The sequence below is a fragment of the Brevibacillus laterosporus DSM 25 genome (genome assembly GCF_002706795.1).
GTDB lineage: Bacteria > Bacillota > Bacilli > Brevibacillales > Brevibacillaceae > Brevibacillus_B > Brevibacillus_B laterosporus.
This window is the reverse complement of the sequence record NZ_CP017705.1, coordinates 1425172-1482842: the sequence shown is the minus strand read 5'-3', so window position 1 is coordinate 1482842 and position 57671 is coordinate 1425172. Positions and strand designations below refer to the sequence as shown.

At 40.6% G+C, this 57671-nt stretch carries 63 protein-coding genes and 1 pseudogene (2 of these 64 only partly in view); 40 read left to right on the top strand and 24 right to left on the bottom strand.

The annotated features are described in order from the left end of the window. The 3 genes from BrL25_RS07190 to BrL25_RS07180 form a co-directional block, all read right to left on the bottom strand. On the bottom strand, positions 1–669 hold the 5' portion of the coding sequence (locus BrL25_RS07190) for a BMP family lipoprotein (protein WP_018673424.1). It extends 342 nt beyond the left edge of the window; only the first 669 of its 1011 coding nucleotides appear in the window; the start codon lies at positions 667–669; its stop codon lies off the left edge, out of view. An 85-nt stretch (positions 670–754) separates the two neighbouring features. Further along, positions 755–1780, bottom strand: a complete 1026-nt coding sequence (locus tag BrL25_RS07185) for a BMP family lipoprotein (protein WP_018673425.1) — start codon at positions 1778–1780, stop codon at positions 755–757. Between the two features lie 299 nt (positions 1781–2079). Next, positions 2080–2520 (bottom strand): M67 family metallopeptidase, encoded by a 441-nt coding sequence (locus BrL25_RS07180; RefSeq protein WP_018673426.1) that lies wholly within the window; start codon positions 2518–2520, stop codon positions 2080–2082. A 45-nt stretch (positions 2521–2565) separates the two neighbouring features. Here BrL25_RS07180 and BrL25_RS07175 point away from each other — a divergent pair, with 45 nt between their 5' ends. From BrL25_RS07175 to BrL25_RS07160, 4 genes are all read left to right on the top strand, one after another. Continuing rightward, positions 2566–3423 carry a DUF72 domain-containing protein gene (locus BrL25_RS07175; protein WP_026315310.1) on the top strand — a complete coding sequence of 286 codons (858 nt, stop codon included), beginning with the start codon at positions 2566–2568 and terminating at the stop codon, positions 3421–3423. Between the two features lie 40 nt (positions 3424–3463). Further along, complete coding sequence (locus BrL25_RS07170; RefSeq protein WP_018673428.1) at positions 3464–4291, top strand: sulfite exporter TauE/SafE family protein; 828 nt, start codon at positions 3464–3466, stop codon at positions 4289–4291. Positions 4292–4363: 72 nt separating this feature from the next. Beyond that, entirely contained in the window at positions 4364–4684 is a 321-nt protein-coding gene (locus tag BrL25_RS07165) for a YunC family protein (protein WP_018673429.1), read from the top strand. A 183-nt stretch (positions 4685–4867) separates the two neighbouring features. Further along, complete coding sequence (locus BrL25_RS07160) at positions 4868–5959, top strand: HD-GYP domain-containing protein (RefSeq protein ID WP_018673430.1); 1092 nt, start codon at positions 4868–4870, stop codon at positions 5957–5959. A 29-nt stretch (positions 5960–5988) separates the two neighbouring features. On the opposite strand, the gene BrL25_RS07155 is transcribed toward BrL25_RS07160, so the two are convergent. From BrL25_RS07155 to corA, 3 genes are all read right to left on the bottom strand, one after another. Next, entirely contained in the window at positions 5989–7428 is a 1440-nt protein-coding gene (locus tag BrL25_RS07155) for an MBL fold metallo-hydrolase (RefSeq protein WP_018673431.1), read from the bottom strand. Positions 7429–7477: 49 nt separating this feature from the next. Further along, positions 7478–8677: an FAD/NAD(P)-binding oxidoreductase gene (locus tag BrL25_RS07150; protein ID WP_018673432.1), complete on the bottom strand. Its 1200-nt coding sequence runs from the start codon at positions 8675–8677 to the stop codon at positions 7478–7480. A 124-nt stretch (positions 8678–8801) separates the two neighbouring features. After that, entirely contained in the window at positions 8802–9737 is a 936-nt protein-coding gene (gene corA / locus BrL25_RS07145) for a magnesium/cobalt transporter CorA (protein WP_018673433.1), read from the bottom strand. Between the two features lie 231 nt (positions 9738–9968). Here corA and BrL25_RS07140 point away from each other — a divergent pair, with 231 nt between their 5' ends. Further along, positions 9969–11429: a cellulose biosynthesis cyclic di-GMP-binding regulatory protein BcsB gene (locus BrL25_RS07140; RefSeq protein ID WP_140575604.1), complete on the top strand. Its 1461-nt coding sequence runs from the start codon at positions 9969–9971 to the stop codon at positions 11427–11429. A 76-nt stretch (positions 11430–11505) separates the two neighbouring features. Here BrL25_RS07140 and BrL25_RS07135 read toward each other — a convergent pair whose 3' ends face one another. Beyond that, positions 11506–12540 (bottom strand): M23 family metallopeptidase, encoded by a 1035-nt coding sequence (locus BrL25_RS07135; RefSeq protein WP_018673435.1) that lies wholly within the window; start codon positions 12538–12540, stop codon positions 11506–11508. A gap of 132 nt (positions 12541–12672) precedes the next feature. Here BrL25_RS07135 and larC2 point away from each other — a divergent pair, with 132 nt between their 5' ends. From larC2 to lipA, 4 genes are all read left to right on the top strand, one after another. After that, entirely contained in the window at positions 12673–13617 is a 945-nt protein-coding gene (gene larC2 / locus BrL25_RS07130) for a nickel pincer cofactor biosynthesis protein LarC2 (protein WP_018673436.1), read from the top strand. A 104-nt stretch (positions 13618–13721) separates the two neighbouring features. Further along, positions 13722–14846, top strand: a complete 1125-nt coding sequence (locus BrL25_RS07125; RefSeq protein WP_018673437.1) for a metallophosphoesterase family protein — start codon at positions 13722–13724, stop codon at positions 14844–14846. Further along, positions 14843–17677 carry an AAA family ATPase gene (locus tag BrL25_RS07120; RefSeq protein WP_018673438.1) on the top strand — a complete coding sequence of 945 codons (2835 nt, stop codon included), beginning with the start codon at positions 14843–14845 and terminating at the stop codon, positions 17675–17677. Before BrL25_RS07125 ends, BrL25_RS07120 begins: the two co-directional genes overlap by 4 nt. 68 nt (positions 17678–17745) lie before the next feature. Beyond that, positions 17746–18636 (top strand): lipoyl synthase, encoded by an 891-nt coding sequence (gene lipA / locus BrL25_RS07115; RefSeq protein ID WP_018673439.1) that lies wholly within the window; start codon positions 17746–17748, stop codon positions 18634–18636. Positions 18637–18744: 108 nt separating this feature from the next. On the opposite strand, the gene BrL25_RS07110 is transcribed toward lipA, so the two are convergent. Continuing rightward, positions 18745–19746 carry a YhcN/YlaJ family sporulation lipoprotein gene (locus BrL25_RS07110; RefSeq protein ID WP_018673440.1) on the bottom strand — a complete coding sequence of 334 codons (1002 nt, stop codon included), beginning with the start codon at positions 19744–19746 and terminating at the stop codon, positions 18745–18747. A 117-nt stretch (positions 19747–19863) separates the two neighbouring features. On the opposite strand from BrL25_RS07110, the gene BrL25_RS07105 reads away from it, so the two are divergent. From BrL25_RS07105 to BrL25_RS24720, 3 genes are all read left to right on the top strand, one after another. After that, complete coding sequence (locus tag BrL25_RS07105) at positions 19864–20484, top strand: YutD family protein (RefSeq protein WP_018673441.1); 621 nt, start codon at positions 19864–19866, stop codon at positions 20482–20484. A gap of 156 nt (positions 20485–20640) precedes the next feature. Beyond that, positions 20641–20853, top strand: a complete 213-nt coding sequence (locus BrL25_RS24725) for a hypothetical protein (protein ID WP_018673442.1) — start codon at positions 20641–20643, stop codon at positions 20851–20853. Positions 20854–20865: 12 nt separating this feature from the next. After that, a complete protein-coding gene (locus BrL25_RS24720; RefSeq protein WP_018673443.1) occupies positions 20866–21027 on the top strand; it encodes a hypothetical protein in 162 nt (53 codons plus the stop codon). 146 nt (positions 21028–21173) lie between these two features. On the opposite strand, the gene BrL25_RS07095 is transcribed toward BrL25_RS24720, so the two are convergent. Then, positions 21174–21446, bottom strand: coding sequence for a DUF3055 domain-containing protein (locus BrL25_RS07095; RefSeq protein WP_018673444.1), 273 nt, complete (start codon positions 21444–21446; stop codon positions 21174–21176). 9 nt (positions 21447–21455) lie between these two features. Further along, a complete protein-coding gene (gene glpX / locus BrL25_RS07090; protein WP_018673445.1) occupies positions 21456–22433 on the bottom strand; it encodes a class II fructose-bisphosphatase in 978 nt (325 codons plus the stop codon). Between the two features lie 352 nt (positions 22434–22785). Here glpX and BrL25_RS07085 point away from each other — a divergent pair, with 352 nt between their 5' ends. From BrL25_RS07085 to BrL25_RS07075, 3 genes are all read left to right on the top strand, one after another. Continuing rightward, on the top strand, positions 22786–23217 hold the full coding sequence (locus BrL25_RS07085) for a DUF86 domain-containing protein (protein WP_018673447.1): 432 nt from the start codon (positions 22786–22788) through the stop codon (positions 23215–23217). Between the two features lie 116 nt (positions 23218–23333). Continuing rightward, positions 23334–23966 carry a helix-turn-helix transcriptional regulator gene (locus BrL25_RS07080; protein WP_026315311.1) on the top strand — a complete coding sequence of 211 codons (633 nt, stop codon included), beginning with the start codon at positions 23334–23336 and terminating at the stop codon, positions 23964–23966. Between the two features lie 117 nt (positions 23967–24083). Next, the gene (locus tag BrL25_RS07075; protein ID WP_018673449.1) at positions 24084–24869 is read left to right on the top strand and encodes a TIGR01457 family HAD-type hydrolase; all 786 of its coding nucleotides are present in this window, start codon (positions 24084–24086) and stop codon (positions 24867–24869) included. Here the strand turns inward: BrL25_RS07075 and BrL25_RS07070 are convergent. Then, the gene (locus BrL25_RS07070) at positions 24835–25383 is read right to left on the bottom strand and encodes a phosphatidylglycerophosphatase A family protein (protein WP_018673450.1); all 549 of its coding nucleotides are present in this window, start codon (positions 25381–25383) and stop codon (positions 24835–24837) included. The genes BrL25_RS07075 and BrL25_RS07070 overlap by 35 nt on opposite strands. A 125-nt stretch (positions 25384–25508) precedes the next feature. Here BrL25_RS07070 and BrL25_RS07065 point away from each other — a divergent pair, with 125 nt between their 5' ends. Genes BrL25_RS07065 through BrL25_RS07055 form a run of 3 tightly spaced genes read left to right on the top strand, consistent with a single transcriptional unit; the run spans position 25509 to position 28502 of the window. Further along, the gene (locus BrL25_RS07065) at positions 25509–26633 is read left to right on the top strand and encodes a protein kinase family protein (RefSeq protein ID WP_018673451.1); all 1125 of its coding nucleotides are present in this window, start codon (positions 25509–25511) and stop codon (positions 26631–26633) included. Next, positions 26551–27513: a 2-hydroxyacid dehydrogenase gene (locus tag BrL25_RS07060; protein ID WP_018673452.1), complete on the top strand. Its 963-nt coding sequence runs from the start codon at positions 26551–26553 to the stop codon at positions 27511–27513. The genes BrL25_RS07065 and BrL25_RS07060 overlap by 83 nt, the downstream gene beginning before the upstream one ends. Next, positions 27510–28502, top strand: a complete 993-nt coding sequence (locus BrL25_RS07055) for an alpha/beta hydrolase (RefSeq protein ID WP_018673453.1) — start codon at positions 27510–27512, stop codon at positions 28500–28502. The genes BrL25_RS07060 and BrL25_RS07055 overlap by 4 nt, the downstream gene beginning before the upstream one ends. 90 nt (positions 28503–28592) lie before the next feature. Here the strand turns inward: BrL25_RS07055 and BrL25_RS07050 are convergent, their stop codons facing one another. Next, the gene (locus BrL25_RS07050; RefSeq protein WP_003334633.1) at positions 28593–28814 is read right to left on the bottom strand and encodes a NifU family protein; all 222 of its coding nucleotides are present in this window, start codon (positions 28812–28814) and stop codon (positions 28593–28595) included. A gap of 261 nt (positions 28815–29075) precedes the next feature. On the opposite strand from BrL25_RS07050, the gene cysK reads away from it, so the two are divergent. From cysK to BrL25_RS07015, 6 genes are all read left to right on the top strand, one after another. After that, on the top strand, positions 29076–29999 hold the full coding sequence (cysK, locus tag BrL25_RS07045) for a cysteine synthase A (RefSeq protein ID WP_018673454.1): 924 nt from the start codon (positions 29076–29078) through the stop codon (positions 29997–29999). A 1-nt stretch (position 30000) separates the two neighbouring features. Next, positions 30001–31134: a bifunctional cystathionine gamma-lyase/homocysteine desulfhydrase gene (locus BrL25_RS07040; RefSeq protein WP_018673455.1), complete on the top strand. Its 1134-nt coding sequence runs from the start codon at positions 30001–30003 to the stop codon at positions 31132–31134. A 298-nt stretch (positions 31135–31432) separates the two neighbouring features. Continuing rightward, entirely contained in the window at positions 31433–31756 is a 324-nt protein-coding gene (locus tag BrL25_RS07030; RefSeq protein WP_018673457.1) for a YuzD family protein, read from the top strand. A gap of 98 nt (positions 31757–31854) precedes the next feature. After that, positions 31855–32502 carry a hypothetical protein gene (locus BrL25_RS07025; RefSeq protein ID WP_018673458.1) on the top strand — a complete coding sequence of 216 codons (648 nt, stop codon included), beginning with the start codon at positions 31855–31857 and terminating at the stop codon, positions 32500–32502. 182 nt (positions 32503–32684) lie between these two features. Beyond that, entirely contained in the window at positions 32685–33773 is a 1089-nt protein-coding gene (locus BrL25_RS07020) for a YheC/YheD family endospore coat-associated protein (RefSeq protein WP_018673459.1), read from the top strand. Positions 33774–34266: 493 nt separating this feature from the next. Further along, complete coding sequence (locus tag BrL25_RS07015) at positions 34267–37287, top strand: sensor domain-containing protein (protein ID WP_018673460.1); 3021 nt, start codon at positions 34267–34269, stop codon at positions 37285–37287. A 214-nt stretch (positions 37288–37501) separates the two neighbouring features. Here BrL25_RS07015 and BrL25_RS07010 read toward each other — a convergent pair whose 3' ends face one another. Continuing rightward, the gene (locus tag BrL25_RS07010; RefSeq protein ID WP_018673461.1) at positions 37502–38569 is read right to left on the bottom strand and encodes an NAD(P)/FAD-dependent oxidoreductase; all 1068 of its coding nucleotides are present in this window, start codon (positions 38567–38569) and stop codon (positions 37502–37504) included. Positions 38570–38762: 193 nt separating this feature from the next. Between BrL25_RS07010 and BrL25_RS07005 the strand changes: the two genes are divergently transcribed. Continuing rightward, positions 38763–39011: a YuzB family protein gene (locus BrL25_RS07005; protein WP_018673462.1), complete on the top strand. Its 249-nt coding sequence runs from the start codon at positions 38763–38765 to the stop codon at positions 39009–39011. An 84-nt stretch (positions 39012–39095) separates the two neighbouring features. On the opposite strand, the gene mqnE is transcribed toward BrL25_RS07005, so the two are convergent. Further along, positions 39096–40199, bottom strand: coding sequence for an aminofutalosine synthase MqnE (gene mqnE, locus BrL25_RS07000; RefSeq protein WP_018673463.1), 1104 nt, complete (start codon positions 40197–40199; stop codon positions 39096–39098). A gap of 244 nt (positions 40200–40443) precedes the next feature. Here mqnE and BrL25_RS06995 point away from each other — a divergent pair, with 244 nt between their 5' ends. From BrL25_RS06995 to BrL25_RS06985, 3 genes are all read left to right on the top strand, one after another. Beyond that, the gene (locus BrL25_RS06995; protein ID WP_018673464.1) at positions 40444–40659 is read left to right on the top strand and encodes an aspartyl-phosphate phosphatase Spo0E family protein; all 216 of its coding nucleotides are present in this window, start codon (positions 40444–40446) and stop codon (positions 40657–40659) included. A gap of 195 nt (positions 40660–40854) precedes the next feature. Beyond that, the gene (locus tag BrL25_RS06990) at positions 40855–41211 is read left to right on the top strand and encodes a HesB/IscA family protein (RefSeq protein WP_018673465.1); all 357 of its coding nucleotides are present in this window, start codon (positions 40855–40857) and stop codon (positions 41209–41211) included. A 159-nt stretch (positions 41212–41370) separates the two neighbouring features. Beyond that, complete coding sequence (locus BrL25_RS06985; RefSeq protein WP_026315312.1) at positions 41371–42114, top strand: metallophosphoesterase family protein; 744 nt, start codon at positions 41371–41373, stop codon at positions 42112–42114. A gap of 72 nt (positions 42115–42186) precedes the next feature. On the opposite strand, the gene BrL25_RS06980 is transcribed toward BrL25_RS06985, so the two are convergent. The 6 genes and pseudogenes from BrL25_RS06980 to BrL25_RS06960 all read right to left on the bottom strand — a co-directional run bounded on the left by BrL25_RS06980 (position 42187) and on the right by BrL25_RS06960 (position 46392). Further along, positions 42187–42981 (bottom strand): DUF4247 domain-containing protein, encoded by a 795-nt coding sequence (locus tag BrL25_RS06980; RefSeq protein WP_018673467.1) that lies wholly within the window; start codon positions 42979–42981, stop codon positions 42187–42189. 12 nt (positions 42982–42993) lie between these two features. Further along, a complete protein-coding gene (locus BrL25_RS06975) occupies positions 42994–43500 on the bottom strand; it encodes a DUF4178 domain-containing protein (RefSeq protein ID WP_018673468.1) in 507 nt (168 codons plus the stop codon). A 12-nt stretch (positions 43501–43512) separates the two neighbouring features. After that, a pseudogene (locus BrL25_RS06970) lies at positions 43513–43922 on the bottom strand (DUF350 domain-containing protein). Positions 43923–44024: 102 nt separating this feature from the next. Next, positions 44025–44690 (bottom strand): PspA/IM30 family protein, encoded by a 666-nt coding sequence (locus BrL25_RS06965; RefSeq protein ID WP_018673470.1) that lies wholly within the window; start codon positions 44688–44690, stop codon positions 44025–44027. 269 nt (positions 44691–44959) lie between these two features. Beyond that, positions 44960–45232 (bottom strand): hypothetical protein, encoded by a 273-nt coding sequence (locus tag BrL25_RS24715; RefSeq protein ID WP_140575608.1) that lies wholly within the window; start codon positions 45230–45232, stop codon positions 44960–44962. Between the two features lie 137 nt (positions 45233–45369). Further along, positions 45370–46392 carry an NAD(P)/FAD-dependent oxidoreductase gene (locus BrL25_RS06960; protein ID WP_051088612.1) on the bottom strand — a complete coding sequence of 341 codons (1023 nt, stop codon included), beginning with the start codon at positions 46390–46392 and terminating at the stop codon, positions 45370–45372. 370 nt (positions 46393–46762) lie between these two features. Between BrL25_RS06960 and BrL25_RS06955 the strand changes: the two genes are divergently transcribed. The 6 genes from BrL25_RS06955 to BrL25_RS06935 all read left to right on the top strand — a co-directional run bounded on the left by BrL25_RS06955 (position 46763) and on the right by BrL25_RS06935 (position 50529). Next, positions 46763–47962, top strand: a complete 1200-nt coding sequence (locus BrL25_RS06955) for an NAD(P)/FAD-dependent oxidoreductase (protein WP_026315313.1) — start codon at positions 46763–46765, stop codon at positions 47960–47962. A gap of 11 nt (positions 47963–47973) precedes the next feature. Further along, positions 47974–48228: a hypothetical protein gene (locus BrL25_RS06950; protein WP_018673473.1), complete on the top strand. Its 255-nt coding sequence runs from the start codon at positions 47974–47976 to the stop codon at positions 48226–48228. Positions 48229–48351: 123 nt separating this feature from the next. Further along, positions 48352–48828, top strand: a complete 477-nt coding sequence (locus BrL25_RS06945; RefSeq protein ID WP_018673474.1) for an NUDIX domain-containing protein — start codon at positions 48352–48354, stop codon at positions 48826–48828. 194 nt (positions 48829–49022) lie between these two features. After that, positions 49023–49172 (top strand): YuiA family protein, encoded by a 150-nt coding sequence (locus BrL25_RS25140; RefSeq protein ID WP_018673475.1) that lies wholly within the window; start codon positions 49023–49025, stop codon positions 49170–49172. A 217-nt stretch (positions 49173–49389) separates the two neighbouring features. Further along, on the top strand, positions 49390–49740 hold the full coding sequence (locus BrL25_RS06940) for a YuiB family protein (protein WP_018673476.1): 351 nt from the start codon (positions 49390–49392) through the stop codon (positions 49738–49740). Positions 49741–49851: 111 nt separating this feature from the next. Continuing rightward, positions 49852–50529 (top strand): 3D domain-containing protein, encoded by a 678-nt coding sequence (locus tag BrL25_RS06935; RefSeq protein WP_018673477.1) that lies wholly within the window; start codon positions 49852–49854, stop codon positions 50527–50529. A gap of 118 nt (positions 50530–50647) precedes the next feature. Here BrL25_RS06935 and BrL25_RS06930 read toward each other — a convergent pair whose 3' ends face one another. Together BrL25_RS06930 and BrL25_RS06925 are read right to left on the bottom strand one after the other, a co-directional pair. After that, complete coding sequence (locus BrL25_RS06930; protein ID WP_018673478.1) at positions 50648–51436, bottom strand: cobalamin-binding protein; 789 nt, start codon at positions 51434–51436, stop codon at positions 50648–50650. A 27-nt stretch (positions 51437–51463) separates the two neighbouring features. After that, a complete protein-coding gene (locus BrL25_RS06925) occupies positions 51464–51937 on the bottom strand; it encodes a divergent PAP2 family protein (protein ID WP_026315315.1) in 474 nt (157 codons plus the stop codon). A gap of 239 nt (positions 51938–52176) precedes the next feature. Between BrL25_RS06925 and BrL25_RS06920 the strand changes: the two genes are divergently transcribed. The 5 genes from BrL25_RS06920 to BrL25_RS26480 all read left to right on the top strand — a co-directional run bounded on the left by BrL25_RS06920 (position 52177) and on the right by BrL25_RS26480 (position 55652). Next, entirely contained in the window at positions 52177–52566 is a 390-nt protein-coding gene (locus BrL25_RS06920; protein WP_018673481.1) for a DUF309 domain-containing protein, read from the top strand. Positions 52567–52655: 89 nt separating this feature from the next. Continuing rightward, positions 52656–54152, top strand: a complete 1497-nt coding sequence (locus BrL25_RS06915; protein WP_018673482.1) for a leucyl aminopeptidase — start codon at positions 52656–52658, stop codon at positions 54150–54152. Between the two features lie 30 nt (positions 54153–54182). Then, on the top strand, positions 54183–54614 hold the full coding sequence (locus BrL25_RS06910) for a CoA-binding protein (protein WP_018673483.1): 432 nt from the start codon (positions 54183–54185) through the stop codon (positions 54612–54614). A gap of 14 nt (positions 54615–54628) precedes the next feature. Then, positions 54629–55222 (top strand): sulfite oxidase-like oxidoreductase, encoded by a 594-nt coding sequence (locus BrL25_RS06905; RefSeq protein WP_018673484.1) that lies wholly within the window; start codon positions 54629–54631, stop codon positions 55220–55222. A gap of 97 nt (positions 55223–55319) precedes the next feature. Next, positions 55320–55652, top strand: a complete 333-nt coding sequence (locus BrL25_RS26480) for a hypothetical protein (protein ID WP_018673485.1) — start codon at positions 55320–55322, stop codon at positions 55650–55652. Between the two features lie 121 nt (positions 55653–55773). On the opposite strand, the gene BrL25_RS06895 is transcribed toward BrL25_RS26480, so the two are convergent. Both BrL25_RS06895 and BrL25_RS06890 read right to left on the bottom strand, forming a co-directional pair. Beyond that, on the bottom strand, positions 55774–56652 hold the full coding sequence (locus BrL25_RS06895; protein ID WP_236848097.1) for an IS3 family transposase: 879 nt from the start codon (positions 56650–56652) through the stop codon (positions 55774–55776). Then, a complete protein-coding gene (locus BrL25_RS06890) occupies positions 56649–56957 on the bottom strand; it encodes a transposase (protein WP_099327224.1) in 309 nt (102 codons plus the stop codon). Before BrL25_RS06890 ends, BrL25_RS06895 begins: the two co-directional genes overlap by 4 nt. Positions 56958–57157: 200 nt before the next feature. On the opposite strand from BrL25_RS06890, the gene BrL25_RS06885 reads away from it, so the two are divergent. Continuing rightward, positions 57158–57671 carry the 5' portion of a hypothetical protein gene (locus BrL25_RS06885; protein ID WP_018673727.1) on the top strand. The gene runs 317 nt beyond the window's last position, so only the first 514 of its 831 coding nucleotides appear in the window; the start codon lies at positions 57158–57160; its stop codon lies off the right edge, out of view.

Below are 57671 nucleotides of genomic sequence, written 5' to 3'. Positions count from 1 at the left end.
GTGATATAAGATATCAGCACCTTGATTGTATAGTGAGGATGCAGCGGATTTACCAGCATCAGGTTTATCAAATGCACCAGTGTAGATAGCGTTTACTTCTACGGTAGGATCAGCCGCTTTTACCCCAGCTAGGAAGCCTTTTTCAAAGCGTTTAGTAACAGGAATTTCAATACCACCAACAAAGCCGACTTTCTTTGTTTTTGATGTTAATGCAGCTACGACTCCAGCTAGGAAGGAACCTTCCTCCTCTTTAAATACAACAGAAGTAACGTTTGGAGCTTCTACGACGGTATCAATAACAGCAAGCTTTGCTTCAGGATTTTCTTTTGCTACCTTTTGTACATGTTCCATAATTGGGAATCCGATTCCAAATGTTAAGTCCCATTTTTCTTTCACAAATTGGTTAAGATTTGGAATAATATCCGCATCGGAGCTGGATTGTAGATATTGTACCTCAGCACCTTTATCCTTGTTTACCTTTTGTAACCCTTCCCAAGTACCTTGGTTAAAGGAGTTATCATTTACGGTACCTACAGAGGTTACCATTCCGATTTTTACATCGCTTTTAACATCCCCAGCAGGTGTTGTTGGTTGTTGTTTGCCACATCCACTTAGTGCTAAAGGTAGTACTAATAGAAGTGGTAGCGCACGGCTAATCATTTTTTTCATGTTATTTTACCTCCAAAGAAAATGAGTAAAGAACGGCATTGCCGTAGCATAAAGCTAACAGAAATGCCGTTTTTATAAAAAGGTTTTACATCTTGTCTGGTACTGTAATTTCACCATTAATGATCTTTTGTTTAAACTCTTCAATCTTTTTCCAAACATCCTCAGAGATGTTTTTCTTTGTGGATTCAGCTAGTCCAACACCGTTCTCTTTTAAACCAAGAGATACAGCTTTTCCACCTTCAAATTTACCATTTAATAGATCAGTGGATACACGGTATGCAGCTTCATCAACACGTTTGATCATAGATGTCATTGTGATATCTTCACCAAATACTTTGGACTGATCCATATCTACACCGATAACCCATACGTTTTCGCCTTTAGCGCGACGGTCTTTTGCTTCGTTAAATAAGCCATCTCCTGTAGAGCTCGCTGCGTGGAACACAATGTCAACACCGCGGTTAAACATAGAGGAAGCAGTAGATTTTCCAAGGTCAGGTTTATCAAATGCACCTGTGTAAAGAGAAACGATTGTAATATCTGGTTTAGCTGCCTTTGCACCTGCTGTGAAGCCTGCTTCAAAACGCTTGATTACAGGCATTTCAATACCGCCAAGGAAACCAATTTTGCCCGTTTTACTACTTAGTGCAGCTGCTACACCTGCAAGGTAAGCCCCTTCATGCTCTTTGAACACGATGGATGTTACATTTGGTGCGTCAACAACAGAGTCAATGATAGCAATTTTAGCTTCAGGATTTTCTTTTGCTACTTTTTGTACATGTTCAGACATTAAGAAGCCGACACCAAAAGTTAGATCCCATTTCTCTTTAATAAATTGATTCAGGTTTGGAATGATATCACTGTCACTTGCAGATTGCAGGTATTGGGTTTCTGCACCAGTGTCTTTTCCAAACTTTTGCAAGCTTTCCCATGTCATCTGGTTAAAGGAATTATCGTTAACGTTACCAGTAGCAGTAACCATTCCTACTTTTAATTGTTTTTTTGCTTCTCCAGATGCGTTACCGGATTCAGGAGCTTTTGTTCCACAGCCGCTTAGAGCGAGTGAGAATGTCAAAAGACCAGCACCGAGGATCGAATAAAGCTTTTTCATGATGGAAAATCCTCCCTTTTGTCTCTGCTAAGTTTTGTTTAAATTGGGCAAACGATGAAATTCTATCAGACAAATAAACAAACGTCAATTGTTAGATTATTTACTAAACGGAGCCCGTTTCAAAAATCTATTGTTATTCTGCTCATTTACAAGGGGGGTTATGTAACGTCCGTGCATTTGAGGATTGTCGAAAAAAGGAGTAAACTAATATGGAAAGAATTTCTGCTGGGCAAAATAGGCGTGGGCAATTGGAGAAATTTATACGAGTGTAAAAGCTAATCAGAGGAGTTTAGAAGCTGTTAGATTATCGCGTATGAATGCTGTTGTATATGCCCCTGTCTGATTTGATATAAAGCTAAATCGGGTTTTTCAGATGCAAATGACAAAATCCAGTAGGAAAGATCCGGATAATGCCATCCATGTATGTCTAGGGATGAAGGGACGGCTGGAGAGAGCGGGTGTGTGTGCAAAATGCCAAGCCAGCTTTCATGTTGTTCTTTCATTTGAGCCATGCTTTGAAAAAAGATAGAAGGACTTAACAAAAAAGTATCTGTGGAGGCAACTTCCAAAGAAGCAGGATAGAATGACGTAATGATGTTTTGATGACCGCCTAGTAATGCAGTGAATTCGTAAGGTAACTGCTGTTTAGCTGCTTCAAGTAGTTGGGACACTAGTGTTTTTGAAATAAGAATCGGCTGATCAACATGGGAAAAGGGAGAGCCCAATAACGTGTGTTTCATAACTACAATTTCTCCTTTGAGATTAAAGTGAAAGAAGGTTTTCTCTTGAGCAAAAACCAAAACATTCAAATTGGCGTATGCGGCTGGGGAGATCATGATGATTTATACACGCAGGGTGTGAAAGCCAAAGATAAGTTGTCTGTTTATGCCAGCCATTTTCCTATTGTAGAGCTGGATAGCTCTTTTTACGCTATTTTACCACAAAAAAATTATGTGACGTGGGTAAAGGAAACCCCTGATGCATTCCGTTTTATTGTGAAGCCGCATCAGGGGTTGACCGGTCATCAGCGTGACATCGAGCGTGGCGAAAAGCTAGAATTATATAAGAGTTTTGAAGATAGCATTCAACCACTTGTTGACGCAGGGAAATTAGAGACACTCTTGTTTCAATTTCCACCTTGGTTTGACTGTAAACGTGAGCATGTGCAATACGTTCAGTATTGTGTTCACTATTTTTCACATTACTCTGTCTCTGTCGAATTTCGACATCAAAGCTGGTTTGAGTCTACTTGGAGAGAAAAGACATTAACCTTTTTGCAAAATCTGGGTGCTGTTCATGTTGTCTGTGATGAGCCGCAGGTAGGGTCTGGCTCTGTCCCTATTGTTACAGCGGTTAGCTCTCCTAAACAGGCTTTGGTTCGCTTTCATGGGAGAAATAAGGCAGGTTGGCGTGATACGGGTGCGCCAAATTGGCGAGATGTTAGATATTTATATAGATATAGTGAGGAAGAATTACAAGAATGGAAACCTAGGCTACTAGAATTAAGCCAGCAAACGGAACGTGTCATCGTGCTATTCAATAATAATTCAGGGGGCGATGCTGTAGCAAACGCCAAACGAATGATGCAACTATTGGATATTGATCCAGATGGATTGAATCCTCGACAACTTGAGCTTTTCTAACAACATTTTGGCGTTGTACGCCCAGGAAGAGGCTTAAATCATGTTAATTGCACTCTATATTTTATTGTTTATGTTTATTGGGCTGTTTGCAGGTGTAATGGGGAGTCTGGTCGGTATTGGCGGAGGAATGTTTTTCGTTCCTGCCTTACTTTATTTTGGCAATATGTATGACCCTGGTAGCATTACGCCACAAATTGCAAGCGGTACCTCGCTATTGGTCATTGCGATCACAGCTTTATCCTCAAGTATTAGTTTTTTGAAACAGAAAAAAGTGGATGTGCAAGCGGCTGTACTATTTTTTATCGGTAGTGCACCAGGAGCAATTGTCGGAGTTTATGTAAATAAATGGATGAATAGTGACTCGTTTTATCTATTGTTTGGTTTGTTTCAAATATCAATGTTTATCTTGTTACTGATTAAAGATAAATTCAAACCAAAAACGAACCAATGGCAGATTGTTAAAACCTATCTGGATGAGCAGGGTGAGCAACGAACCTACGGCTATAACCGTACATCTGCTATCATCATTGCCTTTTTCGTCGGTGTCATTTCATCTCTGTTTGGGGTTGGTGGAGGAATTTTGATGGTGCCAGCGCTCTTAGTCCTATATCGTTTCCCTGCGCATATGGCTACGGCGACCTCCATGTGTATTATCTTTTTATCGGCTGTTGTTGGTTCAACGACCAATATTATAAACGACCATATCCAATGGTTTTATGTGCTTGGTCTAGCCCCAGGAGCATGGATTGGGGGATCAATAGGAGCTATTGTGGCAAATAAATTAAAGGGTAAGACCTTAATACTCCTGTTGAGAATTATGATCTTAGCGATTGCTGTTCAAATGATTTATAAAGCTTTGGTAGCGTAGCCTGTAACATTCTGTTTCGAAAGAACACCCCTTCTCTCTTTTGCTCATATCGTAAAAGAAAGGAGGGGTACGATGATTGAAATGAAACCGATTTATTTTAACGCGGGTGTAGCTCAGGCCATTACCGTTTACTTGCCGAAAACGACGTTGCTGGTTGTAGCGACGGACATTGGATATATCATGTGTGGTGCGCTTGATGTTGGATTATTAAATGAGAAGTTAGCACATCGAGAAATTATTGCAGGCCGTGCAACAGGGGTAAAAACGATACAAGAACTGTTGGATGCTCCTTTGGAATCAGTGACTTATGGCTCAGTTGCTTTGGGTATAGAGATAGGTACAAAAGGTAGCGATGCCATTGAACTCATGCTCTCTCATGAACAACGAACATAAGCGCAAAAACCTCCTAATTGCCTGTGGGCCTAGGGGGTTTTCGACGATGGACAAGCTAATAAGCCTTAGCCAGACTTTTCTTTATTACATATGAATAGTAAATATAAACCTCCTTTTTGACGAAATTACTAATAGGTATATAGATATAATGGTTCTAGAACTAGGAAAGGCTTGGAAAAACTAATGCGATTATTGTCCATCACCCGCTGTGAAACGGGCATGAAGCTTGCACGAAGCATCTACAATAGTAATGGTACAATTTTAGTGGGAAACGGCGTTACTCTCACCCAGAGAATGATCGGACGTTTAGCGGAAATGAATATTCATTCCATTTATATTGAGGATGAGGATACTGCTGACATTCTTATAGATGATATTATCTCCGACCAGACGCGACGGGAAGCGATGGGATTTATCCATAAGTCGTTTGAAACCTTTCGTGAAGATCCTAAAAAATTTAGACAAGTGTTTGCGGCAGAAAAAATGGGACTGCGTGTTCGAGGCGTGCTCATGAATCTTATTCATGAATTAAAACATAATCATTCAGCAATGAATTTACTAGGAACGGTGTGTGGTGTCGATTCCTACGTGTTTGTCCATTCCTTTAACGTAACAATTTATACTGTATCAGTCGGATTAAAAATGGGGTTAAATGATAAGGAAATTGCTGATTTAGCCTTAGGGGCTATTTTACATGATGTAGGTAAAATGATGATACCGCCTGAAATATTGAATAAGCCGGGGCGTTTGACTGATGAGGAGTATGAGATTGTCAAGCAGCATACCGTAATCGGATTTGAATTATTACGAAAACAAATAGGAATTCCGTTACTAGCTGCACATTGCGCATTTCAGCATCATGAAAGAATTGACGGGAGCGGCTACCCCCGTCAATTAAAAGAAGCAGAAATTCATCCATATGCAAAAATTTTAGCCGTATGTGATGTGTTTGATGCTTTAACAAGTCATCGGGTTTATCGTCGGCCGATGCTGCCACATGATGCTACGGAGCTGTTGTTTGCAGGATCAGGGACGCAATTTTGTAGAAACGTTTTAGAAAAATTTCGCAATGCGATCTCTATTTATCCAGTTGGTTTGGGGGTAACGTTAAGCTCCGGTATCTCTGGTGTCATAATAAAAAATAATCCGGGATTTCCTTCAAGACCAGTTGTACGGATTTTAGAAAACGAGGCCCACGAAAAAGTACATCCATTTGAAATCGATCTAACTACGGAATTAAGTCTAGTCATTTCTGATTGTGAGCCACTTAGCTAAAAAGCTTATTTTTGAAAAAGTAAGCAAGCTTAGATGGTTACGTTTGTTGAAATTGTCTCAAGTCCAGCTTGATTCCAGGCGAGGATTCCACCTTTTAAATTAATCAAGTTCTCAAAGCCTTTTGATTCTAAAAGGCTGACTGCTATTGCAGAGCGAGCACCGGAACGACACTGGACAAGTATAGGTTTATCTTTGGAAATCTCATCTAGTCGCTCCTGTAGAGAGCCGAGTGGGATATGAACAGCATGTGGAAGATGGCCCTCAAGCCATTCTGATGAATTGCGTACATCGATCAAGGTGACGTCTTGCTGATAGACAAGTGGAGTGGCTGTCATAACATCCATTTCCTGCATGTCTTTGAGCAGGGGGGACAGATCGACGTTTTTTTGAATTGCATTACTATCGCCTATTGCTGTGACGTGGTCAATTCCAACTGCCCGGAGATCAGATAAAATTTGGTGATGATCTTCTTTATCCCCAATGATATATAAAGGACTTTGTTCATCAAGTAACCAACCAGCCCATGTACAGAAGCTACGCTGATGGGGGATAGATAGAGAGCCATTCAAATGGTTTTGGGCAAATAGGGAGGCAAGACGTGTATCCAGTAGGATTGCTTCGCTAGTTCGTATGTCTTGTAGTACTTCCAGATCTATCTGTAATTCTTTGGGGCGAGGTAAATCGGCTATCAAGGTTGCTCCTTGTTTGTTAACTTGTTTCATTCGAGAAAAGTATCGGGGGGGCTCTGGCTGACCGTCTAATAACCATGTGACGAACTTAGCTTCTTCTGTGAAAGACAGGGCAGGGTTATAACGCTTTTCATAGCCTACCGTAGAAGAAGGTACTGCACCTAACGCCTTTCCACATGCACTTCCCGCTCCATGACCTGGCCAGATTTGTAGATAATCCTCCCATTCTTTAAAACGTTGAAGAGAGTTATACATTTGGCGTGCTCCTATCTCAGCGGTACCAGCTTGACCAGCAGCCTTTTCGAGCAAGTCAGGACGACCTACGTCGCCAACAAACACAAAATCTCCTGTAAATATTCCGATGGGTTGTGGTCCGGCTGAGCCATAATCCTTCAATAAAAAGGACAGACTTTCCGGTGTATGTCCTGGCGTGTGTATAACTTCTAAACGTAGATTACCAACGGACAGGGTATCTCCTTCATAGATAATTTGATGGGCAACATCATCGAGTCTCGCATATTGCCAATCAGGACCCCCTTCTCCTGACAGATAGAGAGTAGCTTGAGTCTGATGAGCGAGCTCTCTTGCTCCGGATACAAAATCTGCATGAATATGAGTTTCCAAAGCTCCTACTATACGCAGACCTTCTTGTTGGGCAATACGCAGATAAGCTTCAATGTTTCTTTGAGGATCAATGACGACGGCTTCACCAGTTCGTTGACAACCTACAAGATAGGAAGCTTGAGCTAATTGTTCATGATAAAAGTAACGTAATAACATGGATAATCGTTCCTCCTTTTATTTTTTAATGAAAATGGTGGAACAAGGGTTACATTCGCCCTTTCATCATTGCTCGCCAGTAAAGGAGAGGAAGCAAATCTTTTTTTACTCGATACATGCTATACCTTTCCTTTGATTGATCAAAGGGAAACGTTTCGCGTGGTTCTTTCTTGTAATCAAATTCTGCTAGGATCACGCGATTGTAGCCTGTAACTAGTGGACAAGACGTATATCCATCGTATCGAGCGGATAAGGATTGCTGGTCAATGACAGCCAATAGATTGGCAACGAGCACAGGCGCTTGTTTTCGAATAGCAGCCCCAGTCTTAGAAGTTGGAAGGTTACTACAATCTCCTAGAGAAAAAATGCTTGGGTAGCGTCTATGCTGTAGGGTAGCCGAATCGATTTCTACCCAACCAGCTTCGTCAGCTAAAGGGCTTTCCCGAATAAAACGGGGAGGGAACATAGGTGGCACCACGTGCAACATGTCATAGGAAAGGGTATGTAACTCTTTTGTATCAAGATGAACAAATAAAGCTTCTTTCTTATCTGAAAGAATCTCTATTAGATTCCACCTAAAGTTTGTATGAATATTTTTTCTGTTAATAACATTTTGTAAGGCATCTGCATATTTTTTGACGGCAAAAATACTCGCATTAGCTGAGGCAAAAATGATTTGAGATTGAGAGCGAACCTTTGCCTTCCGCATATGATCATCAGCTAAATACATAATTTTCTGGGGGGCACCCCCGCATTTAATCGGATTATTTGGATGAGTAAAAATGGCAGTACCTCCTGCAAAAGTGCGCAGACATTCCCACGTATAAGAAACATGTTCATAAGAATAATTGCTGCATACCCCGCCTTTTCCAATTGCTTCAGGAAGCCCTTTAATTTTATCCCAGCCTATCTCAATCCCTGCGGCCACGACCAAATATTCATATTGAATATCTTCCCCAAGTGCTGTACGTACTTGATTCATTTCTGGAAAAAAGAACTCTATAGACTCTTTGATCCAAATCGCACCCTTAGGAATCTGGGAGGCTTCCTCTCGTTCTGTTTTTTCTTTTGATACAACACCTGCTCCCACCAAAGTCCACAAGGGCTGGTAGTAGTGTTTATCGGAAGGATCAATGATTGCAATGTTTCCACGAAGGGAGGGACGTGCGCGCAATAATCTAGCAGCAACCATAATACCGGCGCTTCCTCCGCCTACAATGACAATACTAAATGTGCGTATATTTGACATCTCCAATCCCCTTTCAGCCATAAAGAGATTCTCAATCGTAAGAAAGATGAAGAAAGAAAAAATGTCAAAGGAAAAGAAAACCCTTTCATACACCTCTTATTCTAAATTATAGACTTTTTTCCATTCATAACCAATCCTTTTTTTTAAAAATAACATACATCGTAGTAGCTAATGTGAACATAATGATCAAGACGAAAAAATAGCCATAGTGTGTATGTAGTTCTGGCATCACATCAAAGTTCATTCCATAAATGCCTGTCACAACAGTCAAAGGCATGAATATGGTGGTTAGTGCTGTAAAAATGCGCATAATCTCATTGGTTCGATTGGAAACAGATGATTGGTAAGCTTCACGTACGTTGCCAATTAACTCTCGAAATGTTTCAAAATTCTCCACAATCTTCACTGCATTCTCATGAATATCAATGAAATATTTACGTAGGTTAGGAGAGATCAGAGATAAATTCATCGTTTGAAGTGCATGAATGAGATCGCGTTGTGGAGCCATCATCTTTTTTGCATACAGAATTTCCCGGCGTAAGCCAACAATTTGTGAAAGATGAGCGTTTTTTGCTTTGAGTAAAACCTGCTCTTCTAAGTTTTCAATCAGGTCTTGGATTTCTTCCATCACATCAAAATAGCTTTCTATAAGCTGATCCATGAAAAAATACAAGAAGGAATCGGATGAATGAATTTCTTCTTCACGAATAATGGAGGGAAAAATACGAATCTCATTTATTTCAAATTTACTGACCGTAATGACATAATGCCCTCCAAGAAAGATATTTACTTCTCGCAGAAAAATATCCTGATTTTGAAACTGAATACTATTGCTAACGATAAAGTAATGATCATGATAAACCTCAAGTTTGGGGCGTTGCTCTTCTTCATCAATGCAATCCTCAATGGCTAGTGGATGCAAACGAAACAAGGATTGCAGTATGTCCAGATCAAATAAACGGGCCTGTATCCAATAGAAACCGTTAGCAGGTGGGCGGGTTGTCTCTTCTACGTCTTCAACTGGTGTCATGGTTCCATTTTCAATTAAAAAGATTTTCAACCTAAAACCCTCCTCTTTCTTCTATTCTCACAGATACCAATAGTATATCCCGTAAGTCAGATAACCTTTATTTAGTCAGAGCATTACCAACATTTACTCTTACCCGAATGGGCTAAAATCGCTTGCAGAGGCTATTTTCAAACAGTAAGATTGAAATGCTTTGTAGCATTTTTAACAGCTAAAACAAAGGGTAAATTTTACAATTATGGAAGACGACAGAAGCTTGCCCCCTTGTTACAAAATAAAACGCAAGAAGGCTTGCTTCATCAAATGACGCTTTATGATGATGATCAAAGTAGCACACGTACCTATTTGTTTGTATCTGGAGAAAAGGAACAACAAGTACAACTAGCTGCAAAAGTCTTACGTTATCCGATATTGACCAAGCAAATGACTGGGTATACAGCTCATGTATCTGAGGGCATGGTTAAAAAGGCAGAAAATTTAGCCCAATATCAGCTTGCTCCGTGGCAGAAAGCGACTAATGGGTCTGTTACTTTACAGGATTTAGGGTATCATCAGGTAACACTGTCGAACGTCTATAGTGAATCAACGAACTATCAATTCCCAACACCACCTGACTGGAAGTATGTTAAAGGTGCTGGATTTCGTCTGGTGTATCAACATTCTGAGCAAGTAAATAAGAAAGTAAGCTCAATAACAGTGCTTATTAATGGAATACCAGTGAATACGATCCCTTTAGAAGGAACAACAGGTAAGCCAAAAGAAGCTTTCATTCCCTTTCCGTCAGCTTTACGTACGGGAGAACCAATACAAGTAGTGGTTCAAGCTAATTTAAATAGTAGAGATACAGGCTGTGACGAGGTAACCAATCGTCTGGAACATTTCGTAAGCATTTTACCTGAAAGTCGGTTCATAGTTAAGCATGAGTCATTGAGAACAGCGGAGCTTTCCCGGTTCCCTAATTTATTTGTGGATCAAAATAACCAAGTGAAGGCAACAGCTTTGTTATCAACAGAACCAACTAGTACAGAATTGACAGCACTGGCTCAATTAACAGCAGGAGCTATGAAAAATGTGAATGACATACAAGTAACGCTTAAACAAGGTGCTAAAACACTTGAAAAAAGTAATGAACATGTATGGCTGTTGGATGTAGGCAATCAAGGGGATTTACTAAATCAATGGAAGCAGGAGCAGGACTTGCAGATTAAGGCTACTCCAAAAGGGCTTTCTAGTGATGAGGTTCCTGTGCTTGAATCTTTGCAAGATAATGGCGCAAGTATTCAGCAGTTTTTTATAAATAAAGAAGGTCAAGCAGCCTTAGTCATTAGTGCTAGCAAACCAGAAATGCTGGTAGAGGCAACAACAGCTATGGGAGATCCCAAGAAAATACCGGCGGAATCTACAGAAGAAGCAGCCGTTTTAACCACGAACGGTAATATTGTACTACTACCTCTCACAAGAGAAGCACCTATCCTGGTTAAATCTCAACTGGTGAATAAGGTGAAGGGCTTGTATGAATATGCAAGTACAACTGAAGGACAGGCAATGATGGCAGTCATCGTTTTTGCCATTACGGTTCTGATCGTTCTCTTTATTCTGATACGCTCGTGGAAAAGAAAACGTCGTCTAGAAAATATGGATCAAAAACAAGGCACTGATTCAAATTTGACAGGCAAAAACGGTCAAAGCCTGACTCGATTAGGACGCAATCCGAAAAAGAAATAGCAGTAAAAAACAAATGAAGCTCCTGCAACGCTACACGAAGCAGGAGCTTCTCCTCATATCAGGGTGTTACTAAAGGTTATTTGTAAATAGGCTTAGGTTGCTTTTTCTGATTTTCCCAACGCTTTAACAGCGGATAGGGATCAAAAGCCCATTCATTATTTCCGGTGTCCCGATACGTTCCATAATGAAGATGAGGTGGGAACTTACCTGAGGTACCAGGCTTTCCGTAACCAGAACTGCCTACATAGCCAATTACTTCACCAGGGACAACAATATCCCCCTCTTTTAGCCCCTTTTTAAAAGAGGATAGATGAGCAAAGTAATGATAAATATTGTCGATATCGCGAATACCTACACGCCACCCACCATAGCGGTTCCAGCCTAATACCTCAACCACGCCATAGCCTGTGCTCATCACCGGTGTAGAGTATCCAGCAAAAATATCGACACCTTCATGAATGCGTCGCCCCCCCCAGCCACGTGGGTCTCCCCACGTACTGCGATAACTATAAGAGAACCGTTTGGGAATAGGAAAAGCATGGTCATGCAATTCAAGTGTTTGGAATTTCTCATAGATTCGTGAGTAGTGCATGATGGTTCTTACTGCTGAATCACGCTTATAATAGTTCCATAGACCAATCTTAAAATCATCGGAATTAAAACCATAGGTACCTAAGAAACGAACAAGACTAGTTAATACGTCACGATCATTATCCTGATCAGCTACACCATCTCCGGAACCATCTAATCCGATCCCATGAAAGAAGGTAATTGATGTTAAATTATTGTCATTAGAATCAGGATTAAAAACGCCACACCATAATTCAGTGGGAACCCTGATAGCAGTAAGGCGTTTGTTTGTAGACTCTGCTTCAGTGTTTTTTGGTTTCTTTCTAATGGTTCGTTCATACTGATCAATAGCAGCTACATATTTCCATGGAATTCCATATAATGCTTCATATTCGATAAATAATTCCATACGCTCATCCCTCTCTGACTTAGCAGGGGAAGTTGATGGTGCCTTAGTTGGTATTGATGCTGCTAATCCCTGAGATGGAGCAATAAGGATAATAGCTATCATCCAACATGAATAAAGGCGTAGAAAACGCATACGTCTCCCTCCAGCCATTAGTCTCCTTATAGTAGAATGACCGATACGCTTATGAACTATTCTTACAAATTTTAGGTAATGAAAGAAGGGGTTCAAGGGCCTCTAAAAATAAAATGAAAGGGGGTGCTTCATATGGTCCGACAATATGTTTTTATCGGGGGAGAAGGAGCTTATCAATTAACGTCGCTATTACCACTGTGGCAGCAACTTCGGATAGATGAAAGTCTGTTTTTTTCGAAAATAGTTGATTCAACTATCGATACAAGTAAGTGGGACGTGAAGGAAGCAAAGGCTTGGGATGCTCTGCTTGAAATAGGAATACCCGAGGAGTGTCAAGTTATGGTAAGTCATTTGATTCTCCCGGAAGAGGATATGATAAATGACACAATACTCCAATTGGCAGTAGGTCAATATATTAAAAAATGGAGGAAGAAAGAGGAAGGGGAAGCGTGCAGCGCTCCATTTCTTAGGTGGCTACAAAGGATGGGGATACTCTCGGTCGCAAGTCCTCCTCCTGGCAAAATACAAAGGGTGTGGAGTGGCAAGGGAATATATCTAGCTTTTATTAGCCCTGAAAATGAAGATGTAAATGTAATTCATGCTAGCCATACGGAAAATAAACATGACTCATGTATAAATGAGGCAATGATTCTCTTACAAGCCAATCTAGAGGATACTCCTCAAGAATGGTTGGGTTATACCATGCAAAGCTTGTATGCAGCTGGAGCCAAAGATGTTTCCTATTTTTCAATAACGATGAAGAAGAATCGGCCTGGTCTCATGTTGCAGGTGATGTGCTACGAAAGTCAACAGCAGATAATGAAAAGCATCATGTTTCAAGAGACGACAACCTTTGGTATACGTTATTTTCCAGTTACTTGTCACCGTTTAACTGAACAGATTTTGGATGTAAAAACAAAGTGGGGGGAAGTGGAAGTGAAGCTGGGGTTTTATCATGGGGATTGTGTACAAATTGCCCCTGATTTTGAGATATGCTCCAAGCTAGCGGAAGACCACGATGTTCCTTTACGTAAAATTTATCAAAAGGCAATGATGATGGCTAAGGCACGCTTATAGGCGTGCTTTTTTGTATGGATGCTCTGAAGGGAAAATATGTTCGTAATCTAAGCAGGAACATAGCGGTAAAGTGAAGAAATTAGCCTTAGACGGGGAGGGCGAACATGATCAGATTTATTCATACAGCTGATGTCCATCTGGACGCACCTTTAACGAATTTATCTTCCATCTATGAAATAAGACAGGAAGATTTCAGGCGTACTATGCGACGAATACGTGATGTAGCATTAGAAAACCAAGTTGATTTTTGGCTCATTGCCGGTGATTTATTAGAATACCATGGAGGTACGAGGGCCACTGCTTTATTTTTACGAGAGTTATTTAACAGTATGGCACCCACACCTATATTTATCTCGCCAGGTAACCATGATCCTTGGCAGGAAGGATCATTTTATCAAACAATGGAGTGGCCTGCACATGTTCATATTTTCACAGATGAATGGGGCGGTTATGAATATCCAGAAAAATCGTGTGTTTTGTATGGATGGGGATTTCCGCAAGCGCATGTTACCACATCACCTTTAGACTTCTTTCCGGGAAAATTACCTGATTATCGCTACCATCTAATGGTTATTCATGGTTCTGTGATTACCGGAGAGCATACAGAGCATTCTGTCTATGCTCCAATGACGATTGGCGGGCTTGCTGATACAGGGGTAAACTATGTGGCACTTGGACATATCCATAAACCGATGCAGTTTCTTCATCCACAGACTCAACAGGTGTTTGCAGTATATCCAGGTTCTCCTGAAGGACTATCAATCAAGGAAAGTGGAGAGCGTTATGCCATTCTTGGAACCATTTCTAATAATGGTGAGGTAACAGTAGAGCCTATTTCTGTACAAAGTAGAATCAGCAGAAAAATGACGATCTCACTTAAAGGCTTGGAGACAATTGATACAATTGTTGATCGAGTTGAACAAGAGCTTTCTCAAGTAAATCGGGAGGATTTGCTGTATGTGACATTTGCGGGAGAGAGAGCCAGTCACCTACATGTACCAATCGAGTTAATAAAGTCACGTTGTAAGGAATATTTCTTTATTCAATTTTCAGACCAAACATATCCAGATATAGATGAACAGCAGGTAAAAGAAAAGGGTGGCGTTTTTGGCAAATGGCTGGAAAAGCTAGATAATTTAGAACAGGCAGCAACAAATGAACGAGAGAAGGCAGTAATCCAACATGCGAAACGAGAGGCCTTACAGCAGATTGGGAGTGTATTTCGTTGATCATTGAGGACCTACATATCAAAGGGTTTGGTAAATGGCAGGAACGAACCTTTACCTTTGCACCGGGATTAAACCTATTTTATGCCCCAAATGAGGCTGGAAAAACTACCTTATTACAAGCACTTGTGGCTAGTTTGTATGGGATGAAAAAAGATTTTATCAAAGTCTCACGCTATTTAGACGAATACGATCGCTATTATCCTTGGCACCACACTTCTTATGAAACAATTGTACGGTATACATTAGCAGATCAACAATTTCGCTTACATCGAGTTCTTGATAAAGAGCGTGAGCAAATGAAATTGTATCTAGAGCCAGAGCTGACAGAGGCCTTAGCTTTATATAAAGAGGATCGACGGCGAGAATACAATTTTATCGAGAAGCATCTTGGGCTTAACCGTAGTTTATTTACTGATATAACCTGGATCAAGCGAGAAGGCCTACAGGCACCAGAACATTTATTACCAAACCTTGCCCAAGAAGGCGTAATTGATCCTGCTGTTCAAGGTGTGCTAGCTACATTAGAACAAGAATATAGTGTGATAGGGAAAAAAGATAATGCTGAGAACACACGGTGGGGCAAAGCTAACCGACAATGGCAGCAAGCTCGTCAGGCTCTTCAACAAGCAGAAGAAATCTGGCAGACAAACCAGCATCTCCATCAATCTGTGATGGAGTGGCAAAAGGAAGAAGAGCTAATCCAGAGAAGATATGACATGCTAGCTAAACAGCTTACAGATCATCAACGATTTATGGAAGTTTGGCAACAGTGGTGGACATACACATATCAGACATCTCATAGTGATCATGTAGCTCGTTGGTTAACCGACTCTACAAATTCACTCCCGATCATATACAATGAGACTCCAGAGCTTATCGAGTGTCACCAGTCAACCCAACAGGAACTCGCTTGGCTAGAGCAGGAGGTAGGACAGCATACAGAGGGTGGCGATGTAATTGCCCAAACTCTGAAAGAAGCAGCTGTAAAAGAAGAGCTAGAAGAAGCAACAGATAATCTGGGAGAATGGACGAAACGAAACGATTTGCGACAGGAAGCTGAGTTAGAGCAAGTAAACCATGATTACCAGATAGCACGTGCGATGAATAAGAGTCTAGAGGATGTACGTCAACAACGATATCAGCAAGAAATTTTGTTGGCTCAACTGAAAGCCACACTACAAAATAAGAAAAGTGTCCATGCCGCAAGTAAGGAATATACCCATCTTTTACAAGAATCACCTCATCTAGCTTATTATGATGATGTAGTCGCTATACAAGCAGAAAATTATTTGCGGCAAAATAGATTTGACGAAGTAGACCTTTTTGTTTCAGTGAGTAGTCGTAGAGCCAAGACTCGAAAGCAAAAGCTAGAACAGTCAAAGCAAGAGACAGCACGAGTACATTCTAAAATTCCTCTACATATCTGGGTAAGTGGTGAGATCGCACTGGTGACTGCCATTTGGAGTACATGGATGATAATTGAACAACGATGGGATTTAGTGAAGATTGGTGGTGGAATAACCACCTTTGCAGGTTTACTCAGCATCATTTTCTATTTTCTTTATAAGAAAAAGCTAAGCAGAAAAACCAAAGAGACTAACTTTCAGACTACACAAGTATCGCAGATTCCTGAGTCTGTTCAGCAGTGGCTTTCTCGGATGAATATTCACTCGGCAGAGCAACTGCGGACGCTACGCGAGAAATATGTCAGATTACAGCATTGTAAGCGGGAGATAGAGACTTTTACGCAGGAGAAAGAGGAACAAGCTACCCTATTAAGTAAGCTAGATTTAGAAATAGGGGAGCTACAGCAACAAATCGAGCAAGCTCACCAAACATTACAGCAGCTAATTGAGCAGGAGCAGAATCAGATTGAGAAGCTTGCAGCTCTTTTTTCTGTTCATCAGGTTGATAATTGGGAAGAATTTACCGATAAACGGGAAGCCTTATTAGTAGAGATTCATGTGTTATCCGCTAATCAAGGACAATTACAAGCGATTGAGCGATTAGAGGAAGAATTGCAGGTGGAAAGATTACGAGTAGAACAGTCAGCATATATAGAAAAACAAGAGGATCATCGACAAGCACTTCTGTTGAATTGGGCAGAAAAAACACGAAAAGCGATGTTGATTTCTAAAGAGATAGAGGAGCATGAGCATACTACAGACTTGCAGGAAGCTAAGGAGTTGGAGGATCAGCTTGTCCAATTGAGGGAGCGTATTGCGAGAGCAAGGGGAGAGATTGGACAGCGAGATCAAAGCTCGTGGGCTAGAGCGAAAACAGATTTTGATGAAGCCGAGTCAGTATTAGAAGAGGTACAATTACGACGAGATAGCTTACAAATTGCTCGGGACACCCTTCAAGAAGCTATGAAGGTGTGGCATAGGGAAGTCTCCCCAGATGTAAGTCAGATTGCTTCAGAAGTGACGAATCGGATAACTGAGGGGCGATACCAAGATGTGCGAATTGATCCTACCAATCAATTTTCGATAAAAGTAATAGAGCCTGATTTGCATCGAGTTATTCATCAGGAGAAGCTTTCTAATGGTATGCAGGATCAGTTATATTTTGCCCAACGAATCGCTTTCATTCTGCAAATTAGTAAGGCCAAAGAGCCTCTTCCGATATTTTTAGACGATCATTTTGTCCATTACGATGAACGTCGATTGCAGAGCACAATAGCATACCTACTTACATTAGCACAGACGCATCAAATTTTTTTATTTTCTTGTCAACAGCGTGAAATGTTATTATTAAGTGAACAAATAAAAAATCACCCACGTCATCAGCTTCATAACTGGTACAATAAAGAAGCGAACAGGAACATCTAATAGGTTGCAGATAATAATCATTCTAATTATAATTGAGACACTGAAAAATGTTAGGAGTGTGACGGTAGATGGCACAACGCAAACCAGATTGGTTAAAAATAAATCTCGCATCTGGACAAGATTTGGACAACTTCCGTGAAATTAAGCAGATGATGCGTGGGAAAACCCTGCATACGGTTTGCGAGGAAGCAAAATGTCCCAATATACATGAATGCTGGGTGAATCGAACCGCCACTTTTATGATTTTAGGCGATATTTGCACACGTGCTTGTCGTTTCTGTGCAGTTAAAACAGGTCTTCCAACCGAGTTGGATTTGGCCGAACCAGAACGTGTAGCAGAAGCATCAGAACAAATGGGCTTGAAGCATGTTGTTGTAACTTCTGTAGCTCGTGATGATTTAGCTGATGGAGGAGCAAGTATCTTTGCAGCTACGATCAAGGCAATTCGTAAACGACTTCCTCTTGCTACAATCGAAGTTCTAATTCCTGACTTTATGGGCAACTGGGATGCATTGAAATTGGTTATGGATGCGCGCCCTGATGTATTAAATCATAATATTGAAGCGGTACGTCGCTTATCGGATCGTGTACGTGCTCGTGCTAAATATGATCGTACGTTAGAGTTATTGCGTCGTGCAAAAGAGATGCAACCAACTATTCCAACCAAATCAAGCTTGATGATTGGTGTTGGTGAAGAGATTGAAGATATTTTAGAAACGATGGATGACTTGCGTGCGGTTGACGTTAATATCATGACGATTGGACAATACCTGCAACCAACGAAAAAACATATTGCTGTAACCAAGTACTATCATCCAGACGAATTCCGTATGATGAAAGACGAAGGAATGAAGCGTGGTTTTAGTCACGTAGAATCAGGTCCATTGGTACGTAGCTCTTATCACGCACACGAGCAGGCGAATGCAGCAAAGGATACGATTGCGGCGGCTAATGCATAATTGATAATAGATTAGACATACAATAACACGTTTCCTACAAACACCTCCATTTAATGGGAAAGCACCCTCATACCATAAGCTTTATGGCAAAGGGTGCTTTGTTGTCTCTTAGCGTGTCCTACTCTGTGTCTTGTTCATCATGCTTTTGGTTTTTTCGTAATCGGTCATGCCCCCAAAGCTTTTTACAAGACGATCTACTGTTTGAGCATGAGTTGTCCCACTGGTGCTTTGTGTACTCGCTGTTTTTGCTGAGGAGTTCGCTACGTGAGACAGTTCCTTGGTCATATTTTGATCGTTGGTTAAATAGACCTTGTAATAGCGTGGGGAAATGGACAAAGCGCTGTTACGAGCTTTTACCGTAGCAGAGTGGTCGTCCTTATCAGATGTTTTTACACCAACAAAAATCTCTTCATCCGTTACTAAAACGGTAGCATTATCGATACCTGGAACACTACAAACTACTTGTCCTACTGCTTGTGCCAATGCATCACGGTCAATATAGACGCGAGGTGTTTTTTCATATCCGCGCAGTTGATTCCGTTGTACAACAGCATATCCTGTTGTATTTGCATTTTGGCCATAGGAGGTGTTATAGGTGCTATATATACTTGGAGCACCTGTCCTATTCATTGCATTGTAATACGGATAAGACTGCGTACTGTTAGGGCTGCCGTATGCGTTGTAAATGCCTACCCCGTTCATTCGATAGCTTTGTCCATAGCTTTCATTGGAATATAGGCTGGCTCCTTTGGTTAGAGTTCGCCCAGAATAGGGATAACCACTGCTGCTGTAGGCATTTGAGTTATACATAGAGCTGGGAGCAGTTGTTCCATATGGAGTTGCTCGATAAGCAGAAGTTCTCCCGTTTCTTAGGTAATCATTGTAATTAGGCTCACTGCCATAGAAAAAAGTGGGACGCCCAGCATTGTTACGATATCCGAACCCTTCGTAATCATAGTTATTTGTGCTTGTACCATAATTCATACGGTTCGTGTATGCAGAGGTGGAATAGGATTTCGTCTGAGCTGTTCCGCCACCGGGGGTGGTTCCACAAGCAGATGTAAGTAATGCTAAGCTGGCTACAGTAGCAAAAATCCATTTCTTTTGCATAGATGGACACCTCCTGAGAATAGGTTGCCCTCTTTAAGGATATGTTTTTCCGTAAAAAATGTGGTAAGATTGGAGAAGATGGTCATGTTTGAGGTTTAAGAAGAGGAGGAAGTACTCTTGATTCGCTTGCAAGCAGGTGTTTATGAATTACTGGAAGAAAATCGTGATGGCTGGAATCTGGAGGTCTGTAAAGAACGCTACAGCGATGTATTGGATAAATACGATTACATCGTAGGTGACTGGGGCTATGGCCAGCTTCGTTTACGCGGATTCTTTGAGAATACGAATCGTAAAGTGCCTTTTGAGCAAAAAATTGCTGCATTAGACGAGTATCTTCAGGAATATTGCAATTTTGGCTGTGCTTATTTTGTTCTAAAGCGCACCAAACGTCTGAATGAATCTGAGCTAGAAGACGAGACAGACCAAACATTGATTGATTTGGAAAGCCTAGATAAAGAATCATCTTCTCAAGCGACCCAAACTCCTACCCGACCTCGAAATTATGAACGTCCCTTTAAACGTCGATCGGACAAGAATGATAAGCCATCTCGTTTTCCTCGACAAGATCGGGAGCGTCCGAATAAAGAGGGGAAAGATGGGAAGGATCGAGGAAATCCGAAAGCACATCGCACCGAACAAATAACCAAAGAGAAGCGTGCGAACAATCAAGCTTCAAGAGGACCACGGGTCAAACCAACGGCTACACCTACTAAAAAAGTCATTCAAACTGAAAAATAACGATACAACAACAAACACCTGATGAAAGTAAATGCTGCTTTCGTCAGGTGTTTTTGATTAGCTACACAGATTCATACCCATACCCATATCCATACCCATCTTCTCCATATATGGGAGCATCTGTGCGACGATACATGTAAGGGAAGGCTGGGTCATGTGGTGAAAAGGGTGGATAAAAAAACAGTGGAAATGTCCCGGAATAAGGGTGGTAGCGGTGATGACCACCATGATGATGGTGAGGGAAGTGATGATGATGACTATCATGATGAGGATGGTGATGATGATGGTGTCTACCATGATGATCATGGCTATCATGATGACCATGGCCGCCTCTTTGTACAGGAACGATTTCATACGGAGAATACGTAGGAGCTAAATAAGGTGTGTAAGGATTATAAACGGGTGTATAGTGGTGGGGATAAGAAGTTTGATGGTAAGGGTCAATTCCTTCGTTATATCCTGTATGCTGAATCTGATCTCTATCCTCAGGCTCTTGGGGAGAAAGAGGTTGGATTGACTGGCTTTCGTATTGACTTTCCATAATCGACGGTACACTCCTCACATTTTCTGTTTTTGTATTTATGGGAGCAGTATACGGGGCAAATAGGCATTTGGCGTATGTCCATGTGTAAAATGGGCACAAATGACAAAGAAAAAAGCCCCCTGCAATGCAGAGGACCCAGTAAAGATTAACCAATTACTCGAACTAAAAACTCCTTTAATTCTTCCGCTTCCGATTCAGTGATTTGAAAGGCATACTCTAAGTACCCTTCTTCCTCTAAATCATCTGTTCCGATAATCGCGCTACGACCGTTTTGAATATTGACAACTAACTTTTTTCCATAAAAACGACTTGTTTTGATAATCGCCAGATCAAAACGAGTGGATTCGCCCATAAAGCTGACAAAGCGAGTAGTAGTCTCTTCCGTTTCATCATACAGATAAAAAGGCTCGTGGGACATAAGATTACCCTACTTCCATACCAAGTTTGGTTTATGATCTAAACTGTGCCTAGCCTCTACAAAACGTACTGTTCTAGTCTTTGCTCTCATGACTAGGGAATGTGTCTTAGCTATATTATTACTTAGAAACTTAACCCCTTGCAATAGTTCTCCGTCTGATACTCCAGTTGCGGCAAAAATAGCATCATCTCCAGATACTAAGTCATTAATTGTCAGGAGTTGCTCAGGATCAAGTAGTCCCATTTGACGGCAACGTTCTCGTTCTTCATCATTTTGTGGTTTTAGTCGTGCCTGCATATCTCCGCCTAAGCATTTGATAGCAGCTGCACTAATGACGCCCTCAGGAGCACCGCCGATGCCTACAAACAAATCAATTCCGGATTCTTCTGGCATAGAAGCAGCAATAGCAGCACCCACGTCACCATCTCCAAACAGTTTGACACGGGCCCCAGTTTCTAGAATCCCGTCTATGATTTCTTGATGGCGCTCCCGTTCTTGAACGATCACGGTTACTTCTTCTATGCGTTTTTGATTTGCTTTTGCCACGGTTTCAATCATTTTTTCGATCGGATCATCTAGATTGATTAAACCGGCTGCAGCAGGTCCTACTACCAATTTTTGCATGTACATATCTGGTGCATGTAACATAGTGCCACGATCTCCAATTGCAAGTACAGCCATGGCGTTATTGTGACCTTTAGCAAGAATAGTTGTTCCTTCCAAAGGATCTACGGCTACGTCAACCTCTGGAGAATCCTCTGATTGATTACCTAGTTTCTCTCCAATATATAGCATCGGTGCTTCATCAAGCTCTCCTTCACCGATGACAACCGTACCGCGAATGGAAATTGTATCAAATACGGCGCGCATAGCTGATGTTGCAGCATCGTCAGCTTCATTTTTTTTGCCACGCCCCATCCAGCGTGCAGAAGAGAGCGCTGCTGCCTCAGTAACACGAACAACCTCTAACGCTAATTCTCTTTCCATCTGATCCTCCTGTTACAATCATTGTTATCGTTTTCCCTACAACGTGCTTTATCGACTTCATTTTATCACAACATCAGAAAAACAACAGGTGTTCTCCAGATGAAAAGCGAAAGAAATGTTTGGATAGAGAAGATAATGTACGGAAATCACCCTGATCTGTTAGATAAGTTATTTCATTCAGTATTTTTGTTATAATGGGACATGGAAATGAGGTGAGTTTGTTGACGGAAGACCTTGGGATGAGCTTACTTGTATTAATGATGGTCGTATTCACGTTTTTTGGAATTGTAATTTGGACAAAACTTGCTTCTAAAAAACGCAAAAAATAGATAATTAAGCGGGGGAAGACAACATGTATGATGTAAATACAGCAAAAGTAGAGCAAGTGCTTACTTATATGGAGCGCATGCTGACGCTCTTATCTCAAAATATGACTTATTCTGATGAAGAACTGGCTTGTGATCAAATTAAGCAGTTAGCAATCGAACGTGCTCTGCATATATGTATAGAAGGGATTGCAGATGTAGGAAACGCTCTCATAGACGGATTTATCATGCGTGATCCTGGTAGCTATACAGATATCGTTGAAATTCTTCGAGACGAAACAGTTCTCACAAACGAGCAAGCCACTGTTCTACATCGTGTTATGGAATTTCGTAAACCACTTGTTACCTATTCAGAAATTCCTGTATTGGAAATGAGTGCGTTAGTTAGAGAGGCTTTACCTATTTTAACAACATTTGCACTTTCCGTACGGTCATACATTCAAAAGGAATTATTTTAGTAATAAACAGGGCTAATAGGCTACTAACAAAAGTGGATTTTTTAAACAAAAACCTTTCATTAGTTTACTAATGTTATTCCTTACTGTAGAATAGGAGAGAAAGGACGGTGATTGTTATGTCAAAGGAGCAGACTTCCACACGTGATCAAATTCTGCATATGTTAAAAGTTAAAGGTTCGCTTTCAGTTAGCGATATTGCGTTGGATTTGGGCATCACGGAGATGGCAGTACGTCGCCATTTGAACACGTTGGAGCGTGACAATCTGATCAAGTCCTCGCTGGTACGTCAAGCGATGGGCCGTCCGACTAATGTATACTCCTTATCACAGCAAGCGGATGAACTATTTCCGCGTAACTATCATGATCTTACGCTAGACTTCCTTCAGGATTTAGTTGATATAGACGGAGCGGACAAGGTAGCAACCTTGTTTCGTAGACGAGAAGATCGACTCGAAGAAACGTATCGCCCCTATATTCAAGGCGAATTGGAAGAAAAGGTAGCTGCATTAGCGGATATACAAAATCAGAAGGGCTACATGGTGGAATGGGGTAGAGAAGAGGAGACAGGGGACTATTTTATTAAAGAGTTTAACTGTCCGATCTCTCAGGTAGCTCGCCAGTTTAATCAGGCATGTAGTTGTGAACTGTCATTATTTAAACGCGTATTAGGCACAGAGGTAGAGCAAGCCTCCTGTATGGCCAAAGGTGGAGACAAATGCCTGTACAAAATTAAACAAAAGGCTGAATAAAGAGCTAACAAACCACTCATCTGCGGGTGGTTTTTTGTTTTATACAATATGATGTCATTTGTCATGCCCAAACCGAACAAGTACAATAGAGACAGGCTATCAGAAGGGAGAGACCACATGAAAACATATAAAGGATATCTGCTTGATTTAGATGGGACCATCTATCATGGGAACCGCGTTATACCTGAAGCTATCACTTTCATTACATATCTTCAGGAAACAAAAACTCCCTATTTATATGTGACAAACAATTCATCAACCACCCCTGAAAAGGTGGCAGAACGACTAAGCAACATGGGCTTACCTACCACAGCCGATCAGGTTTATACAACTAGTATGGCTACAGCAAAATATTTGACTGAACAAAAGGGACAGCACAAAACGTATTTTGCTTTAGGCGAAGAGGGCCTATTTACAGCCATGGAGGAGGCAGGATTCACGTTTACACAAGAAAATCCCTCCTATGTAATCATCGGTATTGACCGTAGCGTAACCTATGAAAAATTGACAACAGCCATGCGTGCAATTCGAAATGGAGCCACATTTATTGCTACCAATGCAGATCCTGCTCTACCAACAGAACACGGTTTAATGCCTGGAAATGGAGCATTAGTAGCTGCTGTAGCGACTGCATCAGCACAGCGCCCCACCATTATTGGTAAGCCAGAATCAATTATTATCAAATATGCATTAGAGAAACTCGGAACTAAACCAGAGGAGACCATCATTGTGGGGGATAACCTACACACAGATATCCAAGCGGGCATCAATAGTAGTATTGACACCCTGCTTGTACTCTCAGGATATTCCACGTTGGAAGATGCAGATAAACATGATGAGCCACCTACGTATGTAGAGCAAAGTCTACTTACTTGGATGGATAAGATACGCCCTGGGCTTTAAGCTCTTCTTCTTCCTGATGACGCTGTCGGTGGGCCAATCTGCTGGATGCAGCTGCTGCAATTGCGCCTACCAGATCGTCTAAAAAGGTATGTACACCATTCTTTTTATCGTTTAGTTTTTCTAATACACCGTACTTCAGCTTGTCGGCGTATCCATAGTTGGTAAATCCAATGCTTCCGTAAAGATTTACAATCGCGAGCGACATGACCTCGTCTACTCCAAAGAGCGATTCATCAGTTGCAAGCATCTCCTGCAAAGGGGATAGTAGCTTGTTTTGTTCAGCTAGTATGTCTAGCTGAATGCCTGTTAATAGGGCATTCTGTACTTCACGCTTTTGAAGGACGGCATGTATGCTTTCAAGACATTGTTCCATCTGTAGGTTTGGAATATATTTTTCTTGGAGAAACATGACGATCTCTCCAATATCTTCAAGTCGTACTCCTCGCTCTTGCAAAAGCTCAAGTGCTTTCGAGTATACTTGTTCACTCCAAACATGCTGCTGTTGATTCAACAAATAATCGCCTCTTTCTAAGAGAGATATAGGTAGTATTTGTCTTTTTTAGAAAGGCTATGCACTCACCTATGCCCATGATATGTCATAAGCTATTTCAACAGAATCAGGGCCAGGAGGTTTAGATAATGGAAGAACTATTGGGCAAGTTTTGTGAGGAGTATTCTTTTGTTGATGCAGAGTGGAAAGAGGAGAATGGACGCAAGCTGTTGTATACGGACCGAGGATTACATTACATCCATACTTGTCCACCATCTTATCGGGCAAAGAGTTTATTAGTGGAGAAGACAATTGAAGCGATCCATAAAAATTGTGATCTGAAAGTCTTACCCATTTGCAAAGCAAATGATGATAATTATCATGTGAAAGATGGAGAAGTCCTGTATTATTTACAGGAAGGCATGAGGGAGACAACGTGGGAACGCCATTATTTTAATCTGGGTAAGTCACTGGCGGAGTTTCATCAGGCGACGCGCTCGCTTTCATGGGATAAGCTTTATTTACCGTATCGTTCTTTAGGTACGTGGCCGGAGATGTGGGGAAAAAAGTGTAAAACCTATGAGAGTCTACTCGATAGTTTGGAAAAATCGGATTCATTTAACCCTTTTGAGGTTTATTTATTTACGATGTTTACGTATATACAGGTATCTGCAACGACCGCTATTGATTATTTGAATGGGAATGGTTACAAGCGGTTGACGAATGGTTTGAGTAAACAAGGAAAGATTGCCTTTCAGAATTTTCAAGATGGTCATATAATGTTTCATGAAAGTGGAAAAAGATACATTGCGGGACAATATAGCTGGGTGCTGGATATGCGTACGCGTGATATTGGGCAAGGTATTAAATGGATTGTTCGCAGAAATGGATGGCAAGCAGATAAAGTAATAGAGTTCCTAGTGGGTTATCAATGTATAGCACAGCTTTGCCCAGAGGAGTATTCCTTTATTTTTGCTATGTTGCTGTATCCCTCTCGCTTTTTAAAAACAGTGGAGCTATATAGTCTCATGTCTGATGAGGATCGAGAAAGGGCGGGGGAGGATTGGCAAGCCCCACTTGATGAAGAGCTTGCCACAATGGAACAAGTACTTGGGCAATATCCAGAAGCAATTCGTCAGTACTTCGGCGTTGAAATTCCCGAAATACATTGGCTATGGAGGTTACCTGAAGATGACGACAAAACCATTTGTATATGTGACACGGAAAGTAGCGAAGGAAGCTATGAACCTTTTAGCGACTATAGCGACTGTTGAGGTATGGGATCAGGAATATCCTGTCCCTCGCGACATTTTATTAGAAAAAGCGAAACGCTCGGACGGCTTATATGTCATGCTGTCCGACCGGATCGACCGTGAACTAATTGATGCTGCCCCCCATTTAAAAGTGGTATCTACACTTGCTGTTGGGTATGACAATATTGATGTAGAGGCTTGCAAAAAAAGAGGCATTGTCGTAACAAATACACCAGATGTTTTAACGGATGCTACTGCTGATCTGGCCTTTGGTCTGTTAATGGCGGCTGGGAGACGCTTTGTAGAAGCGAACAGGGTACTGATGAATGGAGAGTGGAAAACATGGAGTCCTTATTTCATGGCTGGTCAGCGCATTCATGGTGCAACGATTGGAATCATTGGAATGGGACGAATTGGTGAAGCGGTTGCCAAAAGGGCGAGCGGGTTTGATATGCGTATTTTATACCATAACCGGAGTCGCAAAGTAGAGGCGGAAGAGACCTATGGGGCTACATATTGCTCTTTACCAGATTTGTTGTGTGAATCTGATTATGTGGTGTTGTTAACACCATTGACAGAGGAAACGAAAGGTTTAATGGGAGCAGAGCAATTTGCAATGATGAAGTCTACAGCGGTCTTTATTAATGCTTCACGTGGAGCTACGGTAGATGAAGTGGCCCTATATCAAGCATTGAAACAGGAAACCATTTGGGCAGCCGGTTTAGATGTCTTCCAACAGGAGCCGATTCCAACAGATCATCCTCTCTTATCACTTCCAAATGTAGTAGCTCTCCCCCATATTGGTAGTGCTACTTATGAAACTCGAGATCGTATGGCGATGCTTGTCGCTCAAAATCTAGTAGCTGTACTTTCAGGAGACGAGGCGGTTACTCCTGTATGAGTCAACCCCTGTTGATGTTTTTGGTCTGTTTCATCTTTGTATTGATAGTGTTGCTAGTCGTGATTAGTGTGTATATTGGTCAAAAATTACTACATCCAAGGCGCAAGCCTATCACCAATTATCCAGAGGATTACGGTTTATCTGTATATGACTGTATTTCATTTCCAAGTCGTGATCAGTTAAAAATGAAGGGCTGGTATTTTTCTGCCGCTAAACACCAAGAAGCGCATTTGAAACAAATGGATGAGGGAGCAGACATGGCTACACAGGAGAGCCAACATGTACAACCGCTCAAGCATGCTACCATTATTGTTGCTCATGGCTACAGACAGAATCGCTTAGAACAGCATTTACCGGCATTGACACTTGCTAAATCCTTTGTGGAGGCCGGCTATGATGCCATACTTTTTGATTTTCGTAATGCTGGGGAGTCAGAAGGAAGCTTGACTACAATTGGCTTATATGAACAGAAGGATTTGTTAGGAGCAATTGATTTCGCCAAAAAACGAGCTCCAGGTCATTCTATCGGTTTGATTGGTTTTTCTATGGGAGCAGCTACCTCTCTTATGGTTGCAGGAGAAGATGAACGTGTGAATGCGGTTGTTGCGGATTGTTCCTTTGCTTTGTTATCTGATTATCTTTCTAACAATTTGCCAATATGGACAAGACTTCCTTCATTTCCGTTTACATCGATTATCTTAACCGTGATTCCCATTCTGGTGGGGGCAAGCCCAAAGCAGGTAAAGCCCATCGAGGCCGTCAAACGATACGGTTCTAGACCGTTGCTCCTAATCCATGGTAGAGAGGATAAGACAATTCCTTATAAGGAAAGTGAAAAATTATATGAAGCAGCCATGCACCCCGAAGCAGAATTGTGGCTAGTACCAGAAGCCGATCATGTACGGTGTTATACAAGAGATAGGGAGTTATATTCTCGGCGAGTATTACAGTTTTTTGATCGCTATGTAGGGGAAAGTCCGAATAAGTAAAATCGGACTTTTCCTATATGTTAATCCGGTTTTAAACAAAAAAAGCATTCAAGGCATAGGCGCATGAATGCTTTCAATCGTATAATAATCTTAAAATACTTGTTGAACTTCTACAACACCAGGTACTTCTTCAACTAATGCGCGTTCAATACCGGCTTTTAGGGTGATGGTAGAAGAAGGGCAGCTACCGCAAGCACCCATCAAACGTAGTTTAACGATGCCATCTTCAACGTCAACAAGCTCAACGTCACCGCCATCGCGTTGAAGGTACGGACGAAGCTTTTCTAGTACTTCTTGTACTTGTTCTTTCATGGATAATCACTCCTTTTCAACTCCATTCTATTATAATCTCCCTACTTACGAAAATCCATGAGTTTCTATACTTATTATCATTCTTTTATCAAAAATAGGTGGGAAATGGACTATTGCTACTGATTCATAAGAAAGGTCCATCCTGTGTGGACAATGTTAAGATAAATGCAAAAAGTTAGCTAAAAGCATGGTATACTAATGGCGTTCCTACTTGTACTTATACATTCCTGCATATAAACATTGGATCGGAGGAAGATCTACGTGAAGGTTTATCGCAACATAAAGGAATTAATTGGAAATACACCTATCGTTGAACTGACGCAATTTGCTTTACCTGAGGGGGTTCGTCTGTTTGCCAAACTGGAGTCCTATAATCCAGGGGGTAGTGTAAAAGATCGTCTCGGAGTAGAATTAATACGAGATGCAGAGGAACGCGGTCTATTGCAACCTGGTGGGACCATTATTGAACCAACAGCAGGTAACACAGGGGTTGGCGTAGCACTTGCCGCAGTTAATACTTCTTATCGTGTGATCTTTTGCGTACCTGAAAAGTTTTCGATGGAAAAGCAAGAGCTTATGCGCGCTTTGGGGGCGGAAGTGGTAAATACGCCAACGGAATTAGGAATTAAAGGAGCAATAGCTAAGGCAAAAGAATTAGCTGAGACGATTCCAGGAGCTTTTGTGCCACAACAATTTGCCAACCCAGCTAACCCAGAAGCTCATTATAAAACAACAGGCCCCGAAATTTGGGATCAAATGGATGGTCAGGTGCATACCTTTGTGGCAGGTGCAGGTTCTGGTGGTACCTTTATGGGAGTGGCACGTTATCTAAAAGAACAGCGTGCATCTATAAGAACTGTTATTGTTGAACCAGAGGGCTCTATCTTAAATGGAGGAGAATCTGGCCCACATAAAACAGAGGGTATCGGTATGGAGTTTATCCCAGGCTTTATGGATACTTCCTATTTTGATGCCATATATACAGTTTTGGACGAGGAAGCCTTCTCTCTTGTAAAAGAATTGGCAGGTAAAGAAGGTATTTTGGCTGGTAGCTCAGCGGGTGCAGCTTTACATGCGGCTCTTAAGGAAGCAGAAAAATCTGCTCCAGGAACGAATATTGTTGTGCTATTTGCAGATAGTAGTGAGCGTTATCTATCGAAACAAATCTATCAGGGGGGTCTATAACATGAAAATGAAAACTCGATTAATTCACGGTGGTATTGAGGGGGATATTCATACAGGAGCAGTATCTACACCGATTTATCAGGTGAGTACCTATAAACAAGAAGGAATTGGCGTTCATAAAGGCTATGAATATTCTCGTACAGGTAATCCGACACGCCATGCATTAGAAACCTACATGGCTGATATAGAAGGTGGGGCCCGAGGATTAGCGTTTGGTTCGGGGATGGCAGCTCTATCCACCATTTTATCCTTATGCAGTCAAGGTGATCATCTGGTTGTGGGAGATGATGTCTACGGTGGTACTTATCGCGTTATTACTCGCGTATTCTCTAAATTGGGCTTGGAAGCTACTTATGTAGATACGACTGATCTTGCTGCTGTTGAAAAAGCATTACGTCCAAATACTCGAATGATTATTATGGAAACACCTACAAACCCATTGCTAAACGTATCAGATGTAAGAGCGGTAGCTGCGATTGCGAAATCGAAAGGAGTTCTACTTGTAGTAGATAATACGTTTATGACTCCTTATTGGCAGAATCCATTAGACTTAGGTGCCGATATTGTTTTCCATAGCGCAACTAAATATTTAGGCGGGCATAGTGACGTGGTAGCTGGTATCGTTGTTACTAAAGAAGCTGAGCTTGGCGAACAACTGCACTTCCAGCAAAATGCTATTGGGGCTATTTTAGGTCCTCAGGATTCATGGTTGTTGTTACGTGGAGCTAAGACTTTGGGAATCCGTATGGAGGAACATGAGAAGAACGCTAATCAATTGGCTCACTGGTTACAAGAACAAGCTTCGATCAGCCGTGTGCTTTATCCAGGTCTTGCTTCCCATCCAGGACATGAGCAGATGAAAAAACAAGCACGTGGTTTTGGTGGTATGATTTCTTTTGATGTGGGTAGCGATAGCCGGGCAGAAGAAGTCCTATCTAAATTGAAATATTTCACTCTAGCTGAATCTTTAGGGGCAGTAGAAAGCTTGATCGGATTACCTGCTCGCATGACGCATGCTTCGATCCCTGCTGAACGACGTGCAGAGCTAGGGATAACAGATGGATTACTCCGTATTTCTGTAGGTATTGAGGATGTAGAGGATTTAATGGAAGATCTGGAACAAGCTTTATCATAAAAATCCATATTTGTAAGTGTGGAAATCAAAGAAGCCAACCCAAACAGCGAAAAATGTTGGGTTGGCTTCTTTAGCATATACAGCTTTCTTAGTTTGGATAGATGCATGTATTTTACCTGTTAGAGATACTCTAAATCAATCAGATGAATACAAGAAGCTATCTATTACATCTGTCGTCTATTCTTTTATGAACATCGAAATGTTATTTTTTGAGAAAGATTAGAATGTTCAATCGACATAGACGGTTGTAAACCAAAAACAATATAATGAAGACAAATAGGGAAGCGGAGGGATTCAAATGAAAGTAGAAATTTTGGTATATGGAACGGAGCAACTATGCGCAAGCTGTGTGAATCTACCTTCAGCCAAAGAAACGGCAGCTTGGCTAGAAGCAGCTGCTGGAAAAAAGTTTGTACAAGAGCAATTTGTCGTACGTTACTGTGATTTTTTACATCCCACGACAGAAGTAGATCGTTTATGGGCTAAACGTATCGAAGAAGAAGATTTGTGGTATCCACTTGTCGTAATTTCCGGGGAAATTGTCGGAGAAGGAAATCCAAAGTTAAAACAGGTGTATGAAGCTTTAGAAAAAGCAGGTGTTCAACCAATCGAACGCGTTTAGAAAATGGAAAAAATAAGGTGTAACCTTTTTGTAAAGACTTCACCGCAGGGTAACCGTTATGATAAAGGTGCAATCATAACAGAAAGAGAAGATGATGAATGAAAAACCATAAATGGATGGGGCTTTTAACCCTTGGCCTTTTACTTGTCACCGGATGTAGTGATTCGACGTTAACAAATCCCTCGATACTATCGAATGTTGGTGCAGAAGAGACAAAATTAGAAGTTTCGAACGAAATACCCAATGGGGCTCCAAAGCTAGAGCAACAGGAGAAGTCTCAACCTACAAGCCAAACTTCATCTACTGTGAAACAGACGGGTATGGAGAAACAATGGGATAAAGATAAAGATATAATGCCAAGTAACCCTAGTAAAGTGATTGGTATGACAATAGAGCAATTATTTGCGGAAAAAGGTGAAGGCAAAAAGGAATACGGTTATAATGCAGACGGAAAATTCCTATCTGCTATTGAATACAAGGAAACGTGGTTTCAATGGAATGAACCGGCGAGAGCTCAATATATTATAAACAATAACAAAGTAATGCAAATTACATTAACGTATGAAAAGAATACAAAGATGCATGATCTAATCAAACAGATATCCAGTCTTTTAGGAGAGGGCGAACAACGTAAAGAGATAGGTGCTCCTTCTTCGTACTCTGCCCATTGGAAAACAGAAACGGCAATATTTGACCTACAGTATTTTGACACCTATACGGAGATTTACATCTTTCCTAAGCGTTAAAGATATAACAAAAGAAATAGTAGAACAGGAAACCTACCTTGCCCGTCTAATGAGGGAAAAGAGTAGGTTTTTTAGTATTGCATTTTTCTTTGTTGCTTGGACAATCATGTTACGTTTGGAATCACTTGAGTGTTGGTCTATTCATAATCTGATGATACCAAGGTTGAAAAAGGATGATGAGAATGGCTAACAGAAAGCTGATAGGGATCTTAACATGGAGAGAAGGAACGACGTTTAAAGAACCAAAATACTTTCGGAATTTGATCAATCAGGGGAAGGAGCTAGGGGCATCGGTATTTTTATTTTCGCATCGTGATGTATTCGTCAAGCAACGGCGAGTCAGAGGGTATGTACCAGATAAACAAGGAGGCTGGAGGAGCAAGTGGTTTAGATGGCCAGAAGTAGTCATAGATCGTTGCCGAACTAGGCAACCAGGATACTTATCCTTTCGGCGTAAAAAACATTTTTTGTATGCAAATAGTGTTTTTTCTAATAAATGGAATATAACAGAATATTTATGGACAGACAAAACCATGAGGAAATGGATGCCACGAACTGAATTTTATTCAGAAAAAGCCTTACAGGCTTATATAGAGGATTTTCCGATTGTTTATGTAAAGCCAGGCAACGGTACAGGTGGACGTAGTGTTCTCAAAATTTCAAAGATAAAAGGTGGCTTTTTGCTGATTGGGCGGAATAAGAATCTTCAGCATAAAACATGGCAAGTCACATCTAGGGATGCTATGGTCCAACGGGTCAATCTTTGGGTAGATCAGGAACTGATTCGAAATGGTCATTTTATGGTTCAACAAGGTCTTGATTTAGAATTGCTACCCGACAGACCAAGTGATACACGCTTATTAATTCAAAAAGATCAACAAGGAAAATGGAGTATTACTGGGTTAGGAGTAAGGGTTGGAGTATTGAACAGTGCTACCTCTAACTTGCATAACGGTGGTAGGGCTACTGACTTTACCATTTTCATGAACAACAGATTTGGTGAAGTCAAAAGTAAAAGGATTTTACATGAATGTCATGAACTAGCTTATTATACCGTTCAGAAATTAGAGGAAAAGTATGGCCGAATGTTGGAATTTGGTTTAGATATCGGGATAGATACATCTGGTCAAATTTGGTTAATTGAGGTTAATCCAAAACCGGGGCGTGATATCTTTTTAGGGATGGGAAAAGCCAAATTATATACGAAGGCAGTCCGAAATCCCCTAGCTTATGCCATGTGGCTTGCTGAGACTCAGAAAAACAATTCTTAGAAATGATAAGGAAGGAATTACGTACACTAGGGTAATAACGAACTTTAAGAAGGCTAGAATTACGACGAGATGAATAATTAGCTAAAGATAGCTACGGGAGTCTACTTATTGTGAAACAGTGAGTGGAATCTGTAGCTTTTTTGGATTGTTATGATGACATAGGTAGCACAAACCTGCCTACTAGATAAACGATTATAAAGATAAAAATATTTTTAGAAGGAACATTATTATAGAATATATATTTGGTCCGAAATATATAATTTACTTATAAATATATAGGAAGAAAAACCCGTTTTTTTAAAACCAAGGCAGGAATTAATACGAAAAAAGTCGAATATCAAAGTGCTATTGATGCGATCTTTACTAGCCTTCAGAGTGTATAGAGTAAGTCTACTCTAGATAAAACAGATAGATTGAATGGTAATGAGGAGTATTTGGGTGGATTGATTACATCCACATTCGTAGGAAAAGGTGTAAGGGTAGGAGGTAGCTCATGTCTGACAGAGATTATTATTCCCCGCAACAATTGAAGAACACCGAGCGTCTTCGCACCATTGGAGAGCAGGAGAGTCAAATTGCTAATTTACAAAAAAGTATAGCTCAAATGGAAAAAAAGCTACAGGAACTAACACAGCAACATAAAAGAATCTTTGAAACCTTACAAAATCAAATTTTTGCAGGTAAACGACAAGAGAATGGCTCTTTTGTTCTAACCTTTTCGGAAGGCACAATTGCAGAGGATCTAGGAGTTACGACAAAGGATGTAGAGGGTAAAACCATTACCGAAATTTTTCATCCTGATATGGCTCCCTTTGTTCAGCAAAAATTTGAAGAAGCATTCTCTGGTTGTTGTGTATGGTATGAATTTGAGCAGAACAAACGCTTTTATATTACGCAAATCTCCCCCCTTTTGGAAGGCGATACGGTGACCGAGATTGTCGGCACAGTGTTAGATATTACGCAGTCAAAACGTGCGGAACAGAAAAAGAAACGGTATGATCAAAAGTTTAAAACCAGTTTATCGATTCTGCCTCACGTCCTGTTTTCCTTTGAAAAACGAGAAGATAGCCAAATTACCGTTACGTTATTTGAGGGGGCACTTACTAAGAGGTTTGGAGTAGGCATGAAAGAGGGCCCCTTAGAAGATGTAATGCTACCTGACATGGTAAAAATAATGAAAAGTCATGTGGAGCGTGCCTTTTTACAGGATACAGTTGATTTTCATATTTCACTTGATAACAGGCTGTATCATGGACATATGAAACCAGTAATCATTCAGAATTGTGATACGATCAATCAAAAAGTGACAGAAATAGTTGGTTTTTTGACCGATGTGACTGAACAAAAACAAGTAGAAGAAATGTTACACGTAGTGACTCAAGGGATTACCAACAAGATGGGGGAAGAGTTTTTTCACTATCTGAGTCGCACATTGATAGATGTCTTGGAATTAGATTATGCATTTATTGCAGTACTACATAAGGATAAACCAGGTCGTGCAGTTACGATATCCATAAGTGATAAGCAAGCTTATTTAGAGAACGTCGAGTACGATATTGCTCATACTCCTACTGAAGAGGTGATTAGAGCTGGAAAAAGCTGTGTCCTGGAAGGTATACAACAAGCATATCCGCTCGATCAATCTCTTCGTTTCTTTAAAGTGGAAGCCCAGATGGGACATCTTTTAAATGATTCTAATGGCAGTCCGATGGGAATTCTTGCCGTTATGAGTCGCAAACCAATCAAAAATCCAGGAATGATTGATTCCATGTTACATTTATTTGCGTCCAGAGCTTCTGCTGAGTTAGAACGCAAATTGGCGGAAGAGCAACTCATTAAAAATAATGCCATTTTGCGAGCTACACATGAATCGATGATGGATGGTATGCTAATTGTAAATGAATGGGATCAAATCGTGCATTACAATCGAAAATGCAAAGAAATGTGGAAGATACTTGAAAATGTGGAGCAACAAAATAATGCTAATCATTGGCTAATGTACATGTTGTCACAAATTAAAAATAATCATCAGGCGACTGTACTTTTTGATCTTACTCAAGTGAACAAGCTACAATCTGACACAGTGGAGATTAGTTTCCATGATGGACGAGTCTACGAGGTCTATTCGGGACCGATTGATTCATCTCAGCAACATTATTATGGAAGAATTTGGATTTTTAAAGATATGACAGATCGCAAAAAACACGAAGAAATGATGAGCCAACAGCTATTTTATGATTCGTTGACAGGGCTGCCAAATCGGGTATTGTTTGATGATCGTCTACTCTTGGCTATTTCTCAAGCAAAGCGTACAGAAAGTATGCTAGCTGTGGTCATTTTAGATTTGGATTGTTTTAAGGTATTTAATGATACATTGGGGCATGCCGCAGGAGATCAGCTACTGCAATTAGTCGCCGCTCGTTTGGCTGATCATATGCGTGAGGGTGATACTGTTTGTCGCTTGGTAGGAGATGAGTTCCAATTCATCTTCCCGGATATATCTAGTCTTCAGGATGTAGCTCATCTTTCACAAGAGTTGCTAAACAAGATCGCACTACCCTTCGAGATGGAAGGCCAGGATTTAACTATGACTTGTAGTATTGGTATTAGCTTGTATCCAAATGACGGAACCACACAGCTAGAATTAGTGAAAAATGCCAAGGCAGCTTTATATCGATCGAAAGAAAAGGGCGGGAACATCTATCAATTGTATACGCCAGCTATGACGAAGAGTGCTTTCCAGAAGCTGACTCTCATGCAGGATTTACGCTATGCAATTGATCGTAATGAACTTTTTTTACAATACCAGCCTCGTTATGATTTAAGCTCAGGGGAACTAATTGGGATGGAGGCACTGGTGCGATGGGAGCATCCTAAGTTAGGACTGATCTCACCAGGTGATTTTATTCCGTTAGCTGAAGAGATGGGCTTCATTGTCACGTTGGATGAATATGTTCTAAAAGCAGCATGTATTCAAAATAAGAAATGGCAACAAGCCGGATTAAAGCCAGTACGAGTAGCTGTCAATATTTCTCCAGTTGAGTTCCAACAGCGTAACCTCGTTGCAACTATAGCCAAAGTTTTGCAAGATACCGGTCTTGCGCCCCAATATTTAGAGGTGGAGATTACGGAGGGTGTCACTATGCATAAGGTAGAGACGGCAATTACTACCTTGCATGAGCTTAAGGATTTAGGCATTCATTTATCTATTGATGATTTTGGGACTGGATACTCCTCGCTTAGCTACCTGAAAAAATTTCCAGTTGATACTCTTAAAATAGATCGTTCCTTTATTCGTGACATTACAGTTGATCCTGATGATGCAGAGATTGTTTCTTATATCATTGCGTTAGCTAGGAGTTTAAAACTGAATGTAATTGCTGAAGGGGTAGAGACAGAAGAGCAGAAGAGTTTCTTGACGGAAAAGAACTGCTATGAGATGCAGGGATTTTACTTTAGTCCGCCGCTACATACAAATGATTTCGCTAGTTTATTGGAGACTGTTAGTAAATAACGAATGCATATATTGGTAAAGGCCAAAAACCCGGTGAATTTGTATTATCCGGGTTTTCTTTTTTACTCCTCCAAGATACAATTTGACGATTTAATCTAATGTAATAGTATAAATATTTTGATATTATATAATGGACTTTAAAGATGCGGAAAGACAAACAACCGCTCTTTTAAAAAATCAGAACGGTCGTATATCCAAAATTCATTTTGTGAAGTTAACCTAAGTGGTTTTTATACATCCAAAGGACACCGCTTTTCATCACGCGCGGCATTTGACCCACAAGCGACATTTTGCCCATTACGCCAAATCCTTCTTTTTTGCCGAGAGAGCCTAATGTTCCTTTTAGTTTAATATCGGGCATTACAGTAGGATAACCTTCGCCCTTCATTTCACGTTTTAATACCATGGCGATTTGTTCTCCCTGCATCTCAGCAAGCTGAGCGCTTGGGGCATATGGCAAGCTCGCGCTATCGCCTACAACGTATACATTGGTATAGTCGGGAATTTGGTGATAAGGATTGAGGATTGCTCGTCCGCTATTATCATGGTCGATAGGAAGATTGCGTACGATGCGATTGGCTTGAATACCTGCTGTCCAGACAATAACATTGCTTTCCATAGGTTGATTGTTGTTATAAACAACACCATCCTCAACACAGGTTACATTGGCCATATTAATAAGTTCAACCTCATTTTTAATAAACCATTCGGAAGCATAATCCTGTAATTTTTTTGGGAAAGGGCTTAAAATGCTTGGTCCACGATCCATTAATCGAATGGTCAGATCCGGACGGCTTTCCCGTAATTCAGCAGCAATTTCCACACCGCTTAAACCACCACCGACAACGGTAACTGAACCGTATGGGTTAATATTATTGATCGCTGCATAAGCGCGACGAGTAGAGCCCAATGTTTGAATGGAATGTGTGTGTAGATCGGCTCCTGGAATATTATGATAACGATCCTCACAGCCCAATCCAAGAATGAGCCAATCGTATTCTAATTCTTCTTCATTTTCAAAATGGATCAAGCGCTCAGTTAGGTTGATGTCAATAACTTCTCCGTGTTTAATCTGTAAGCGTGGGTCGCTTGGAAAGGCCACTCGCACTTTGCTTTCTGGTTCCGTTCCGGCTGCTAACGCGTAGTATTCGGTTTTTAATCCGTGGAAAGGCATTCGATCTACTAGCGTTACCGTAACGTCTGTAGGCAAATCAGGGGTAAGTATGTGTTCGATGATGCGTAGGCCCCCATAGCCACCACCTAAGATAACTAGTCGTCTCATAGGAAGTCTTATCCTTTCTATGCCATATTTAAAACGGTTCCATTTTAGTTAATGGAAGTGCAACAGAAACTTTTAAACGAATAAGGAAAATGATATAATTTGAAGTCGTCCCCAATCATTATAACTCTACCGTCTGTTTAGGTCGAGTTCCAATATTCACATAACTGCAATAATTTTTGAATAGGAGGGACCCATGAAAGCTTTAGTGGAATTTTGTTCAAGTAATGTCATTTCCTATACCAAACCAGTCATGGAAGCGTTAGAAAATGATCCTGATTTGGATGTGGATGTGGTGGAATATGGCTGTTTAGGACATTGTGGCGAATGCTATATGCAGCCCTTTGCATTGGTTAATGGAGATTTCATTACAGCGGAAACGACAGATTCACTTTTGACATTAATTAAAGAAAAAATACAGGAATTTGTCCAAGAATGGCAATAATAGGGCGATGGATGTCAATTAAAAAGAAGAACGCTTGTTGAGAAGCCCACAGAGTGGTCAACTTCAATCAAGCGTTCTTTTTTATTAGTACTCTTTAATCACGTTATAGTGTGTGTCTCGTTCAACAGCAACTTTACCTGCACCTTTAATTAACCAGATTAGGTCTTCCTTGGTAATCCCTTGGTCAGATAAAGCACCGGCAGCATGGCTGATACGTTCTTCTACTAGGGTACCGTGAGCGTCAGAGGCACCGGCACGCAAGGCTAGCTGAGTTAATTGTGTACCGATATTAATAAAGTAGGCTTTAATATGATCTACATTATCTACCATGAGACGGCTAATCGCAATCGTCTTGAGATCGTCCATCGCAGAAGTACGGCGTCTAATACCTGCTGTAGCTTTCATTGGTTGGACCGCTAAAGGGATGAAAACCTGGAAACCATTTGTCTCATCCTGTAATTCTCGGATACGTGACATATGAATTAAACGCTCTTCTTTAGACTCAATGGAGCCGTATAGCATTGTACAAGGAGTTTGCATACCAAGTCCATGTGCTGTGCGATGTGCAAGTAACCAATCGTCTGTGCTTGCTTTATCAGGACTCATTTTAAGGCGATAGCGTTCGGTTAATATTTCGGCTCCGCCACCTGTCAAACTCTCAAGACCTGCATTCATCAATTCTTTTAGCACTTCTGTCATGCTGATTCCAGCGATACGACTAAAAAATTCGATTTCGGCTCCGGTATAAGCTTTGAGAGCTACATCCGGATATGCCTTCTTTAAGGTGCGAAGTGTCTCGACATAGTATTCAAAAGGAACATGGTGGTTATGACCACCAACGATGTGGAACTCACGAAGGCCATCGTTAAAACGAGTTCCTACATAGTGAAGTAATTCTTCTGAACTCATCGTGTAAGCGCCGTCTTGATCCTGATCGCGGCGGAAACCACAAAAGCGGCATTTAGCTTCACAAACATTGGTTGGATTAATGTACATATTTTGAACAAAGTAAACTTTATTTCCATTTATACGCTCATTCACCAAATTAGCAAGTTGAGCAATACTAAAAACGTCGTCTGATTCGTAAAGAGCCAGACCATCTTCTATGGTAAGACGCTCTCGATTTATGACTTTTTCAGCAATCGACGCTAGCGTTTTATCTTGCGTAGCTATTGTTAGCAAAGACATATTTTCAACTCCTGAATAGTTATATAATACGCAATCCAATAATCGTTCCATAAATTAAAGTATCTCTATTATAAGCTTCTTTGATAAATGCAACAACCTTCTAAGTTTTTACTGTGACAAGTTATAAACTTGACAAGAACACACAAAATTGTACAAAATATACAGAACAAATAGTGACTTTTGTTTGCAGAGGGTTTTATTCTAAAGTAAAATGTGAAATATAGCTACATGAGGGGGAGAGAAAATGCGGGAACAATTACTCGAAAAAATGGAACTCCTTCGCCAACAGATGGTAGAAATTGGGACTAAATATGGATTACATCACCCAGAGGTATTACGTTGTAGCCGGGAGATTGATTTGTTACACAACCAGCTTTTACAAATGGAAAAAGAAGTAACCTTCTACAATGAAAAGCCTTTTCACCTTCATATATTTGAGAATCGAACCCATTTCGCTTGAGGTTTTACACTATACACTTCGAGGACGGCGTATTATAGGCGTCGTCTTTTTTATTTTGTTTTCATTTTCGAAAATTCTTACTAATGGAAGTGCATCGTTACCTTGTTGCCTTATATAATTCTTTGTATACTTAAAGGAAGCTGTTTTATAATAAACAAACAGCATTTTATAATTGTTGATCGAGGAGGGAATGGCATGATCAACTTCACACCTCAAGCAAGCGCTAAAATTCGTGAATTGCTGGAAGCGGAGAATAATCCTAATATCTTGTTGCGTGTTGGCGTGAGAGAAGGCGGATGTAGCGGGTTTTCATATGGCATGGGAACGGATGAATCAACGAACGAGGGCGATCAGATTTTTACCTATGAGGGCTTTAAAGTAGCGGTTGATGCCGAGAGCTATAAATATATTGAAGGACTCGTAATTGATTATAAGGAATCCATGATGGGCGGCGGATTTACTATGGAGAATCCGAATGCTGTTGCTTCTTGTGGATGTGGTGCTTCATTCCGTACGCGTGATTACGAGGGAAAAGCTGAAAAATGCGAGTAAGCGCTTTGAACTAACAAGCAAGCTCCGCAATCAGAGAGAAGGCCTTCTTGCCTTGTGTAGGGGAATTCATACATGAGCGAGAGGCTTCTCTTTATTTTTAGCTACACAAAAGAATGGAACAAGTAAGTGGTTAATTGAATGAAAGAGGGAGGAGAAGACGTGGAAAGGATAGCCGTAATCTCTGATATTCATGGAAACATACCAGCATTGGAAGCGGTGCTAAAAGACATAGAGAAGCGTGGAATTCAAGAGATTTATTGCTTAGGAGATTTGGCTGGAAAAGGACCTGAACCAGAAAAAGCAGTCGACATGATTAAAGAAAAGTGTTCGGTTACAGTGCGTGGCAACTGGGATGACTTCATTGGAAATCCTACAGAGGATGAAGCGTTTCTTTGGCAACAACGTCGTTTAGGAGAAGATCGCATTCGTTATCTGAATACCCTGCCTTTTTCCTATGATTTTTGGATGGGTGGCAGATTGATTCGTTTGTTTCACGCTTCCGCAGATAGTGTCTTCCATCGTGTTCGGTTCACCTCACCATTGGAAGAGCGTCTAGCTATGTTCGAGAATACAGAAGCAACAGGAAATGGGGAACATACACCTGATGTGGTGATCTATGGAGATGTACATCATGCATTTATCCAAGGATTAAAAGCAAAGTCGTTATGCAATGTCGGAAGTGTTGGAAATCCTCTGGATATGACACAACCTTCTTATATGGTATTGGAGGGTGAATTACATAAGCAACAACCAAGCAGTTTCTCTATGTCAATCGTGCGTGTTCCTTATGATGTAGAAATAGCTATTCAAGTGGCGATTGATGAGGGGCTGCCAGATGCTGAACTAGCTGCTTATAAAAAAGAATTGCGTACTGGGCGTTACAGGGGATTACCGGATGAATAACAAAAGGACCCAAGAGAAGGTTTCTCTTTGGGTCCTTTTAAGCTGTACATAACTATTGTATACTCGGAAAAATCATCGGCGCCGTTTAATACTTCCAAACCCCTTTTTAACCTTTGGAGGAGAATTGGTACGTGGACGGTCAAACATGGAGGAGTCCTTTTTGGAAGACGAAGAGCCACCAAACCATGAACTACCTCCGCTGTCACTTTTAGAATCTCTAGTGATTTTACCCTTAGATTTAGTTGTGTCAGCGTCAGATTTCTTAAAAATACTATCGTCAGAGGAAGACGATTTTCCACTATTATCAGAAGAGCGGCGTAGGATAGAGCCCTTGCCTTCTGTAGTAATAGGAGCAAATGTCTTTTTCTCTTCTTTTGAGGGAGTATGGTAATCTGTCCCTGATTTATAGATATCCCGACTAGAATAACCACGATAGTTTCCTTGACCTTTGTATTTTATGGAATCAAACAGATCACCTAATACGGAGGCAAGGAAGTATCCTTCTAGGAAAGACATATTATAATTTTTTTGAACGAATTCCTTACTATCTACTTCAATTAAGGTATCGCTTGGCTTGGCTTCATCTTTTTGTAGATGATACCATTCATCGGAGTAGATAAGAAACATGTGGTCTAGATCTTCTTTAGAAATTTCCTTAGGCTGGCGCTTTTCAGCCAGCTCCTTGGCAACCTCAGGAACCGTTTTGTCCGTCGCGCGATAAATGCGCGATGATTCGGCCCCGTTTTTCGTAATCTTCTCTAGTGGATAGGATGACCCTACCGACTGATCGGCGCAACCAGTTAAAAGCCCGGCGACCAGAGAGAGGACGAGGGTTGTCTTTAAGAATTTTGACAATGCTTGCCACATGAGGCCTCCCCCCTACACTCCCCGGAGTACTTTCACATCAGCGGGGATGATAAATTCTCCTTCATACAACATAAAGCGTCCGTCTTGCCATTCGATACGAAGCAGCTTGCGATTGTCGGATTGGAATTCCCAGACATATTGCTCACCATCCGTAGAAAATGGTGTTTTTCCTTGTGCGGTCATTTTCCCATCATATTGCTCTTCTAAATGGTATTCAATATCATCTAATTCAATAATAGTTGGAACCTCATCAGGAGAGTCGAGTCGACCATCAATTGGAGTATACAATTCATAATTGGTTTTCTCACGTTCTTCAATTTTCAGATAACGTAGGGTGTTCCCATCCTGTAAGGTTAACATAATTGCGTTTCGTTTCGGATTGCGAGTACGTCCTACAACTTGGTAGGTAACGAACGAGACTTCCACAATATCGCCTGGTCCCACAGTTAAGATACTTTTTTCAACAAGGGGAGTCTCAGGCTTTTTTAGGATATTTTTGACACGTTGAAAAAAACTCATTTGCAATTCCTCCTACAGTAGGCAAGCGGCAATGATAAAGGCACCGGTAATATGGAGTGAGCCAGAAAAGAGCGCATGGGCTACTTTTCCTTCCTGTGTTCCTTTATTTAAGTCAAGACCTGCTATCTGGTATACACCAAATTGAACGATTTTTTCGAGAACAAATAATAACACAAAAGATACGACAGAAACGAGTAGTCCCTGAATTAAATCGTTAGATATAGATAATGATTGCGATAGTATATAGCCTTGAGCAAGCAATTTCATAATAAAGCGAGTTGAAACGGCTACATTTCCTCGCTTAATCTCTTCCATGTCCTTATATTTTGTGAATAGGGTACGATCCACATCAAGAGGCATAGCAAGAGAGCGCCTGAGGCAGTCCAGACGATCATTCGTAAAATATTCATGTCTCCGAGCATTCTAAACCTCCTTTATCATTTTGACGCATGATGCGCCTAATATCCAGTGAAAAAACGTGGAATAAGTAACAGAAAAAAGAAAGGGGGACCGCATAAAGCGGCTTACCCCCCGTATTTTTTTAGTAGCGCAGCTAGTTCATCTTCTACTGCTTTATCTTTATGCAATTGAGCAAATTCATCATCTAGCGAGGTTTGCTTTTTGTAAATTTCGCCACTTGCCTCAGCTTCAGCTTCTAGTTGGAGTGCACGATCTTCCATACGTTTGAGACCAGCCATTGCTGTATCACTGTTAAATCCAGCCATGCTCTTGTTGATATTTTTTTGAGCGTTTGCTGCATTCACACGAGCTACTAGTGTTTCACGTTTGTTTTTCAATTCAACTACTTGTTTACGCATTTCTTCTAACTTTAAGCGTAAGTTGTCAGCGGCTTCTTTATTTTTTGCATAGCTCGCTTTGTATTCTTCCATTTTTACAGTAGCTGATTTCTTCTCTTCTAATGCACGACGAGCAAGATCAATGTTTTGAGCTTGAGCGGCAATGTGTGCTTGCTCTTCACGCTTTTGAACCAATGCTTCTTGTTCTTCATAAAGCAACTTGAATTTTTTCTCAAGAGCGATTTGAGCAGCTACAGCTTTCTCAGCATCCTCTAAATCCTGCTGCATATCACGTAGATATTGGTCAGTCATTTTAATTGGGTCTTCCGCTTTTTCAATTAGAGCATACAAGTTAGACATAGTTAAATCACGTAAACGTTTAAAGAATGACACAAAGCATTCCTCCTTGTTAGTAGCAACATATTGGGTTAGGCCCCAGAGGCCCTAGCATTTCAGCGCTTATACTCTGTATTACGTCTGGAGACGAGAGAAGTTTCATTTAGTAAAAAAGAATTTGTTACTAATTTTCATGAAACCAGATAAGACGTTTACAAAAAGCTTCTACATGCTGTTCCTTTCTTATTTTACTCGAAATGGAAGGTAAAAAAGAAGTAAAAGAATAAGACGATAATAAAAAAAGGCACAAACTCAAATGAGTGTGCCTAATCCAAGTGAACCGAAGTTATGCTCTGCTCCTGCACGGGTACTATTTTCGAGCATCCACACTCTGTACAACTACATATATGTAAACAGAGCTGGGGAATGAAATCAGCATATCCGTTTGATTTTTTACTATCGTCAATGGAGACATACGGACTGTAATCCCCTTGATAATCGGATAGTTTCCCTTTGTCTTGAAAATAGCTACGGCAGTTGGGACAGCGTTCTAATAATTCCTGGAATCCATTGCAAATCGGACAAATGGAGTTGTTCATAACGCACCTCCTAGAAATAGAGTGTGCGAGCTTGCGAAACGTTATACAAAAAAACCCCTTCTCAATAAAGGGAAGGGGATAAAAGTTTGTGAATTAACAATGTTCTGTCTATATCGATAAGCGGTTTTTGAATCTGTTTACAAATTCATACTGGAGGAGTGTCCAGGTTGAAGCTTGGCATTAGGATTGATATAGGCAATCGCATTGTTAACAGCCGTAGGAGCTTCTCCAAAACCAACTGCAATCAGTTTTACTTTGCCCGGGTACGTAGCAATATCGCCTGCCGCATAAATGCCAGGAACACTAGTCTCCATTTTGGAGTTTACAACAATGGAGTTTTTCTCTAGTTGAATTCCCCAATTTTTAATGGGTCCTAAAGATGAAATGAAGCCGAAGTTCACAATCACATCATCCACTTCGATCTCAGTTAGCTCTTTGCTTGTGCTATGTTCAATCGTAAGGCTAGTAATTCTTCCTTGGTCGGATTGGATGGAGGAAAGCTCATAAGGAGTTAGTACGTTCACCCGAGAAGCCATCATGTTCTCTACACTATGCTCATGTGCACGGAATTTATCGCGACGATGAACGATATGTACTTCTTTCGCAATCGGCTCCAGCATCATTGCCCAATCGACAGCGGAATCTCCACCACCAAATAGGACAACACGTTTATCTTTAAAGGCATTCAAATCAGTAACAAAATAATGTAGGTTTGTTTTTTCAAAGCTCATGGAGTCGGGATGCTCCAGACGTCGAGGTTCAAACGCACCAACTCCTGCTGTAATAATAATAGCTTTTGAGTAATGCACCCCTTTGTCTGTAGTAATTTCTAAGCTTCCATCTGCTTGCTTTGCTACATCTTCAACCTTTTCTTCTAAGCAAATGGTAGGGTTAAAATGAGAGATTTGTTTTTTTAGTCCATCTACCAATTCTTGTGCGCGCACTTTTGGAAATCCAGCTACATCATAAATATACTTTTCAGGATATAGCGCGCTTAATTGTCCACCTAATTGTGGCATGCTTTCGATGATTTTCACGCTCGCTTGACGCATACCGCCGTAAAAAGCCGTAAACAAACCAGCGGGACCCCCACCAATAATTGTTAGATCGTATACCTGCTCATCTCGTTTTAATGAACTCAAAGTCCCATACACCTCCATATTCACTATAAAAATGCTAAGCCACTTCCTATTATATACAGCGAAACACCTGAAAAAAAAGAGAAAGTATGATTCAACAACATTTTAGAGCAAAATTCGGCAATTTTGTGTCAAAAACCACTTGCAAAGCTCGAAAAATGTCTCTATTATTAGTTTGTGTTAGTGAAATATGTGCATTTTTTCACAGATATTTGATCTTTTTCACTGTGACATGCTTAATTTTCACTGTAATTTTTTGAGATAACCACTATTGCTATTATTTTCTTATGATGCAGGGAACAGTATAGATACTATCTTTTATCGTGAAAAAAAACACATGATGCAAGATGATTTAGAAAAAATCGTAATGAGAGATGGAAGGAGTTTACCCATGAGTACACCAAAGATTCTAATTCTGGGGGCAGGCTATGGCGGCGTTACTACCGCTTGTGAATTGCAAAAAAAACTAAATCATAATGAAGCAGAAGTGACTTTAGTCAGCAAGCATGATTATCACTATTTAACAACATGGCTTCATGAGCCAGCAGCAGGTACAATGCCAGCTAGTCGAGCTCAAATTTTCCTAAATGAAATCATTGATAAAAATAAAGTAAATGTGATCAAAGGTACGGTTGCAAACATTTCTGGTGAACAACAAAAAGTAACGCTTGAAGATGGAACGGAACTAGAATACGACTATCTGGTTATTAGTCTAGGTAGTGACCCAGAAACATTTGGTATTGAAGGTCTTAAAGAAAATGCACTTACAATCCGTAGCATCAATGCAGTCCAAAAGATTAAAGAACACATTGAATATATGTTTGCTTCTTATAATAGCGAACCAGAACGTACAGACTATTTGACGTTTGTGGTTGGTGGAGCAGGGTTCACAGGAATTGAATTCTCAGGTGAATTGGTAAACCGTATCCCTGAGCTTTGCCGTGAGTACAACATTGACCCATCTTTGGTGAAAGTATATAGCATTGAAGCAGCTCCAAGTGCATTGCCTGGATTTGATAAGGATCTAGTAGACTATGCAATGAATCTATTGAGTAGCAAAGGTGTTGAATTCAAGATCAATACACCTATTAAACAATGCACGCCAGACGGTGTTATTTTAGCTACAGGCGAAGAGATTAAGTCTAAAACCGTTATTTGGACAGGTGGGGTTCGTGGGAATTCCGTTGTTGAAAAATCCGGTTTTGAAGTAATGCGTGGACGTGTTAAAGTAGATGAATTCATGCGTGCTCCTGGTTATGAGAACGTATTTGTCATCGGAGACTGCGCATTGGTATTCAATGCTGAAGGTCGTCCATATCCACCAACAGCTCAAATTTCTATTCAAGAGGGCGAGAACGTATCCCGCAACTTGAAAGCTTTGGTTCGTGGTGAAAAACTAGCGATGGTACCTTTCGTACCAAATTTACAAGGTACTCTTGCTTCTCTTGGTAAAGGTGAGGGAATGGGTATCATCTTTAATAAGAAAAAACTATTCGGATTGTCTGCCGCATTGATGAAAAAGGGTAGTGACGTTCGTTACCTTTACAAAATCGGCGGTATTGGAATGATCTTGAAAAAAATTCGTCTCTAGGAGAGTAGCGAATGCGCCATGCTAGTGTACAGGTAAGAGGACTTCTTACACGCGAAGAGTTAGACCGATATAATGCGCTTATGGACGTCGGGGCATATCTGGAGCAACAGGAACGTTATGATTTGTCCTACCACATTCAAAGCGAAGTGGATCATCTGATAATGCCCGCCATTGAACGTTTAAAAGAAAAAGGTCGAGAGCGTGATCAGGAGAATCTGCGGTACATGATTGACCATGGTTTATTGGATATTCATGAGGAAGAATAACCATAGCTCGTAATAATGAGGACGGCAAGCCCTCCTATCTCTTTGTAGTTAGAAAGAGATAGGAGGGTTTTTGTGTTGGAATGATAGCGTATACTAGAACAAGGGAGTAGATAGGAGGATGCAATGAGAGAATCTAAGGTATGGATTGCAGCTGGTGGTATCGTAATTAAAGGTGATGAAGTTTTAGTTGTGAAGAAAACATATGGTGGATTAAAGGGGAAATGGTCTTTTCCTGCTGGTTTTGTAGACCCAGGGGAAACAGTGGATGAAGCGGCAGTGCGAGAAGTGTTGGAAGAGACAGGTATAGTTGCACGTGTACGTCAAGTTGCAGCCTTGCGTACTGGCGTTATTCGTGAGGAAATTAGTGATAACATGATTGTATTTCTGATGGATTACGTTGAAGGTGAGCCACAGCCTCAAGCAGGTGAGATCGAGATCGCTACTTTTATGCCCATTAATGACTTGCTTATAGACCCACTTGCGACAGAGTATATTCAGATTATCTTGCCTCATGTTCCCACCATGTCATCCTATCTAGTAGGAAAAACATATGAGCCTAATCCTATATTTGATTATTCAAGTTATAAGATTTTTACCTAGATAGATGTACAAGATGTCGAGATTGATGGAAATAAGCTCTGAAATAATCAGAAAAAACCTGATGGTTCCGCTTACATCAGGTTTTTTGATTCTTTTTGCAAGAAAATAAAGGTGGAAATCCCTCAGAAATGCTGTTATCATTTTAAAAACTAAATTATCAGAAAATAAAAGAAAACGAAATGGAGAGAGGAACAATGAGGAAACATACGGAAGAAGCATGTCCATATTGTAAAGGCGAGGGATACTTTCATGTAGCAGTTGGTGGAACGGAGAATTGTCCAAGCTGTAAAGGCAATGGAATGAATATTGAACTGTATAAGCAATTAGAACCAATCCGATCATAAGAATATTAGAGAGTAAAATAATAGGTAGAATGGAAGAGAGTATTGATGGAAATTGAATGGAAAATCCTGAAGTAGCCCACGACATCTTAGGATGCAGGGCTACTTTTTTCATTGGGGTGCGAGTAGGGACATCCTTTGCTTTGCTACTACTGAAAGCCTTTTTCGAACCTAGTGAAGCCAGAAATTTGATAAACATTTTCTTTAGGAAGTTGTTTAATTGACCGTTAAAGCACTTTTGGATACACTAAAGTCAGAATATAAACCAAATTCGGAGGTATCTCCTGTTATGTTTATGGCATTAAACCCAATAACACTTATCATCTCTGTTGTGTTATTTAGTATTTTAGGCTTTGGCATCGGCTTTATTTTAAATATGCTGTTAAAAACGACATGGCTTCCTTTTGCGCTTACCATTGGACTAATTGGTTATGTAGTAATTTCCCTCATTGTAAAAGATACGCCACCATCTATTTGGGATTATCTTGTGTTGTATGCCGGAATCGTTGGTACTTTTGCTAGTGGCTGGACGATTCAAATCTTACGTAAAAAAGGGTATCGGATGTTTTAATGGGTAGCATCCCTTGAGAAATCAGGGGATGTTTTTTTGTGTTCTAGTAAATAATGTATATCCTCTCTCACTATTGGAAATGACTAGATGATGAGAGGAGGCAAATAAAAGATGAAATGGGTACGTTTTGTGAGTTTACTCACGATTAGTATGGTATTCCTGCTTGGTGCTACGTCACATGGCTATTCTTCTACCATCATTGATGCAGGAGGCACCACCAGTTCACTTGGTTTGCACGAGAAAAAAGAAGGCTACAAAATGATCAAGAAAAGATATGTGCTTTCAAGCTCCATGACAGAAACAAATATGGACACACAAAAGGACAATCAATCGCAAAACAACAAATTAGGAAATAGAATAAATAAATCAGACGAAACAGCTATTTTAAACCAATACCCTAAGGTACGGGTCGTGGCTACTGGTTATTATGCAGGTGTAGAATCAACTGGAAAAAGCCCAGGACATCCCTCGTATGGTATTACGTACTCTGGTATAAAGGTACATCGTGGGACGTACTCCACGATTGCTGCTGATCTTCATATTTTCCCGCTTGGGACGGTATTGTACGTTCCTGGCTATGGTTATGGAGTAGTTGCCGATAAAGGTGGAGCAATCCGTGGTAAGAAGCTGGATTTGTATTTCAATACAAAAAATGACGTATACAGCCAGTGGGGTAAGCGTGAAGTAGAGGTCTTTGTTATCCATCGTGGAAAAGGATTTGTAAATGAGGAAATGATGAAGGCCTTAAATAAAGATGGTGTAGAAGCTTTTGCAAGAATCACGAATTAACAAGAAAAAAGACCTGAGGCATTCATGCCAGGTCTTTTTTCTTGTTACTAAAGGCTATAAAAAAGTTCATATTGAGATAGTTATGGCTTTGTTGGAACTGAAGAGCAACAACTATCGCCTAGTCTAATAAAGTGCCTAGAGAAGGATGAAGGATTTTCACTAGCTGTTCCAATCCATCCAATAATCGCGGAGAGGGGCGACAATATAGTCCTTCTTCTAAAATATGTACGTTATTATTGCGTATGGCAGTAATCTGTTGCCACTCTGGACGATCTGTAATCATAGAAGACTTTATTCTTTTGATCTCGATTCCACACCATACCACCATGATATGATCAGGGTTTCTCTCTGCGACTTGATCACGGTTGGTTTTTACATTATCAGTATTGTAATCAGCGAACACATTTGTGGCTCCTGCTAATTCACTGACATTAGTTAGCCAGTTTGTACTGCCAGGTGTATATAATGGATTGGGCCACCATTCCCAGTAAAGGTTAGGACGCTCACTTACATTCTTGGTTAGCATGCGAATTTGCTCGATCCGTTCGATAAAATGTGTGGCTACCTGTTCTGCTTTCTCCACCTGATTGATTGATCTACCCACCTCACGAATATTTTCTGCGATATCTGTAATGTGAGCAGGATCAAGAATAATGTAAGGAAGATTGCGTTTCTTTAATTCTTCGATGTTCTTCTCCATACCAGGGACACTGAGTGATGCAATTACAAGATCAGGTTGTAGAGCTTCGACTTTATCCATATCAATATTCAGGTCTGGTCCGACTTTTGGAAGGTGTTGCCATTCTAATGGCCAATCAGAATGATCATCAAGTGCAATAACGTGTTCACCTGCATCCAAAGCATACAGAATTTCAGTATTACTTGGGCAAATCGAGATAATTCTCACATCTACTTCCTCCCCATGTGAGTATGTTTACCAGAATGGACGTAGGCACAGTGAGACAATAATACCTAACCAACCACCCATAAACACCTCGATTGGTTGATGACCTAGAAGCTCTTTTAACTTTTTCGTTTTTTCTGTGCGCGGATGTACTTTGAAGGTTTTCATACCTTCCAGTAAATGATTAAATTCCTCTACTAGCTTATTTAATACAACAGCTTGCATGCCAGCATGGCGGCGAACACCAGTTGCATCGAACATAACGATGACGCCGATGATGGCTGAAATAGCGAAGGCATTGCTGGATAAGCCCTCTTCAAGGGCGACAGCAGTAGAAAGTGCGGTGACGGCGGCGGAATGGGAACTGGGCATGCCTCCCGTGCTGAACATCAGTGGCCAACTCCATTCGCGGGTCGCCAGATAATTCAAGGGGATTTTGATGAATTGGGCCAACCCAATCGCCAAAAGCGCCGACCACAAAGGGAAATTGTCTAAGATGGTCATGCAGATATTCCGTTCCTTTCGTATAGACTTAATCCTACATGTTATTGTAACAGAAACTGAATATATACTTCCTTAACTTTTTCTTACGGATGATAAAGATTGCGCATTTATCTTGTAAATATTATTTACAACTTCATAAGCTCTAACTAGAGGAAGATTCTTGCACGATAAGATAAAAGCAAATTTGAATATTTCCATGTATGATATGATGTAAGAAAAAAAGTACGGGAGGGAGCACTATGCAACAGCGATATCCCGAGCAATATATTCAATTCTTTATTAAATTTAATCAACGAGAATTTTATGATTGTCATGATCTCTTGGAAGACATTTGGATGGAGCAAAAAACCAATAAGTTTTTACAAGGTTTGCTCCAAATGGCTGTAGGCTTGTATCATTTGGAATGTGGAAATATAAAAGGTGCACGTTGGATGTTTACGAATGCTCATAAATATTTAAAAGCATATTCACCACAATATTGGGATTTGCCAGTGGATGAGGTACTTCTCTATTTAGAGAAGTGTCTGCAAGCCTTGCCTTCTTCTGAAATGATTCCGTATGATGAGGTGGATAAACTGGAATTCCCCTATCGTACATTTCAGTTGGTGACGAAGGGGATCACAGATTAGAACAGTATAATAGAAATAAAATGGCACGTATATCAAGTCTAAGTGATAGTAAGATATAGGGTGTACATTCAAGAAACGAGGGTACAGCATTGATACATATTGAAGCAAAAAATCCTTCTTATTTGGAAAAAGGAACAGATTATTTCATCCTACCAATTTATCAGAATCAAACGATACATACACAGGAATGGAATGAGCTAGATGCAGTATTCCATCAGCAAATGTCACATATGCTCCAAACAGGCGAGATTAGTGATCAAAAGGGCAAAGTAACCATCCTACATACATTGGGACAATTGACAGCCACTCGACTCGTATTTCTAGGTATGGGAGAAATGGCAGAGTTAGATTTTATCTCCGCACGAGATGCGTTTGCTAAAGTCGTGCAACAGCTCAAAATAGAAGCATCTAAGAAAAGCCTTGCCATCCTATTAACGGAGCAAACCAATCTCGACGTAGAGCGCTTGACCCAAGCGGTGGGTGAAGCCTTTTTACTAGGAACCTATGCATATGAAGGATACCGAGCGATTCCAAAAAACAAACCTTCTTTTCAAACAGTAGAAATTGTAGTCAATGAAGAGCAAGAAGCTAAAGCAGAAAAAGGATTGCAGATGGCACAAGCATTTGGTACTGGTACGAATCTAGCTCGTACGTTAGTGAATGAGCCAGGGAATTACTTACCTCCACATGAATTAGCACAAAGAGCGATTGAGGTAGCAAAACGTTATGGAATGAGCTATGAGCTTCTGGCAAAAGATAAGCTGGAAGAGCTAAATATGGGCGGCGTCTTATCTGTCGCACAGGGCAGTGCCGAATTACCGTATGTGGTTGTGGTCAAATACCAAGGGAAAGAGCAGTGGGAAGATGTCATTGGCTTAATTGGAAAAGGGGTAACCTTTGACACAGGCGGTATCTCGATAAAGCCGGTAGCTGGAATGGAAGAAATGAAAACGGATATGGGTGGAAGCGCAGCGATGATTGGAGCTATGGAAGCAATCGGACGCTTGCAACCGGCTGTTAATATCATGATGGTAATTGGATGCGTGGAAAATATGCCTTCTGGAACGGCGTTTAAGCCAGGTGATGTAATAACTACGATGAGCGGGAAAACGGTAGAGATTATCACTACTGATGCAGAGGGTCGATTGGTATTAGCAGATTGTATCACGTATGCGAAGCAGCAAGGTGTCTCTTGCCTAGTGGATTGCGCAACGTTAACAGGTGGGATCGTGGTTGCGTTGGGGCACGTTACAACAGGATTAATGACCAATAATCAGCAATTGGCTGATGAGATGTTCCAAGCTGCTGATTACTGCGGAGAGCGTTTGTGGCAGTTACCAACGTTCCCAGAGTATCGCGAATTAAATAAAAGTCATGTAGCTGATCTAAAAAATTCAGGTGGAAGATATGGTCATGCAATTATTGCTGGTGTATTTCTGCAAGAGTTTGCTGAAGAGACTCCATGGGTGCATTTAGATATCGCTGGGACTGCATCTCAAAGCAAAACGACTCCATTAGGACCAGTAGGTGCTACCGGTGCAATGGTTCGCTCTATTGCTCAATTTTTGTTACAACGCGCCAAGTAAGGTGTTCATAATATAAACGAGGTGAAAAAGATGGCATTTACAAATCCAACAAATGACGAGCGCAGAAAGATTTTGGAAGAGGCAAAAACGATTGCAGTTGTAGGATGCTCTAATCGAACAGATCGTACGAGCTATATGATTGCCGAGGCACTGCAACATGCAGGATATCACGTAATCCCAGTCAATCCAATCATTGCAGGGGAAACGGTGTTGGGTGAGAAAGTGATTGCTTCTCTTACTGATTGTAAGACTCCGGTTGACATTGTAAATGTGTTTCGTCGTAGTGAAGACACTATGTCCGTTGCTGAAGATACCATCAAGATGGCTCATAAGCCTAAAGTTTTTTGGCTACAGCAAGGAATTTATAACGAAGAAGCGGCTCAGCTGGTAGAAGAGCAGGGCATTACAGCTGTTATGGATCATTGCATCAAGGTAGACCATGCCATTTTGGTACGGAAATAAAGGAGCGATGACATGTGTTTTATGGATTAAGCCGTGGATCAAAAGATGATCGCGTTCCACCTAATCAAAAGGTAACGACAGGCTTTCCTGTGCTTCATTATGGTAATGTGCCAGAGTATAAAGACTTGAGTCAGTGGGATTTTCGAATTTTTGGAGCAGTAGAGGAAGAAAAGACGCTAAGCTTTTCTGAATTTAAAGAGCTACCTATAGGAGAAGTAAGCAATGATATTCATTGCGTGACAGGCTGGTCCAAGCTAGATAATGTCTGGGAGGGTGTTCCTGTAGAGGAAGTAGTGAAGTTGGTTACCATTAAGCCAGAAGCTAAATACGTGATGCTCCATGCTGAAGAAGGTTGGACGACCAACATGCCATTTGAAGATTTTATGACAAAAGGGAATTTATTTGCGTTGAAGCATAATGGTGAGGATTTGACACCTGACCACGGCTATCCGCTTCGGTTTGTCATCCCGCATCTTTACTTTTGGAAAAGCGCAAAGTGGGTTCGAGGTATCGAGTTTTTGGAGAAGGATAAGCCAGGATTTTGGGAGAAGAATGGCTATCATATGTATGGGGATCCATTTAAAGAGCAGAGATATGCATGGGATTGATGGAGATAGGGGCGGGAAACCGCCTCTATTTTTTTAGAGTGGCTACAATTATAAAAGTGAAATTCAAATAATAGGTTCCAAAGGAGAGAAAAACCAAGTGAAAACTCTTCCAAGCTGGTTTTGGGTTATATATTACTTATTTTTGTTAACAACATTAAGAAGTGCTATATCCAGCCTTGTTAAAAAAAAGGTTTTAAGAATAGTATCTAGTTTTACAATTATTTTTGTGTGTACTATTCCCTTCATAGGTTTAATTCATAGTATTGAAAGACAAGAAGGGTTAAATGAGTTTGAATATTTTATCGATCAATTACAACAAGGAGAGTTGTGGACTATTTATTCGATTTTAGGATACATATACCTACTTGTGTGGTGGTGGCTATTCATCAGCAAAAAAAGACTAATAATGTATATTGAAATGTACACTTAACGATACAGACTAATAGCTATGCTAAACAATACTGGATAGCTGTAGATGGGAAAGGCCCCCCACGCGCTTGACTTAAAATGATCTTGCCCCTGTCAAGTAGACAACTTTAAACAAGCCCCATCTAGGCTACCTGAGTTTGGTATTCTATCGGACTCAGGTTTTTTAATCGAGATTGAAACCGTTGCTGATTATAGATATTAATGTAACCGTGAAGAGCTTCTTCCACTTCTTTATCTGTTTGAAACGAATGAAGGTACAAACACTCTGTTTTTAAATGCCCAAAGAACCCCTCAATACAGGCGTTATCTAAACAGTTACCTTTTCTAGACATACTTGCTACGATTTTATATTGCTGAAGGAACTGGTTATACTGCTTTGAGGTGTACTGGTATCCTTGATCACTGTGTAGGAGGACTCCGCTTACATCCCGCTTTTTAATCGCTAATTTTACGGTATCCATTACGAGTCGTAAATCATTACGTTTGCTTGTTTTGTAGGCAACAACTTCGTTGTTATACATGTCGTATATGACAGACAGATAAAGACGGCGACCATTAAATAGTATGTAGGTAATATCTGTAGCCCATTTCTCATTTGGCCGTGAGGCACAAAAATTTCGATTCAGCTTGTTTTCGGAGATGACAACCTTCTCTTTGCGCCCAAAGAATTTTCGTTTTTTACGGATTAGCGCTTGTATCCCAAGTTCCTTCATAATGCGATACACACGTTTATGATTGACTTTTAGCCCGTACCTTCTAAATAACCACACTTTTATTCGGGGATACCCGTAAATACCTTTGATCTCTTGATGACACTCCATGATCATTTCTCTTAATTTTTCATTTACCAATTGTTTTGAGGTGGGGTGTTTCTCACGAGAAAGCCACTTGTAAAAACCACTACGAGATACTTTCGTAATTTTACACAATAAAGTAATAGAATACTTTTTAGACAATTCTTTAATAAGCTCGAAAAAACAGCGTTTATCTTTCGGTTTCACCTCTTTTCTAGACCTAGCCACTTTTTTAAGAATTCGTTCTCTGCACGTAATCGAACTATCTCTTCCTCCGTACTCTCTGGCCTTATTCGTGGTCTTCCTCTAAGAGGATTTTTTGTTCTCCCGCGTTTTTCATCTAGTCCCTGTATACCTTCCTTTCTATAATGATCAACCCATCTTCTTAAAATAGAAGGGTCACTAATGCCGAGATCCCTTGTAAGTGTTTTGTACCCTTGTTCACCGCTCAAATAAAGCCGTACGGCTTTTAACTTAAAATCCTTTGAATATGTTTTTCTAATTTCCCCCATAGAAAATTCCCCTCCTAGTTAATACAGTAAGGGGTCTTGCTTCTTACTGTCTACTAAAAGGGGATAATATCACTTCAGATTATGTTTGTAGAGATTATGATATATTGTAATAATTTGTCGAATCATAATAATATAATTATTCTGTAATTTATGGTATGTTTCATTAAAATAAGAAATATATACCAAAAGGAGTTTGAATTATGAACAAAACAATGCTTACATCTAGCGTCGTAGCTCTAATCCTAGCAATTGGATCAACAACTATTCCAGTTCATGCTGAGGAAAACGTAAATGCCCTATCATCAGAAGTGGTTAATGATTTTGAATTAACAGCTGAGCAAAAGGAAGCCCTTGAATTCTACGAAGAATATAAAGAAGTGTTTAATGAAGATGAAGCAGAGCCAGAAGTATTATCCTTGAGAAGTTATGATGATAATCAACTAGCATTAAGACAAGGTAATGTAATTGAGGCTTTTCTAAATGAGGATGAAGGTTTGAGCTTAAGAGACATGAAAAGGATTAAAGAATATGCAGACGAGGCTAGAGATACTGCAAAAAAATACTACAAAAATGATTCTCAATTGGAGGACGCATATAGACATTTTTTGTGGAATTATCTATCCGCTAATGATAGTCGTTTAGGAAAAGTTAAAACCCGGGTAGCAACAACCAATCATGAATGGGGTTTACTCCTTCGGAATGATGCACTAGATT

Excerpts from the sequence above, each read along its gene's own strand:
- BrL25_RS07185 (WP_018673425.1), bottom strand. The coding sequence starts at position 1,780 with ATGAAAAAGCTTTATTCGATCCTCGGTGCTGGTCTTTTGACATTCTCA.
- BrL25_RS07180 (WP_018673426.1), bottom strand. The coding sequence starts at position 2,520 with ATGAAACACACGTTATTGGGCTCTCCCTTTTCCCATGTTGATCAGCCG.
- BrL25_RS07170 (WP_018673428.1), top strand. The coding sequence starts at position 3,464 with ATGTTAATTGCACTCTATATTTTATTGTTTATGTTTATTGGGCTGTTT.
- BrL25_RS07165 (WP_018673429.1), top strand. The coding sequence starts at position 4,364 with ATGATTGAAATGAAACCGATTTATTTTAACGCGGGTGTAGCTCAGGCC.
- BrL25_RS07160 (WP_018673430.1), top strand. The coding sequence starts at position 4,868 with ATGCGATTATTGTCCATCACCCGCTGTGAAACGGGCATGAAGCTTGCA.
- BrL25_RS07155 (WP_018673431.1), bottom strand. The coding sequence starts at position 7,428 with ATGTTATTACGTTACTTTTATCATGAACAATTAGCTCAAGCTTCCTAT.
- BrL25_RS07150 (WP_018673432.1), bottom strand. The coding sequence starts at position 8,677 with ATGTCAAATATACGCACATTTAGTATTGTCATTGTAGGCGGAGGAAGC.
- BrL25_RS07135 (WP_018673435.1), bottom strand. The coding sequence starts at position 12,540 with ATGCGTTTTCTACGCCTTTATTCATGTTGGATGATAGCTATTATCCTT.
- larC2 (WP_018673436.1), top strand. The coding sequence starts at position 12,673 with ATGGTCCGACAATATGTTTTTATCGGGGGAGAAGGAGCTTATCAATTA.
- BrL25_RS07125 (WP_018673437.1), top strand. The coding sequence starts at position 13,722 with ATGATCAGATTTATTCATACAGCTGATGTCCATCTGGACGCACCTTTA.
- lipA (WP_018673439.1), top strand. The coding sequence starts at position 17,746 with ATGGCACAACGCAAACCAGATTGGTTAAAAATAAATCTCGCATCTGGA.
- BrL25_RS07110 (WP_018673440.1), bottom strand. The coding sequence starts at position 19,746 with ATGCAAAAGAAATGGATTTTTGCTACTGTAGCCAGCTTAGCATTACTT.
- BrL25_RS07095 (WP_018673444.1), bottom strand. The coding sequence starts at position 21,446 with ATGTCCCACGAGCCTTTTTATCTGTATGATGAAACGGAAGAGACTACT.
- glpX (WP_018673445.1), bottom strand. The coding sequence starts at position 22,433 with ATGGAAAGAGAATTAGCGTTAGAGGTTGTTCGTGTTACTGAGGCAGCA.
- BrL25_RS07085 (WP_018673447.1), top strand. The coding sequence starts at position 22,786 with ATGTATGATGTAAATACAGCAAAAGTAGAGCAAGTGCTTACTTATATG.
- BrL25_RS07080 (WP_026315311.1), top strand. The coding sequence starts at position 23,334 with ATGTCAAAGGAGCAGACTTCCACACGTGATCAAATTCTGCATATGTTA.
- BrL25_RS07075 (WP_018673449.1), top strand. The coding sequence starts at position 24,084 with ATGAAAACATATAAAGGATATCTGCTTGATTTAGATGGGACCATCTAT.
- BrL25_RS07065 (WP_018673451.1), top strand. The coding sequence starts at position 25,509 with ATGGAAGAACTATTGGGCAAGTTTTGTGAGGAGTATTCTTTTGTTGAT.
- BrL25_RS07060 (WP_018673452.1), top strand. The coding sequence starts at position 26,551 with ATGACGACAAAACCATTTGTATATGTGACACGGAAAGTAGCGAAGGAA.
- BrL25_RS07055 (WP_018673453.1), top strand. The coding sequence starts at position 27,510 with ATGAGTCAACCCCTGTTGATGTTTTTGGTCTGTTTCATCTTTGTATTG.
- BrL25_RS07050 (WP_003334633.1), bottom strand. The coding sequence starts at position 28,814 with ATGAAAGAACAAGTACAAGAAGTACTAGAAAAGCTTCGTCCGTACCTT.
- BrL25_RS07040 (WP_018673455.1), top strand. The coding sequence starts at position 30,001 with ATGAAAATGAAAACTCGATTAATTCACGGTGGTATTGAGGGGGATATT.
- BrL25_RS07030 (WP_018673457.1), top strand. The coding sequence starts at position 31,433 with ATGAAAGTAGAAATTTTGGTATATGGAACGGAGCAACTATGCGCAAGC.
- BrL25_RS07025 (WP_018673458.1), top strand. The coding sequence starts at position 31,855 with ATGAAAAACCATAAATGGATGGGGCTTTTAACCCTTGGCCTTTTACTT.
- BrL25_RS07020 (WP_018673459.1), top strand. The coding sequence starts at position 32,685 with ATGGCTAACAGAAAGCTGATAGGGATCTTAACATGGAGAGAAGGAACG.
- BrL25_RS07015 (WP_018673460.1), top strand. The coding sequence starts at position 34,267 with ATGTCTGACAGAGATTATTATTCCCCGCAACAATTGAAGAACACCGAG.
- BrL25_RS07010 (WP_018673461.1), bottom strand. The coding sequence starts at position 38,569 with ATGAGACGACTAGTTATCTTAGGTGGTGGCTATGGGGGCCTACGCATC.
- BrL25_RS07005 (WP_018673462.1), top strand. The coding sequence starts at position 38,763 with ATGAAAGCTTTAGTGGAATTTTGTTCAAGTAATGTCATTTCCTATACC.
- mqnE (WP_018673463.1), bottom strand. The coding sequence starts at position 40,199 with ATGTCTTTGCTAACAATAGCTACGCAAGATAAAACGCTAGCGTCGATT.
- BrL25_RS06995 (WP_018673464.1), top strand. The coding sequence starts at position 40,444 with ATGCGGGAACAATTACTCGAAAAAATGGAACTCCTTCGCCAACAGATG.
- BrL25_RS06990 (WP_018673465.1), top strand. The coding sequence starts at position 40,855 with ATGATCAACTTCACACCTCAAGCAAGCGCTAAAATTCGTGAATTGCTG.
- BrL25_RS06980 (WP_018673467.1), bottom strand. The coding sequence starts at position 42,981 with ATGTGGCAAGCATTGTCAAAATTCTTAAAGACAACCCTCGTCCTCTCT.
- BrL25_RS06975 (WP_018673468.1), bottom strand. The coding sequence starts at position 43,500 with ATGAGTTTTTTTCAACGTGTCAAAAATATCCTAAAAAAGCCTGAGACT.
- BrL25_RS24715 (WP_140575608.1), bottom strand. The coding sequence starts at position 45,232 with ATGAACAACTCCATTTGTCCGATTTGCAATGGATTCCAGGAATTATTA.
- BrL25_RS06960 (WP_051088612.1), bottom strand. The coding sequence starts at position 46,392 with ATGGAGGTGTATGGGACTTTGAGTTCATTAAAACGAGATGAGCAGGTA.
- BrL25_RS06955 (WP_026315313.1), top strand. The coding sequence starts at position 46,763 with ATGAGTACACCAAAGATTCTAATTCTGGGGGCAGGCTATGGCGGCGTT.
- BrL25_RS06950 (WP_018673473.1), top strand. The coding sequence starts at position 47,974 with ATGCGCCATGCTAGTGTACAGGTAAGAGGACTTCTTACACGCGAAGAG.
- BrL25_RS06945 (WP_018673474.1), top strand. The coding sequence starts at position 48,352 with ATGAGAGAATCTAAGGTATGGATTGCAGCTGGTGGTATCGTAATTAAA.
- BrL25_RS25140 (WP_018673475.1), top strand. The coding sequence starts at position 49,023 with ATGAGGAAACATACGGAAGAAGCATGTCCATATTGTAAAGGCGAGGGA.
- BrL25_RS06935 (WP_018673477.1), top strand. The coding sequence starts at position 49,852 with ATGAAATGGGTACGTTTTGTGAGTTTACTCACGATTAGTATGGTATTC.
- BrL25_RS06925 (WP_026315315.1), bottom strand. The coding sequence starts at position 51,937 with ATGACCATCTTAGACAATTTCCCTTTGTGGTCGGCGCTTTTGGCGATT.
- BrL25_RS06920 (WP_018673481.1), top strand. The coding sequence starts at position 52,177 with ATGCAACAGCGATATCCCGAGCAATATATTCAATTCTTTATTAAATTT.
- BrL25_RS06910 (WP_018673483.1), top strand. The coding sequence starts at position 54,183 with ATGGCATTTACAAATCCAACAAATGACGAGCGCAGAAAGATTTTGGAA.
- BrL25_RS06890 (WP_099327224.1), bottom strand. The coding sequence starts at position 56,957 with ATGGGGGAAATTAGAAAAACATATTCAAAGGATTTTAAGTTAAAAGCC.